Source organism: uncultured Campylobacter sp. (assembly GCF_937973075.1).
In the GTDB taxonomy this organism is placed as follows: domain Bacteria; phylum Campylobacterota; class Campylobacteria; order Campylobacterales; family Campylobacteraceae; genus Campylobacter_B.
On the sequence record NZ_CALBWL010000034.1, the window covers coordinates 56127 to 96510 of the forward strand.

Below are 40384 nucleotides of genomic sequence, written 5' to 3' on the forward strand. Positions count from 1 at the left end.
GCTGTAACTCGCAGCAACCGCTTAATTTTAAAATTTTAAACTCGCTTGCCGAAAACTTAAAATTTAGATTTGCCGTGCTGCTTTACATATCCGTCGCGCCTTAAAATTTTAAATCCGCTTCGCCGCATGATTTTATTGCGTCGTTATAAATTTGCTACGTAGCCGAAGCTTTAAAATTTAAAGCTCGTTTTACCGCACCGCTTGTTTTAAAAATTTAGCTTCGTTATACCGCAAAATTTTACATCAAATTCTGCGTCCGCCGCTCTTTATGCTATAAAATTCCGCGCAGTCCTTTCTTTCTGCATTATGAAATTTTACTTTACGTCTAGCCGCCGTAAATTCTAACGTCGCGAAATTTTACCCTCTGCCTAGCTTCCGCAAATTCCGCGTCATTTTTTTGCGTTGCGCCCTCGAGAGCTACGTCTTTAGCGCGCTGGTTTGATACAGTTGCATAAGCTGCTCGTAAAACTCGCTTTCGCCGTGGCTCTGCAAGATCCCGCTGTTTGGAAAAAGCTCGTCGTAGAGCTTTTGCAGATCTGAAAATCGCGCGGGAAAGAGCTCGCTTAAAATCATCGCCGAGATCTCTTTACGCATAAAAATCGCGGGCGGCAAAATCCCCGCGCGCAGCAGTGCTTTTAGATTTTGCGTGCGGTAATGCACGTGATGATGAGCGCCGTGAGGGCAGTTTTTGGTGCTTACTAGCACCTTACACTTCTCGCAATAGACGTATTCGGGCATCAGCAAAATCTCGATGTCGCCGCGCTTTTGATACTCGTCCAGCACCGAATGTACGCCACCTCCTTCGAAAAACAGCTCCATATTCGCGTGATTTTGCCCAAAAATTATTTTGTTTATACCTAAATTTTTTGCGATTGCGCACTGCAGTGCGGGCTTGTCGTCAAAAATCGCAAGCGAGCCCAGATCGATCATCATGGCGCGTTGCGCGACCAAAAAATTTTGCAGTAAATAGCTTAGCGTTTTTTTGCGTAGCTCGTAGGGCAGGGCATCCGTGCTATTCGTGCCGGTTAAAAAAATCACCACGAAATCCGCCTTATCGATCATATGCCTAATCAGCCGCTCATGCACGCGGTGGATCGGATCGGCGCAGGTAAAAAACGCTGAAATTTTAGGCGCGGCAAGCGAGCTTGCGACTTTTTTTATGCGCGCGATTTGCTCTGCAAGCTCATTTTTTAGCAGCGTGATGCGCCCCTGCACTGCAGTTTGCTCTGCGTATGCGTTTTGAAACACCGAGTCTGCGACCTCGCTTGCGCTTGGGGCATAAACGTCGCTAACGTCTATGCGCGCGACAAGCTCACAATAGGCGGGATTTTTGATGAAATTTTCGGTGGAATTTGAGATAAAATTTCCCGCCGAATTTGCTATGGATTTTGCATCTGTGCTGCAAACGCGATTGATCGCAGAATTTTCGGCAAAGTTCCGCGCGGAATTTGCCGCAGAATTTTCGCTGGAGCTTTTCGCCAAATCCAAAGCGGCATTGTTTGCAGATTTTACATCTGTGCTGCGAGTAAAAGTTTGATTATAGCACGCAGCAAGACTTTCTATATGGTCTAAGCCCTCGCTTGTGGCGTTTATAGCGCTTTGCGCACTTGCAGTGCGCGCGAAATCCGTACCGCTTTTCGCAAAGCTCTGCTCGTTTTGCGTCGCAGCAGAAACCTCATCCTGCAAGTTGCGTGATCCTTTAGCTAGCAAATACGCGCCGCTCTCGCCACTAAGCGAATTTTTGGTGCGTTCAGCTATGCCGTCCTTGCTAAGATAAAGCTCTAAAATATCGCCCTTTTTTGCGTCCGCGCAGGAAAAAACGAAATTTATGCCGCATACGCTTAGCTTGCTTGGGCGCAGTAGCTCGCAGTTCTTGCCGAAAGCGCCGTTTGCGAGCAGGCTCAAGACGTTTAGGTCGGAGCGCGAGATCACTATCTTGCGGATTTGCGTTGCGCTATTATTTGCGCCTTTGCTCTCGCTTCCGGCTTGCTCTGCTTTTAAATTCCATGCCGCACCCTTAGCTCGCGCTTCATCTTTTCTGGCATTACTCGCCCTTGACGCTTCTAAATTCCGCACCGTTTTTAAATCACGCTTTGCTTTTAAATTTTGCTTTGCCTTTAAATTCAGCACCGCATCGCTCGAAGCTCTTGTAGCATTTAGAGGTTTTGTGCCGCTTAAAATTCCTTCACTTTCAAGCGGTTTTATTTCTTGCAAATTGTCCGCATCGCGCGAAATTTCTATCTCGTCTGCGATCCGTACCGGATGCGCGCGGCTATTTTTTTCTTGCGATGCCATATTTTTTCCTTTTCTCCCAAAGCGATTTTCGCGAAATCCCAAGTGCCGCCGCCAGATCGGAGTCGAAATACTCGTCTTGGTGCGCTACGATCGTGAGCTTTACGTATTCTTCAATGCTTAAAATTTCACTGCGTTCTTTGCTGCTGCCAAGCGTAATTTCGTCGCTAAAGCCCTTTTGCGCGCCAATGGATCCGGCGATTACACGCATGGATTTGGTTTTGCTTATAAATTTTTCCTTCTGCGCGCCACTTAGGCTGTCGAAATCTGGTGCGTAAAAAATCTCCGCGCCGCGTTCTAGCGGCTCAGGGCTTTGCGCGGATAGAATTTTAAGGCGCGATTTTAGCGCAAGCGCGATCTTAAATACCGCCGCAGCCCGCGCTGCCGCATCGCCGCGCAAAAGAAGCGGGAATTTTATCTGCACTAAACGCGCGGGCGGTATTTCGCACGAAAGGGAGGCCTCTTTAAGCAGCGCCTCGTAGGCTTCGTTTTGCGATTTTAGCGAGCGAAACTGCGCGTAGTGCTCGATCTTTTTTATGAGCTCCTCTATCATAAATGGCTTTTGGATATAATCCGTTGCGCCCGCTTTTACGGGGTTTAGCACCGTTTCGCTATCGACGTAGGCGACCATCAAAATTATGATCGAGCGCCTAAATTTCTCGATCAGCGGATAAAAGCTCGCGCCGCTCCAGCTCGTAGAGAGTAGCACCGCCTCAAACTCCTCCGCAAGGCCCGCCGCGGCTGCTAAACTCGCCGCGTTAGTGCATTCATGCCCCAGCGCGCCAAGCTTGTTTGCGATACTTTGGGCGAGATAGCTTTCGCTCTCGATTATTAAAATTTTCATACGTCCTGCGCCTTTGCTGCGTGCTTTTGCCAGTCGTAAAATTTCAAATTTACCGCAGCCTGCGCGGCGATACCCTCGCTTCTGCCCGTAAATCCCAGCCCTTCGGTCGTGGTCGCTTTGACATTGACGCGCGCGCAGTTTAAAATTTCGCTTAAAACCTCCTGCATCTGTGCTTTGTAGGCTCCGATTTTCGGGCGCTGCGCGATGATCGTAATATCGGCATTTACGAGCTCATAGCCGTAGCCTATGACGCGCCGCATTACCTTTCGTAACAGCTCCTTGCTATCCGCGCCTTTAAGCTTAGCATCGCTATCGGGGAAAAGTTCGCCGATGTCGCCTAGCATCGCCGCGCCGCAAATAGCGTCGATTAGGGCGTGGATCGCTACGTCGCCGTCGCTGTGTGCGATCAGCGCGAACTCGCATGGGATCTGCACGCCGCCAAGCACGATGCCCGCGCCTTTTTCAAGCGCATGCACGTCGTAACCCGTGCCGCAAAAAATATCGCGCGAGCATGGTTTTAAATTTAGCGCCGCCAGATCGCTTGCGCGCGTGATCTTAAGCGCGCCCGCTTCGCCTTTTATAAACTCCAACCGTCCGCCCGCGCTGCCGATCGCCGCGCTGTCGTCGGTAAAAATTTCGCTTCCCTCAAGCGCCTTTTTAAGCAGCGCCGTGCGCGAAAGCTGCGGCGTTTGGATGAGGCGTAGCTCCTCCCTCTTCACTACGTTCTCGCCAAGATAGGTCGTGTCGTTTACGCCAAGATAGGGGCTGATACAGTCCGCGCCGCCTAAATTTCGTATCAGCGAGGAGATCAGCCCTGGCGAAATTTGCGCGCGGGCTACGTCGCTTACGAGCACGAGTTCGCTTTCTACGAGCTGCAGCGCGTTTTTTAGCGAGCTTTGGCGATTTGCGCCGCCGGAGGCGAAGTGAAATTTTAAATTTGCAGAGCCGCATTCATCTGCGTTGCATCCGACTTGAGCTTTAAAATTTTCCGAGCCCCGCGGCTTGCTTGCGTCGTTTAGATCGTCTGCGCCGCATCCGATCCCGCTCTGCTTGCTTTGAAATTTATACTCGCTCGTGCCGTACTCCGCGCTTTTGCCGCGCGCCGAGGCCAAGCTGCACGCATAGAGGCGCTCGCAATAGCTCACGTCCTCCTCGTTTACGGCGATTACGATTTTTTTAAATGGGTGCGCTCGTGCAATGCTCTGTGCGACGTATTGCCAAAGCGGCAGCTCGCCCACGCGCAGCCACTGCTTTTTGACTGGGAGCTCAAACCTGCTCGAATCGCCCGCGGCGAGCAAAATCAGCGATATATCTTTCAAATTTTATCCTTGAAATTTTGTTACGAAATTATACGTATTAAAAATGAAAGCAAAATTAATCGCGGCTTGCGCGCTGAAATATCTTAAGCTTAGGCGTAAATTTACACGGCGCGGCGGCGAAATTTCAACCTGCGTTACGAAAATAAACGGCAAAAGAAAAGTAAGGATTAATGAAATTTGTTATATTATACGCGCATTTTAAGAAACGAGGCGAAAATGACCGAAAGCTGCGTATCGCAGATCTATTTTGCAAAAAGAGGCGAAGTGACGCCGCAGATGAGAGAGGTCGCGCAAAGCGAGCGCATGGACGTGCGGGACTTGTGCGATCTGATCGCGCAAGGAAGAGCGATCATTCCCGCAAATGTTAATCACAAAAGCTTAAAACCCATCGGTATCGGGCGCGCGCTGCGGTGCAAGATCAATGCCAACATCGGCTCCTCGGGCACGACGAGCGATATTAAGGGCGAGCTGAAAAAGCTTGAGGTCTGCTTAAAGTACGGCGCCGATACGGTGATGGATCTAAGCACGGGCGGCGATTTGGACGAGATCCGCGCCGCGATAATCGAGCGCTCGCCCGTACCCATAGGCACGGTGCCGATCTATCAGATGATCCATGAGTTGGGCGATATTAAAAATTTAAAAACGAGCGCTATTCTTAGCACGATCGAGAAGCAGGCGCGGCAGGGAGTGGATTATTTCACGATCCACGCGGGCTTTAAGCTCGAGTTTATGCCGCTGCTGTCCCGTCGCAAAATGGGTATCGTAAGCAGGGGCGGCTCGCTGATAGCGTCGTGGATGATGAAATTTCACAAGCAAAACCCCTTCTACGAAGCATTTGATGAAATTTGCGATATCTGCGCCGCTTACGACGTATCGCTATCTCTGGGCGACGGCTTGCGCCCGGGTTGCTTATACGACGCGACCGATAGGGCGCAGCTTAGCGAGCTTGAAATTTTAGGCGAGCTCGCCCTGCGCGCGAATGAAAAAAACGTGCAGGTGATGATCGAGGGGCCGGGACATATCCCGTTTAACGAGATCGAGCTTAATATGCAGCTAGAGCGCAAACTCTGCCGCGACGCGCCATTTTACGTGCTGGGGCCGCTTCCGACCGACATCGGCGCGGGCTACGATCATATCAGCAGCGCTATCGGCGGGACGATGGCTGCGTATTGCGGCGCTAGCATGCTCTGCTACGTAACGCCGAAGGAGCATCTGGGGCTTCCTAATGCAAAAGACGTCAGAGAGGGCATCATCGCGCACAAAATCGCCGCTCACGCCGCGGACGTCGCGCTAGGCAAAGCAGGCGCGATAGAGCGCGATCACGAGATGAGCGATGCGAGGTATAATTTTGATTGGAACAGGCAGTTTGAGCTTAGCTTCGATCCTGCGCATGCGCGCGAGCTGCACGACGAGAGCCTGGGCGATGAAATTTACAAAGGCGCGGAGTTTTGCTCGATGTGCGGGCCGAAATTTTGCGCATATAAAATCAGTAGAAATTTAACCGAAAATAAGGAGAAAGAATGAGTAAAGACGAAGTCTTAAATTTGCTTAAAAGCGTGATCTATCCGGGCTTTTCTAAAAGCATCGTGGATTTTGGATTTGTAAAAGATATCGAGATCGGCGATAGAATTTTCGTAGGGATCGAAATCCCCAGCGCCAAGCCTGAGATCGCCGCAGAGCTCAGATCGGCGGTGCAAAAGGCGCTCGGCGCGGACGTGGAAATTTTAATCAAACAACCCAAGATCGCCGAGGAAAAGAGCAACTCTCGCAGCGGCAAAAATATCGCGCCGCAGATCAAGCATTTCGTGATGATCAGCAGCGGCAAGGGCGGCGTAGGCAAGAGCACGACGACGCTAAATTTAGCCATCAGCACGGCAAAGCTCGGCAAGAGAGTGGGGATTTTGGATGCCGATATTTACGGGCCGAATTTGCCGCGAATGCTGGGCGAAGATAAAACGCAAGCAAGCGTCGTGGGGCAGAAGCTAAAGCCGATTTTAAGCCACGGCGTGGAGATGATGAGCATGGGCGTGCTAATGGAGGAGGGCGCGAGCCTCATCTGGCGGGGCTCGATGATAATGAAAGCGATCGAGCAGCTGCTAAAAGACGTGGCATGGAGCGATCTGGACGTACTGTTTTTGGATATGCCTCCGGGTACGGGCGATGCGCAGCTTACGCTCGCTCAGAGCGTGCCCGTGACGGCGGGCGTGTGCGTCACGACGCCGCAGACGGTCGCGCTGGACGACAGCGCGCGCGGGCTTGATATGTTCGAAAAGCTCCACATCCCGATCGCAGGCCTTATCGAGAATATGAGCGGCTTCATCTGCCCCGATAACGGCAAGGAGTATGATATCTTCGGTCGCGGCGGCGCGCAAAAGCTGGCGCAGCGATACAACACCGAAGTAATCGGCGAGATCCCGATCGAGATCGCTATCCGCGAGGGCGGCGACAGCGGCAAGCCGGTGAGCTTCTACGCGCCCGATTCTTTGAGTGCGAAGCGCTACGAAGAGGCCGCGCGCAAGCTGTGGGAGAAGATCGAGAAGATCGATCGCGAGGAGCTGGCGGACAACTCCGCGATCCAGCCGGTGATGGACGGCAAGAGCGCCTGCTCAAATTAGGGCTTTGACGGGCGTGTCGTCAAATTTCGCGTGGAATTTCTCGTGAATTTTGCAGATTGAAATTCAACGCGGAATTTAATAATTTGGAATTTTACGTCGAATTTCGCTGCAAATTTTATAATGCTCGCAAAATTTCGGTATGCAATCCGTCATAGAATTTTGCCCGTAAATTTAGCGGGTAAAATTTCACGCGGGTTCCGCGGCTTGGGATTTCGAGCCGAATTTTGTAGCTCGAAATTCCTGGCAAAAATTCCGCCTCGAAATTTCGTAGTTTGAAATTTCGAGCTAGAATTTTACCCAAGCTTCGTTGCGTGAGATTTTATATAAAATTCTAAGCGTGAAATTTTGCGGCGGAAGTTAAATTCCAAACGCGCAATTCAACGAGGTAAAATTTGCCGTAGAATTCCGCCTTGGAGTTTTAAATGTAAAATTTTAAGCATAAAGCTTTGCCGCGGAATTTCAAAATGCAAAATTTATCGCTAAAACTTTGTTTTAAAATTTTAAGATGGGGCTTTAAAATATGAATTTTAGGCTTGAAATTTTATCGCGCCTAGCTTTTTAGTGGTAGTCGCAGCATTGCGCTAGTTTAAATTTTTACTTCGCCGGGCTTTATAGCGGTGGAGTTTATCTGCGAAAGCCTCTGTAGAGTTTATTTGGGACGGAATTTTATCTGTAGTGATTGCGAAAGTAAATTTCTCGCGCAGCTGAAATTTAAGCAGTTGGAATTTTATTCGTATAAGCTGTGGAGCCAAGGCGGCAAAATCCCTAAGCCTAGGGCTTTTAGGTTTAGGGATTTTACTTTTATACGAAATAAGAAAGGTCGGTAATGAGGTTTTTGATTATTTTGGTGCTTGCATTTGCGGCGTTCGCGCAAGAGAGCAATATGCAAAAATGGGCGAAAGAGATTACTGCGGATGCGCAGATCCCGCAGGATAAGTTTTTGGCGTTTTATCTGAATAAAGATGAGCCTAAGAAAGTGGTTTTCTCTGAAAACGTCGATCGCATCAGTGTCAATTACGAAGGAAATTCCTTTCATGAAATTCCGTCTCCAAATCTTATGGCGTATTGGGTCGGTGAGTTTAATTTCGACGCAGATATCGAAAAGATGGTGCTAGGAGATTACGGCTGGTCTACGCTGGTAATCGCCGTGGACGGCACGGATGTGCTAGGTGGGACATCTAGCAATCAAAAGCGCCCGCTTACGTATAAATTTAGTAAGGGCAAGCACAAGATCGAAGCGTGGTTTTTAAATGACGCGCATTCTAGCGAGCTTTTCGTTGATTTTAAAGATGTAGAGCCCTTTTATCGTCAAAAAGACGCCGTAGCCAAGATCCCTGCAGATAAGGACTACGATCTGTGGCTGGGCGCGATCTACGAAAGCGCGCAGATGAATAATCGCGTCAAGCTAAATTTAGCCAAATCCGCTAAGCCTATCGTGCTGCTGCTTAGCTCATATCGCGCCGTGGAGTGGGAGATCTCAAATCCGCAAAATAACGAAATTCTAGCCGTGTTAATTTACAATCCCATTAGTAGCGTCCGTGGCGTAAGCGGTGCGCTTTACGTCGAGGACTACAGATACACAGAGGCTGCGGATGGGCTTAAATGCGAGTGCATCTCGGGCAATGTCTTTCACTGCGACGGAAGCGAGATTTATGATATGAACGGGCGCGTAAACGGGATATTTGGCAGAGGCCTGGGGGCATTTGCCGGCAAGCACGCCGTAAATTCTTTAGATTTGCCGGGGCTTGTTATTACTCCAAAGATTTTAGACGAAAGTAAAGCTCGCCTGCTTTCGGTAGAAGCCGACCGCAAGAAATGCGAAAGCACACCGATGGATGATGTGTTTAGGTAGGATGAAATTTAAAATTTAAGTAAAAGGAGTAGAAGTAGATAATGAGTAATGAGGAAAAAAGCGAACTTGAACTAAAAGATACCTCTGATAACGATGAAACAACGAGTATAACTAATACGAAAAGTATTGTAAATAAAGAGGCATCAGTAGAAAAAAGGATAGCAAGAATAAGAAAGCTGTTCTTTTCAGTTATATTTGTATTTGGTATAATTAGTATCTTTACATTTTCAGCTACTTATATGATGCATAATGATTTTTTTAGCTACGAAATATTTAGCATAAAATATATATGGCTGTTCGCGTTATCTGGACTGTTTGCTTTTTTATTTTTAGTCACCCTATATGGTTCTACGATAGCATATATTTATTATGACATATTTGATAAAAATAATGCATATAGAAAACTTTATATTTTTTTTACTTGGCTTATAATATTCTTCTTTATAGTAATAATATGGGTAAATCATGCTAGTATATACTATAGATTCATAATATATAATACTATAATGACATTTCTCATTTTTATTTTTAAAAGATTGGATAATAAACTATTATTATTATATAAAAAAGTTAATTTTTTGATTGAAAAGTATACAAAAATATATGATCTAGTTATCTCAATTTTATTTGTTCTCTCAATTATTTCATGTTGTTATTTTATATCGTACCGATGTTGTACTACAGTTATTGTACTTATATGTTTTTTATTCATTGTTATCATCATTATTATTTTATATTATATTAAATCTTTTCTTAAAAAGTATATAAAAGAATTAATTAAGACAGAGGAAGATAAAAAAATTGGGTTTATAAGTGTTATATGTAGTTTAATATTTTTCATTTATATAGTTATCCTTGCGTTTTCTCCAGATATTTATACAAAAGCTTACGATAAATTATTCAAGTTCATGGGTTTAGCTTCCGATCATGCTGAAATTTATCTAAAAGATAAAAATGAATCCGTTATTAGCGGTAAGTTAATTTTCGATGACGGCAAATATGCTTATGTAGAATTTGATCGCACGTATAGTAATTGCATCGATATCGGCGACTCTTGCATTAAAACTATAAGGAGGAAAGTCCCTAGCGAGGATGTGAGCATTGTTACCAAAGTTAAAAAAGATACTAAAGCAAGTGTTCCGAAATAAAACTACAAGAAGCCAAACAATCTAAAGCAAAATAATCAAGAATTTAAAAGCGCGTGTTTTTGCTTTTAAATTCCATTCATGCACCTTTTCAAATCCCCTTTTAAATTAAATTTAGCTATACTCCCGCACAATTTTGCGATTAAGGATTAAATATGAAAGAGATTAAAAGCCTAAGCGAGCTGCGAGCTTTTGCGGATAAAGTTCGCGCCAAAAAGGGCTATCGCGATCCGATGATGTGGGCGATCGGGCGCGTATTTAAGGGGCGCGCGGAAGAGCATAAAATCCTAAGCGTAAATTACGCGCACGTAAATTTTAAAGATGGGCTAGTAAGCGCAGCAGTGCTAATCCATGCTCTAACCGAATGCGGCGAGGTCGTGGATTTTAGCGGTAGTGAGTGCGTCCTTCCGCTGACGCACAAAGCCCTAAAAAAGGCGATCGAGGTTTTAAAATTTCTACAGCCAGACGCCAAAGAGGGCGCGCACAAAAATCTGCAGGTGCTGCTTGCGGTTAAAGAGGCGATGAAATCGGACGAGCACGCGAGCTTTTGCGCTAGCTTCATCTTTGAGGATACCGCGCCGAAAAGCGTCGAGAGCGTCTATCTCAAGCTTTACGCGCTTTCGCTAAATCTCTGCGAGCCGCGCACGCTCAATCTAGATGGCGCATTTAGCGTGCTTCCGAATGTTGCGTGGGACGAAAACGCCCGCCCGATCGAGCTTTGGTGGCTGCGTGAAAACGAAATCTCTTTAAAAATGCAAGGCCGCTATCCGCGTATCATCAGCGTCGATAAATTTCCGCGCTACCTAAGCCACGTCGCACCGCCGCAAAATGTGCGGATTTTAGACGATGCGAAAGTGCGTTTGGGTGCGCATATCGCCGCGGGTACGACCGTGATGCCGGGTGCTGCGTATGTAAATTTCAACGCAGGCACGACCGGCAGCGTTATGATCGAGGGGCGCGTCAGCAGCTCGGTCGTCGTGGGAGAGGGCAGCGATATAGGCGGCGGCGCGTCGATTTTGGGCGTGCTAAGCGGCACCAACGGCAATGCCGTGAGCATCGGCAAGCACTGCTTACTGGGCGCAAACTCCGTCACGGGCATTCCGCTAGGCGATCGCTGCATCGTGGATGCGGGTATTGCGGTACTTGAGGGCACGAAGGTTTTCATCGCGCAAAAGGATCGCGAGGCGCTAGCGGCGCTAAATGCGGGCTTTGCGTTTGATCGTGAAATTTATAAAGGGCTTGAGCTTGCCGGGCTTAGCGGTCTGCACTTCCGACAAAACAGCCAAAGCGGGCAGGTTACGGCAAGCATTAGCAAGCGTGCGATCAAACTCAACGCGGAACTGCATTAAATTTATAAATTTAAACGGCGGGCGCAGATTGGCTAGAGCTTTTTTTAAGCTGCGTTAAATTTATAACTTAAACGGCAAGTTAAAAAAGATTTGGATGACCTTGCCATACACCGCTTCGAGCGAGCGCATGTGATCCATCACAAAAATTTCCGCTCATAGAATTTCACGCGGAATTTAAAGAATTTTTGCCGCGATTTAAAAATCTCTATCGGTAATTTGCGGAATTTACACCGTTATTTTAATGCAAGTAATTTTGGCGGCTAGCGGATTTGCGTCGCGCAGAGGATTCTTAAATTTTAAAAATAGATTGAATTTAAAATTTTAATGTGATATATTTCAAATAAAATTATGGGAGCGAAAATGAAAAATTTAACACCCGTCCTGTTCGGCGTATTTATCTGCAGCGCAGCACTTGCGGGAGATGTAGATGCCGATGCCGAGCGCTGCAAGGCTTTGGCGGATGCCGTAAATGGGCACAGTCACCCCGCGACTAAAAATATAGAGTTGGGCGCGGCTACATGCGAGGGCGATAAATTTGTAATTCCTACGATTCTAAAAAATGAAATTTGGGATAAAGTAGATCCCAAAATCAAGCAAAATTTTGAAAGCATTTTGCGCGCCAACAGGCAAAAGGACGTCTGCTCGATGATGAAAGCGGGCGGTCTAAAGCGCATAGGTGTACGAGAATTTCTGCAAAGCGGCGAAAAAATCGCCGATCTGACCTACACGCACAGCGATTGCGGCTTGGAATAAAATTTCAAAGGAGAGATAATGGAAGTGCCTCAAGCGGCGTATAGCAGAGATAAAATCATCATTCGCACCGGTGCGATCGGTATCATTTCAAATGTAATTTTAGCGGCATTTAAGGGTGTCGTGGGACTGATCTCAGGCTCGATCGCGATCGTGCTAGATGCCGTAAACAACCTAAGCGACGCGCTTTCGTCCGTCATTACGATCGTGGGCGTGCATCTTGCTAGCAAGCAACCCGATCGCGCGCATCCCTTCGGGCACGGCAGGATCGAGTATCTAAGCGCGATCGTAATCGCCGTCATCATCCTCTACACCGGCGGCGTCTCGCTCGTCGAATCGATCAAAAAGATCATTCATCCGCAAGCGGCGAATTATAATGCGGTTTCGCTCGCCATCATCGCCGTAGCCGTCGCGGCGAAATTTAGCCTAGGGCTTTATACGCAAAAGACGGGTGAGCGCGTGAACTCGGACTCGCTCATCGCTAGCGGCGTGGATGCCAAATACGATGCGCTCGTATCGCTAGCCACCCTCGTAGCGGCTTTGATTTCGCTTATTTTCGGACTGAGCTTGGAGGCGTATCTGGGCGCGATAATTTCGGCTCTTCTGATCAAAACGGCGTATGAAATTCTGCGCGATACGATCAGCAAGCTTTTGGGCTCGCGCCCGAGCCTGGAGCTGACGAATGAAATTTACGACGTCGTGCGCGGCTTTGAGGGCGTCATCGGCGCATACGATCTGATGTTTCATGACTACGGACCAGATAAAATGGTAGGTTCGGTACATATCGAGGTGGCAAGCGATACGACCGCAGCGCAGATCGACGCTCTTACGCGCCGCATTCAAAACGCCGTTTTTGCGAAATTTAATATCATCCTGGATACCGTTGGAATTTACGCGTTTAATAGAAACGATCCGCGCGCCGCCGAGATCTACGAGCATATCAAGCAGATGGCGTTTTCGCATAAGTTCGTCTCGCAGATACATGGATTTTATCTCGACGAGGAAAAGCGCTCGATCAGCTTCGACGTTATCGTTGATTTCGCAGCGCCCGATATGGAGGCGACGTTTCGCGCGGTTTGCAAGCAGGCGCGCGCGGCGTATCCGAACTATACGCTCATCATCACTCGCGATAGCGATTACAGCGGTTAAAATTTAAATTGCTCTAGCGGTTTAAATTTAATCGCGCTCGCCTGCGCCTCTTCGGCGAAATTTCAGAATTTTAAGCTACAATAGGAGAAATTTCATCGCGGCATTAAGAAACGTGAAGCGGCGTAAAAGCTGCAATAAACCGTGATATGAAATTTGCGCGCAAAATTTGGCAAAAGTCCGCGCGCAAGGCAATGCAAAGAGAAATTTAAAAGGAAAAATATGGTTGAAATCAAAGATCTAACGATGCGCTTTGGCAAACAGCTACTTTTTGAAAACGTAAATTTAAGCCTCGATAAGGGCAGGCGCTACGGTCTCATCGGCGCAAACGGCGCGGGCAAATCGACGCTGCTTAAAATTTTAAGCGGGCAGATCGAAGCAAGCAGCGGCGAAATTTTAATACAAAGCGGGCTTAAAATCGGCGTTTTGGGGCAGGATCAATTCGCCTTTGAAAGTTTCAGCGTCAAAGACGCCGTGCTTTACGGCAACAAGCGCCTTTATGACGCCGTGCGCGAAAAGACGCAGCTTTACGAGGCGGGCGAGTTTAACGACGAGATAAACGAGCGCCTAGGCGAGCTTGAGATGATCTGCGCCGAGGAGGATCCCGCTTACGAGTACGAAACGCGGATCGAGAAAATTTTAAGTTCGCTGGGGCTGAATGATTTCGATAAAAAGATGAGCGAGATCGAGACGAGCGATAAATTTAAGGTCCTTCTCGCGCAGGTGCTCTTCCCGCGCCCCGACGTGCTGTTTTTGGACGAGCCGACGAATAACCTCGATATCGACGCCATTTCGTGGCTCGAGTTTGAGCTAAATCGCCACGCGGGCACGCTCGTAGTCATCAGCCACGACCGCCACTTTTTAAACCGCGTCTGCACGGACATCCTCGACGTGGATTTTAGGCGGGTGCGCGAATTTAGCGGCAATTATGACGACTGGTTCATAGCGTCCAATCTTACCCTCAAACAGGCGCAGTTTGAGCGCGAAAAAAAGCTCAAAGAGAAGGCTGAGCTTGAAAAATTTATCGCTCGCTTCAGCGCCAATGCAAGCAAAGCAAAGCAGGCAACGAGCCGTCAAAAACAGCTTGATAAACTCGATCTTAGCGAGCTTGCGACCTCTTCGCGCAGGGAGCCTAGCATTTTATTCAAGCCCGCGCGCGAGATCGGCAATGAAATTTTAGAGCTAAGCGGCGTAGATATGAGCTTCGGTGATATTCAGATTTTGAAAAATTTTAACCTCAAGCTCGCTCACGGCGATAAGATCGGCATCATCGGTCGAAACGGCGTAGGTAAAAGCACGCTTTGCAAGATCATAATGGGCGAGCTCGCGCCTCTTAGCGGCAAGGTTCACATGGGCGCCACGATCGAGCCTGGGTATTTCGCGCAGGATACGAATAATAAAATTTCAGGCGAGCTCAAGCTCTACGAATATTTACAAAGTCCTCAGAATAGGGATCTGGATGAAATTCGCAAATGCCTTGGGCGCATGCTTTTTAGCGGCGCGGAGCAAGAAAAAAGCGTAGGCAGCCTAAGCGGCGGCGAGAAACACCGCGTGATGCTAAGCAAGCTAATGCTGCAACGCCCGAACCTGCTGGTGCTCGATGAGCCCAACAACCACCTTGATCTTGAGGCGATCATCGCGCTCGGCGAAGCGCTGTATAACTTCGCGGGCTGCGCGATCTGCGTGAGCCACGACCGCGAGCTCATCGACGCATTCGCAAATAGAATTTTACACCTCAAAGGAGACGGCGAAATCGTCGATTTTAGGGGCACTTACGAGGAGTATCGCGAGAGCTTGGGAGCAAGCGATGATTGAGATCTGCGTAAACGGCGAGCCGCTGCAGCTAGCGCAGGATATGAGCGTGAGCGAGTTTTTGCGCCTGCGCGGACACGATCTGCGCTTCGTGGCGCTCGAGTGCGACGGCGAAATTTTAAAAAAAGAGGCGTGGGAGCACACGCAGATCTCAAGCGGCAAAAAATATGAAATCGTCGAGTTCGTAGGCGGCGGCTGAGATCGGAGCTTTGAATTATTTTAAAAATTACGCAGCCGAGGTTTAAATCCGCGCGGAGGTCGCTAACTTTTAATCGGCTTAGCGACATAGCGACCCGGGCTTAAAATTTGTATGCGCGTCGTTAAAATTTTAAGCGGTACGGTGGCACGGAGACATAGCGCGTTTGGGTTTTTAAATTTATGAGGAAGCCGCGGTAGCCTGGCGCCTGCGGTGAGCTTTTAAATTTTGTAAGCTAACTAATCCGCGGCGGCGAAACGCAGGAGTTTTAAAATTCGCTCCGCGGCGATATAGTTTAAATTTTTATTGCTGCGGCGAAACGTTAATTTGCGTCGCCAGCTGCCGCGGCAGATGTGGGCTTTAAAACTGCATCGGCGCCGTAGGTTTGAGCACGGGAATTAAAATTTACGCCGAAGTTGCGGGATTTGGGCGCGGGGTTTAAAATTTATCCCGAGATCTCTGCCGCCATGCACATTGCGATGCATGCTACTGCGTGCCGCTTTTTCGTCGGGCGGGCTTGAAATTTTAAATTTAGCCGCAGCGCGGTTTATTCAGGCGTTTAGCGGCTTTTAAGTTTGGCGGATCGCTCTAGATTTTGCGACTTTAAATTTAACCGACAAGCGGGAGTTAATGCGCTAAAATTTAACGGATTTAGCTTGCGCTGCGCGTTCTGTACGGAGCCACTAAGACGCGCCGCCGTATTGGCCGAATGCAATGCGCGAGGCTAAACATGACGCGTAAAAGCAGGATGAAATTTGCGGATTAAAATCGCGTGCGATGCGCTCGGTACGCCTAGTTTGCGTCGTAGCTCGTGCGAGCGTTTGCGCGGTGCGTCGTAGCTGCGTAGATCTCTACCGCGACTGTGCCGCAATACCGTTAAATGCGCGCTATGTTCGCGCAGATATGAGGCGCCGCGTGTAAGTTTGAATTTGCGCGATAAATTTAAACGGCAAAAAGATAAAATTTAGGATCAAAATGCAGATAAAATTAAACGGCAAAGCTTACGAAACGGGCGCGAGCGATCTTGAGGGGCTTAAGCGCGAAGTTGAATTTAGCAGTGATATCGTCGTGATAAACGGCTATGCGAGCACGCAAAACTGCGAGATAAAGGCGGGCGATGAGCTCTTTTTGCTCGCGCGCGGCGCGGAGCTATCACCGCAGGAGCTTCGCGAGCTGATGTTTGCTCGCAACGCTCCCGCCGTAAACGCCGCGCTGCAAGGCTCGCGCGTGGCGATCTGCGGGCTCGGCGGGCTCGGCTCCAACGTCGCGATCCTGCTTGCGCGTGCTGGCGTAGGCGAGCTCTTTTTGATCGACTTCGACGTCGTCGAGCCGACTAACCTGAACCGCCAGCAGTACGAGATAAGCGATCTTTACAAGCCCAAAACGGCCGCTATGCGCGAAAAAATCGCGCGCATAAACCCGTTCGTGCGCGTGCGAACCTTAAACGAGCGACTTACCGCGCAAAACGTAGCCGAAATTTTAAAAAACGAGCGTATAATTTGCGAGTGCTTCGACGACGCGGCGGCGAAAGCGATGATTTTTGGCGCATTCGGCGGCACGGATCGCTTTTTGATCTGTGCTAGCGGCATGGCAGGCAGCGGCGATGCCAACGATATTCGCACGACGCGGCTCGGCAAAAACGTCTTCGTCTGCGGCGACCGCAAAAGCGCCGCGGCTCAGGGCGTGGGGCTGCTCGCGCCGCGCGTGGCGATCTGCGCCGCTCATCAGGCAAACGTCGCGCTTAGGCTGATTTTGGGCGAAGAGGGCTAAGCCTGGTCGCTCATGGCGCGTCCGCATTTCTAAATTTACGCGCCTTTGTACATTGCCGCTAAATTTAAGCCTCGCGCGATTGTTTTGAGAAGCAGAGGGCGTTTCGGCGTGTATACAGCGCGCGTTTTTAAGACGGCGTGAAATTTGCTGCGCGCCGCGTAAAATTAGCCGCGATATGCAAATTTAAACGACGAAATTTAAACCATTTGCCGTGCGCAGCTCGCAGATAAGTAAAATTTTAAAATTTATTCGGCGCGAGTAAGCTACTTTTGAATGTAGGATTTAAAATTTCGTGCAGCAAAGCGAGCTGCAGCCTGCGCGTTAAATTTTAAAATTTTTGTGTCGTGGCTAAAATTTGACGAGAAATTTTAAAGCTTCGATGCAGCGTCGTGCGGCGCGTTAAAATAGCGACAGAAGCAGGGTGCACATATCTGTGCTGCAATTTCGCGCTGTGTATAATGCACCAGTGCGCGAGTGCTGATATTGCGCCATCTGCGCCGTATGTGAAAACGAAATTTAAACTAAAGAGGATAGAATGGACGATAAACTGATTTTAGGCGGCAGGGAGTTTAGCTCGCGCCTGATAATGGGCTCTGGCAAGTTCGATCACGCGATGATCGACGCCTGCGTGCGGCACGCGGGCTGCGAGATCGTCACGCTTGCGCTGCGCCGCGTGAACGAAAGCAAGAGCCGCAATATCTTGGATTTCATCCCCCGCGGCGTCACGCTGCTACCGAATACCAGCGGCGCGCGAAACGCCGAGGAAGCGCTGCGGATCGCACGGCTCGCGCGCGAGCTGGGCTGCGGCGACTTTGTAAAGATCGAGATCATAGGCGATAGCAAATACCTTCTGCCCGACAACGCCGAGACGATCAAGGCCTGCGAGGCCCTAGCGCGCGAGGGTTTCGTGCCGCTTGCCTACATGCACGCCGATCTGTGCGTCGCGCGCGATCTGGTAAGCGCAGGGGCCGCCGCCGTGATGCCTCTGGCCGCGCCGATCGGCTCCAACCGCGGGCTGATGATGCGGGGAATGATCGAAATTTTGCTGGGCGAAATCGACGTGCCTATCATCGTAGATGCGGGGCTCGGCGCACCTAGCGAGGCCTGCGAGGCGATGCAGATGGGCTGCGCTGCGGTGATGGTAAATACGGCGATCGCCACGAGCGGGGATCTAGCGCTGATGGCGCGGGCATTTGCGCTCGGCGTGCAGGCGGGGCGCGATGCCTATCTGGCGGGGCTCGGCGCCGTTTGCGAAACGGCCCGCGCAAGCTCGCCGCTAACGGGATTTTTAAGGTAGCGGTTAAAATTTTAAACGCACTTGGTTATGCGAGCTGTGTTTTTGCGCGGAATTTGCATTTCTTGAGCTATAGATACATATCGTGCAAGGGTTTTGCGCCATGTGAGTTAAATCCTGACGCGCTTTGTTAAGCCTCGCCAAACGACCTAAATTCCGCACTTCGCTAGGCATCTTAAAGCGTAGTGGCGAAAAGTATAATTTGGCAGCGGTACAATGCGCGGCAAGCTCGGCGATGAAATTTTAAAATTTCATCGCACCAAGTAGCCCGATCGAAAGAAGTCTTATTAATCAGTGGGCTATTTTAGTATGTCGTATTTGTCGCAGTATTTTCGTAAATAGTCTTTTTCATAGTCTAATAGCACCGGGTCCTTTTTGCCCATTTCGCAGGCTTTTTGATAGTATTGCGCCGCTCTTGCTCTGTCGCCACCTGCTTCAAGAACCGAAGCGAAATTCCCGCAAGCTATCCAAACTCCTGCATCGCAAGCTCTTCTGTAATATCCCATAGCCCGCGTTATATCCATTTTTACCCCTTTGCCGTTTGCATACATAATGCCTAAATTGCTGCAGCTGCCCGCATCCCCGTCGTCGCAAGCCTTATTAAATAGCTCGACAGCCTTTTTATAATCTTTTTTTACCCCTTTGCCGTCGAAGTACATTACTCCCAAATCCGAGCAAGCCTCATAAACATTTCCATCGCAAGCTTTTTTGTAAAAATAGAGCGTCTTTTTATAGTCCCTATCGGATGCGTTTCTGCCAAATTCAGTCGGATCTTTATAAAGAGCACCAGCGTAACTGCAAGCCTCAAAATCACCTGCTTCGCAATTTTGCTCAAATTGTTTAACTTGCTCTTTGCTAAAATTTATGCCAAAAGCCAAAGATCCCAACAGAGCTAAACCCAAGATGATTTTTTTCATTACTTCTCCTTAAAATTTTGCAAAAGTATATTCTTTCATCTTTTAATAATCACTAAAATTTAAAATGCGAACGGGGGGCACTCCTCGTTTTGCAATTTTTTACCTAAATCCTGCTAAAATGCGCTTCTAAACCAAACGAAAGGAAACTTTGCGCCACATAAATTTGCACGCAAATGTGTCGCGTAGAATTTAAATGAAAATTTAAAAGGAAAATTTTAAAGATGATGGGAACCGGCTATCTAGCGGGCATGGAGGATATTGGAAGCGAGATGATGGAGCGTACGCTTGCTCTGCGCGAGGGCTTTTGTGAGGAGGCGAGCGAGGCTGACGTGCAAAGGGCGATCGGCGCGAAAAACAGAGGTCTGCGCGATTTTGCCGCTCTACTAAGCGTGCGCGCGGGCGAGCATTTGGAGCAGATCGCGCAAGCCGCAGCGCGCGAAAAAGCGGCGCATTTCGGCAGCAACATCGCCGTTTTCACGCCGATTTACATCTCAAACTACTGCGACAATCTCTGCGTTTACTGCGGCTTTAACTGCAAAAACAAAATCGCGCGCGCAAGGCTCGATGAGACGCAGCTAAAGGCGGAGTTTGAGGCGATCGCGGCGAGCGGACTAGAAGAAATTTTGATCCTCACGGGCGAGAGCGAGAAAAACAGCCCCGTGCGCTACATCGGGCGCGCCTGCGAGCTCGCGCGGCAGTATTTTAAGGTAATCGGCGTCGAAATTTATCCGCTAAACTCCGCCGATTACGCCTATTTGCATGCTTGCGGCGTCGATTTCGTCACCGTTTTTCAAGAAACCTACGACCCCGCGCGCTACGCGCAGCTGCATCTTGCGGGCAACAAGCGCGTTTTTGCGTATCGCTTCGCAGCTCAAGAGCGCGCGATTAGAGGCGGTATGCGCGGCGTGGGCTTTGCGGCGCTTTTGGGGCTCGGAGACTTCCGCCGCGATGCCTTTGCTACGGGCGTGCACGCGTGGCTGCTTCAGCGCAAGTACCCGTGCGCCGAGATTGCCTTTTCGGTGCCGCGCCTGCGCCCGATCATCAATAACGATAAAATAAACCCGAAGGGCGTCGGCGAGCGCGAGCTGCTGCAGGTCATGTGCGCGTATCGGCTGCTGCTACCAAGTGCGCAGATCACGATCTCCACGCGCGAGAGGGCGGGCTTCCGCGACAATGCGATTAGGATCGCGGCGAGCAAAATTTCAGCGGGCGTAAGCGTGGGTATAGGCGGACACAGCGAGCAGAGGGGCGACGAGCAGTTCGAGATCAGCGACGCGCGCAGCGTAAGCGAGGTCTGCGAGGCGATCAGCGGCTGCGGGCTGCAGCCACTGATGAGCGAGTATATCTATGTGTGAGGCGCGAAATTCTGCCGCGTGCGTGGATGAAATTTACGGCGTTAGACGCGAGATTTGCAGCGCCGGGCTCGAGGGCGGATTTAGTGCTGCCCAGCGCAGAAGTAAAATTTTTAGCGTAAAATACGACGCCGAATTTTACGTTGCCGTACACGGCGATAAAATTTATGGCGTTATGACGGATTATAAAATTTTCGACATCGTGTCATCAGCGGGCGCGGGAAATTTTGAGTTACAAAATTCGTGCGTAAATTTAAGGCCTAGGAACACATACGCGGATTTAAAATTTAAGGGCAGTGCAGATTCCGAGCCCGCGGGCGGCATAAATTTTAAATTTAAAAACGGCACGAGCTTCAGGTTCCTATGCGGTGGCAACGCAAGGTCGCTAAAATCGAGGAGCTGGGCGAACGCTTTGAGTTTTAGCGCTGCGGCGGAAATTTCAGACCTTATTAAGGCGGGCGAAATTTTGAAATATGGCGTGACGGCGGGGATTTCGGCGCTCGCCCTAGCAAGTAAAATTTTAATCCCTAGTATCGCAGGCAAAATTTTAAATTTGAGTGCTGCCTCGCGTACGGATGTTGAGCTTAAAGGAGCGGGCAGATGCAGGATTTAGGGCTTGCTTTACGCATTACGATCATCACAAATCGCGCGCTCTGCGGCGGTGAGGCGGCGCTACTCGCGCGTATAGCGGATTTTGCCGCGGCGGGCGTAGGCGAGATCGTCGTGCGCGAAAAGGATTTAGACGAAACGGCCTATGCGGCGCTGTTTGGTAAAATTTTAAATGCCTGCAAGAGCGGGTTTTGCGCGGATACAGCCCGTGCGGACGGAATTATTGTAAATGAAGCTAGTGCCGCTAAATTTGGCGAAACCCAGGCTTTCGCGGGCGGATTGGACGCGAGCGCGGCCTGCGCGGATAAAATTTTGCTCTACGAGCGCGACGAGGACGAAGTTGCGCCAAAAAAGCTCCATTTGGGCAGCGGCAAGAGCGAGCTTTGCGCGGATACAGCTCGCAAGCACGCCGCTACGGATGAGATTTGGCCTAAAAATTCCGCTTGTGTTTTAGATGAAATTCTGTCTGAAAATTTTACTAGCGCTGCAAACTGCGAGAATGATAGCACGCCAGGCGAGATTTCGCTTCGCGGCGTCGTATGCGAAACAAAACTCGCGACAGAAGGCGTACGGGGCGCAGAAAATGCGGGAAGTATGCAGGGTGTGCAAAGTACAAAAAACGCGAATGATGTGCATAGTGCAAAAAACGCGGGGAGCTCACGGAGCGCGCAGTACGCAGAAAACTCGGAAAGTAAAGAGGGCGTAGAAAATTCACAGAGCGTGAAAGGGGCGGAAAACTCGGAGAATGCGAAGGGCGCGCAGAGCGCAGAGAGGGCAAGGCGCTCGCCCGCGATCTTTGTGCATAATTTTGCAGATTTTGCACTGCGGGCGGGTGAGAGAAATTTATGGCTGCCGCTCGGGGTTTTGCGGAGCTTTAGCGCGGCGCGAGGGGCGGAGTTTTTGCGCGCAAATTTTAAAAAATTGGTCGCTTCCTGCCACAGCGAGGCGGAGGCGCGCGAGGCACTGGAGCTGGGTGCGAGCGCGATCTGCTTGAGCCACATATTCGCGACCGATTGCAAGGCGGGGCTCACGCCGAGGGGGCTAAATTTGATCCGCGCCGTACGTGGGTTTTACGACGGCGAAATTTACGCGCTGGGTGGTATAACGCCGCGCAATTTTGTCTCCGTCCTACGCGCGGGAGCCGACAGGATCGCCGTTATGAGCTCAGCGATGACGGCGCGGGACGCGAGCGATTTCATAAGAAAATTTAAGAAATGAATCGATCCGAAAATGTGGTCCGTTTCTTTTGCCGCGCGCCTTGCTGCCGTAATTGCACTGTATGCGGCGCGACGCAAAAGCACATATTTTAATAAAATCAAAAACGCGCGAAACGAACGCGATTTATTGCGATTTAAGCCCAAAGTTATAAAATACGAGCGATTTAAATTTAAGGATATTTTTTGGATAAAGTGCGGATTGAGGAATCAAAAAAGCTTATAAACGAACAGCGCCGAAATTTAAAACAAAAGCTGCGAAAAGGCGCTAGTACCGACATCTTTGACGATGCGGATTTAAGCGATGCAACGGATCGCAGCTCATTAAATTTAAACGATACAAATTTGAGTAGCAAAAGCTTTAAAAATGCGAATTTTAATCAAACAAACTCCGAATCGCAAGCCGATTATCTTTGCGGCGCAAATTTTCGAGATACAAATTTAAAAGGTACGAATTTAAACTCACAAACCGAGGTAAAATTTCAAAATTTAAACTCGGGCGGTGTTTCATCGCGGGGCGCTAAAACTCGAGATTACGACAAAGAGCCGCTAGTCATCAAAGATTATATAACGATCGTATATATTATAACTATAGCGGTATTGCTTTGTTTTGCCATGTTTATAAATTTAGTATTTAATATCCCCTACGATAGAAAAGTTGCAAATATCTTGCTCACTGGACCTTTGGTTGCTAGGGCTCTTAAGGGTTTTTCGCAGCATTACGGAAGAAAATTTATATTTTTAAACTCAAGCATAAAATGTATAAAATCAGGCGAGCAGCTCGTAATGAAATTTGATGAGATTTTATATTTCAAAAAGACTTTCGCATTTTTTTATGAAAGCGAAACACATAAATATACGGAAACGGAAAGAATCGCAGGAAAAACCTGTCTTGCCATATACGTACTCGCTTATATTTATGGTGCGATATTTGATGACTCTATGATAGTCTTTATAATGTTATTTTGCTGTATGGGAGCGGTTGTATTCATTTTTACACCGCAAATGATTTTTCATTTGTTTAAGGGCGGATTATTTTCATGTAGGTTTGTCGATGCTTTAATTATAGATGCACTTTACAATAAATTTTTTATATTTATACCCACTAATAAAGAATATAACGAGCTTAAAAAATATATGAAATTAAAATTTAATAAAGACCTAGACGCGCCAAATTATCTTTTAAGAGTTAAAAATTTTTAATTCAGGCATTTTTCAAATTTACGAAGTCTCATTCCACGAGCCGTGCGCGGATGTCGCCGAAGAGCAGCACGTCCTTCAAAACGGCGCGATCGGCGTAACCGCGTTCGTTTAGGCTCAGGTGCAGCTCGCCTCGGCTGCTCGAAAATATCGGCTGGTTGATGAAAACCACGTAGATCGCCGCAGCCTGCTTATCTGCGCCCGCGCCGCGCCCTTTAAAATTTACGTCCGTTGTGCCGGTTTTCGTGTCTGCTCCGCTAGAGCTTGCGCTTGCCGCTGCGCCGGAGTTGGTATCCGCATCGTTAGGCGGCGCGACGCCAAGCTCGCTCGCGATATTTGCGGCGGCGCTTCCGCGCGGCCTTTCGATGTCGATCCTTCCGTCGGCGCTCTTTGCGCCCGCGGCTCGGACGAAAAATTTATCGCCCGAGTGCGGGATTTTAGAGAAATTGAAAAACAAACTCAGCAGGTCGTTCGTCGCAAAATAGGGCAAAATTTCATCGCTTACGAGCTGTAGCTCGCCGCCCGCGCCCTTGAACTTTTGAAATTTTATCGTTTTGCGCGCGTAGTCGAAGGCGTAGGTTTTGCGCTCGTTTTTCGTCGTTTTGCCCTTTTTGCGCGAGACCTCGTGGACGTAGAGATCGGGCATCAAAAGCCCCGCCACGACGCGCCCCTTTGAGCGGAAGCTCTCGCGCCTTTGCCCGCTTAGGCTGCCCGCGACGCCCTGCGCAACGGCATCCATGACGATCTCGTAGCGATCGCCCTGCCGCACGAGCCGCGTGTTTGCGCTGCCGACCGCGCCGAAAACGCCGAACGAAATCTCATATTTCGCGCTGATCGTCTCGCTCAAAAGCGCGCTCGCACACAAAATCAAAGTAGCAAAAAATTTCATCTCTACCGTCCTTCCGCTTTGCAGCGCCCCGTCATAAGGCGCCCGTTAAATTTACGCCCTTCGCGCGCCGCTTTATCGCATTGTATTCGCAAAGCTCGCGCATAAAATTTGCGCCGTTCGTTGCGCTTGCTAGCTTGTACTTCCGTGAGGCGCCGTTTCGTACTGCAAATATAGCCGTGTCGGTCGTTAGTAAATCCGTTTAAATTTATAAACGGCGCGGGTCAAATTCGTAAATTTAGTCCTTCCAAAGCCACCATTTCAGCTTGGCTTTGTCTGGGCGGGGTGTGCTGGCGTAGTAGCTGGCCTCGGTAACGTAGAGGATGCACCTGTCGCTGCCGCGTCCGAGCGCCTTTGTGCATTCATACATCTGCTCGGATCCGCGCCCTTTAGAAGCGATGCCCTCGTAGCCGAGTGCGAGAAGATCGGCCTCTGTCGCCTCGCCGACATAGGGGATTTTCTTAAAATCGCTCGCGCCTTTACTCAAATTTTACTCCAATCTTTATTTAGATTTCGCCAGACTCGCCATTTGGACAAAATTTTAAAGCCCCTTGAGAGTGCGGAATTTCAAAATTTCACTCGTGCGAGGCAAATTTTAAAATTTTATCCATGCGGTGCGAAAAATTTTTAAAATTTTATCTCGCCGCCGGGCCGCCGCCGCGCTTATGCGCGCCGCTTTTTAGTGCTAAGACGTCCGCCCGCGCTCGTTATCGGAAATTTTATTCGTAAGCTAGCAGTGGGCTTGGGCGCGGCAAAGATTAAACGTTTTAAATCCCCGACGGAGCAAATTTACGCTTCCGCCTTGCACCAAATGCAAAAATCTGATACGTTTGTTTCAAACTCCAACGGGATGGAATTCTACTCACAGGGAACAACGTCTATGACAGCTACGTAACTAAGTTTCAATTCCCAACGGGATGAAATTCTACCCAGAAAAATGCTGGGAGGGAGGAAATATCTATCAGTTTCAATTCCCAACGAATTTTGTAAAAAGATGACGACGGCGCTTTGGCGTCATCCGAGCCACCTTTGTGCGATGATTTAATTAAAATTTCTTTCGCGCGGAAACGGCGCTTAAAACGAGCTTGCGTCAAATTTTACGCAAGCTTTGGCGCTAAATTTGACCCAAAATCCGTTCGCAAATTTCGCGCGGATCGGCGCTTTGATAGATCGGCCGACCGACTACTATAAAATCAGCCCTCGCTTCGCGTGCGACGCCTAGATCCGCTACTCGCTTTTGATCTGCCGCGCTCTCGCCAAACGGCCGTACGCCAGGGCAAAGCGTGATAAAATTTGCGCTCGTTGCGTCCTTTATCAGGCGGCTCTCGAACGCCGAGCAGACCATGCCGTCAAGCCCAGCTTCGTAGCTCATCACGCTAAATTTGCGCACGGCGTCGCTTAAATTTTGCTCGTAAACCGAGCTAAACTCGGCCTGATCAAAGCTCGTTAGCGCCGAAACCGCGAGCACTAGCGGACGCGAACCGAGCCTGTCCAGTCGTTCCATCACCGTAGCCATCGCGCGTTTGCCGCTACTTGCGTGCACGTTTATCATATCTACGCCAAGCTTAGCGATCTCCTCGGCGGCATCGTCCATCGTGTTTGGGATATCATAAAGCTTTAGATCGAGGAAAATTTTAAAATTTCCGAGCTTTTTTAGCTCCTCCACAAATCCCGCTCCATCGCGCAAATAAGTTCGCAGCCCAACTTTGAGCCAAATTTTATCCGAAAAGTCCGCAAGCTGCTCCGCCAGCTGTAAACACTCCTGTTTCGAGCCCAGATCAAGCGCGACGCAGAGTTTCACTGCTTATCCTTGCCGTGAGCCGCGCTTTTGCTGCCTGCGGGTCTTTTTGAGACGGCGCCTCTGCCGCCAGCAGATTTTTTCGGCGCGGTAGAGATTTTACGCCCCGCGCTACTTTTGGGCACAGTATTTTTACCAGCAGCGCTCTTTTTCGATGCCGCGTTTTTGCTCGCCCTGAAATTTCTATCTGCGCTCTCTCTTTTCGGTGCGGCGTCTTTGCCTCGTTCGCCTGTCTTAAAATTTTTACTTCGCTCGCCAGTTTTGAAATTTTTGCCCGTTTTTTCCGTCTTAAATTTGTCTCCGGTCTTAAAATTTCCCTCCGTTTTAAATTTTTTGCTCGCGGCGGATTTTTTGGCGGGCGCACTGCGAGTTTTCAAATTAGCGGGCTTTTTGGATGCCCCGCTTCTACTTGCCGCAGAATTTTTCGGTGTGCCGCTTCTCTTTGCCTTAGTAAAATTTTTCGTCTCGCCGTCCGTGTCTGCGGGGATGAAATTTTTTGCTACAACGTTCGTATCTGAAATAGCGGAGCTTTTCGCCGCAGCGGGCTTGGAATTTTCGCTTGTCGCTGTGGATAGCTCGGAATTTACGCTTGCCGTATTCGGCTTGGAAATTTTATCCGCCGCGATGTTTACGGGGCTATCTTTTAGCGCGTCCAGCACGCCGTTTATAAATTTGGACGAAATGCCAAGCTCTTTGGCGGAGTTGATCGCTTCGTTGATGACGATGCCCGCGTCCGTGTCCGTAAAGCGCAGTTCATACGCCCCGAGCCGCAGTATCGCGCGCTCCAGAGCAGAAATTTCGGCGAGCTTGAATTCCTTTAAATTTTTATCTATCAGCGCATCGACCGCGGCGAGATTTTCGCTAGCGCCACGCAGAAGCGCCAGCGTCCAGTTGCGCTGCTCGTTGCGAATGCGCTTTTCCTCCAGATATTCGTCCGCAAAGTCCTCGCTGCCGCCGTTCATATCTTTAGAGTAAAGCAGCGAGATTGCAGCGAGCCTGGCTTGGTGCCTGGTAGCCATTTTACGCCTTTATGTTGCGAAATAGACTTAGAAGCTCAATCGCGCCGCTCATCGCTTCAAAGCCCTTATTGCCTGCCTTTGCACCTGCTCGTTCGATCGCTTGCTCGATGTTATCGGTAGTAAGCACGCCGAAGGTCACGGGTGCGCCGTATTTTAGCATGGTGTTTGCGATGCCCTTGCTTACTTCGGCGCTTACGTAGTCAAAATGCGGAGTAGAGCCGCGGATCACCGCCCCTAGGCAAACGACGGCGTCGTAAAGCTTGGAAGCTAGCGCCTTTTCAAGCGCGAGCGGGATCTCAAAAGCGCCTGGAACAAGCATCAGGCTTAAGTTCTCCTCCTTGCCGCCGTGGCGCAAAAACGCATCGTGCGCCCCCTCGACTAGGCGATCGGTGATGATGTGGTTGAAGCGGGCGTTGATAATTAGAATTTTTTCGCTGCCCTTAAGAGCAAGCGAGCCTTCGATGATTTTCATGGTTTTCCTTTGCGTTAAATTTAGCGCTAAGCTTAGCTAAATTCGCCAAAATTCTAAATTAATTTCAGCATCACGGCGCTTGAAATTATGAGAAATAAGAGGGTGCTTTGTGCGCAGAAATTTTCTCGCGGTGGATGAATACGCCTAGGATCACGGCGCCGATCGTGCGTACTAGAAGCGTGCTTAAGTCCGTAAGCCCGGTCGCACTCAAAAGCGCTCCGATGAGGATAAGAACAAAGCCTTTGGTTATTCAAAACCGCCTAAATTTTAAATTTGAAGCGCGAGTATAACAAGGAACGAGCTTAGATTGAAATTCATCTTAAAATTAATCCTAAATAATAAATTTTATTAATCATTTAGAAATTTTAGGATATAATCATTTCAAATCATTTCAAGGAGAGAAAGATGTTTAAACTTAGAGAGTTGCCGTTCGATGCGGCGCACAACGCAGTCGTAAGTAAAGAAACCTGTGATTATCACCACGGCAAGCATCACGCGACTTACGTGGCAAATTTGAATAAACTTACCGAATCGGGTGAGTTTGCGGGCAAGGGGCTTTACGAGATCGTAACGGCTGCTAGCGGCGGGCTTTTTAACAACGCAGCACAGGTTTACAACCACGATTTTTACTGGGATTGCATCGCAAAGCCTAGCGAGCCGTCTGCGGAGCTAAAATCGGCGCTGGCGGAAAATTTTGCGGATTTTAAAAGCGAGTTTTTGGCTACTGCTGCGGCGCATTTCGGCTCGGGCTGGGTGTGGCTCGCTTACGATCCAAAATCAGGCAAGCTTTGCATCAAAGCTACCCAAAACGCCGCCACGCCGGTGACCGAGGGGCTCGTGCCGCTTCTAGTCGTGGACGTTTGGGAGCACGCGTATTACATCGATGAGCACAACGCGCGCCCGAAATATTTGGAGAAATTCTACGCGGGCATCAACTGGGAGTTCGTCTCAAGCGCCTACGAATGGGCGAAAAAAGAGGGTCTCGGCTCTGTGAAATTTTACATCGATGAGCTTCACGGCAGAGATTAAATTTAAGCGCACGCGGTACGGCGATACTACACAAAGCCAAAACCGCCTAAACGCGCCGCCGGTTCGCTACGGACGATAATTGCCGCGGCGTTTAGCGTACGCGGTCGATCGCTTAAAATTTTAATTCAAAGCTAGCGGCTAAATTTCGGGATTTTTCTCGGAATTTAGCCGCAGCAATACCACTTTTCAATCTATCTTTAAATTTAAAAATTCTATCAAAGCTCGGGCGCTAAATTTAATCAAAATTTTAGCCCAAAATCATCCACAGCCCGATCGCGCACATCAGCACCGAGCAGAAAATTTCGAGGTATTTCAGGTGGGTTTTCAGAAGATTTTTTAGCACCGCTCCACCCAGCGCGTAGATGCTAAGGCAGATACTTTCGCTGGCGCATAGCGTGGCTACGAGGGCAAATGTGCGCGCGCCGAAAAGATTGCCCGCGTCCAAAAATGGAGGAAAGAGCGCGGTAAAAAATATCCACGCCTTGGGGTTTGAGACCGCGACTACGAAGCCTTGTAGGAAGATATTTTCGCTGCGCTTTTGTTTTTGCAGCTTAAAATTTCCGCGCGCTAAAAAGGTCGCGACACCCAGATAGAAAATATACGCGCCGCCTAAAATTTTAATCGCGCTAAGCGCCGCAGGGTGCGCAGGCAGAATGCCCGCGACGCCGAATATGCACGCAAGCGCCACGAGCGTGACGCCCAGCACCTGCGCCAGCAGCGCAGGCAGCGCCCTAAGATAGCCGCGCGCGATGCCGAGATTTAGCGCGTAGGTCATGTTGATGCCCGGCATCAGCGATATCGGGAAGATCGTAAGGAAAAACAGAAGCATTGCAAACCCCTAAATTGCAGCTAAATTTTAAATTTATCGCGAGCCTATCGCGGAAATTTTATGTCGCGGCGGCAGATGTAATTTTAAAATTTAGCCGCGCACTTTTGCGCTTGTCATCACGCTTGCACAGCGCGTGCAGATACAATTTAAAATTCCGCCGCCCGCTTCGCTAGACGCGTCAAAGCTTTCTATGGGGCGAGAAGGGGCCTCGGTTGCGAGGTCGCACTTCTCGCAGAGGCGGCGCTGCTTCTGCAGCACCGTATTGCTCTACTCGCCCCAAACCCCACCTAACCCCCGACGACGCTTTACAAGGGGCAGGCTACGCCTGCGCTGAATTTATATTATAACTGCGGTGCAGTGTCTCGCACCTAGTCGCAAGACCGCCGTGCCGCAAGTTTCAATACAATGTGTCGCACCGAGTAAAAACTTACGCCGCAGTGTGTGTAACAGAGCGAATGAAATTTTAAAATTTCGCCGCACCGCCGCGGACAAATTTAAAATTTAAAACTCTTGCGGCTTTAAATTTAGCCGAAAATTCCGTACCCGAAGATCACCGCGATGATGAGCGGCAGGATAAATTTGACATATAAAAACCAAACTCCCGCGAGCCTCGCGCTCAAATCGCCTTCGTTGGTGAGCTCGTAGATCGCGTCCTTTTTCAGCACCCAGCCCACGTAGATGCAGCACAGCAGCGCTGTTAGCACGAAAAAGACGTTCGCGCTTACGAAGTCGAAGGCGTCGAAAACCGAGCGCCCCAGAATTTTAACGTCCGCAAGCACGCTGCTTGAGAGTATGCAGGGCAGGTTGCCGAGCACGAAGACGCCGCCGAGCGTTAAATTTACCGCCTTTAACGTTGAAAATCCGAAGCGCTCCTCGACGAAATTTATGATGACCTGATAGATCGTGATGGACGTCGTAAGCGCGGCGATGAGCAAAATCGAGAGAAAGACCACCGCGACGGCGTTGCCGAACGGCATGTGCGAAAACGCGATCGGCAGGCTTTTAAAAACTAGCGACGAGCCGCTACTCGGCTCAAGCCCTGCGCTAAAGAGCGACGGGAAGATCATAAAGCCCGCAAGCACGGCGATGAGCGTGTTTACGACTGCGGTGATGGTGGCTGTTTGCATCAGCTTCTCGTCTTTGTTTAAAAAGCTAGACAGCGTGATCATCACGCCGAAACCGAGTGAGAGCGCGAAAAAGACCTGCCCCAAAACGTCGATCAAAAGCTTGGGCGTGATCTTTGCAAAATCGACGCCGAGGTAAAATTTCACGCCTTCCTTTGCGCCTTCCAGCGTTAAATTCGTAAGGATCACCGCTATGAAGCACAAAAATAGCGCGGGCATTAGAAATTTTACGAATTTTTCGATCCCTTCGATGATGCCGTTTTTCAAAATGTACCAGTTGATCGCTATGAAAACGATCGTGTAAGCTCCGACGCCGAGCGGGCTATTTTCGATATGATCTGCGTAGAATTTCTGCGTGAATGCGGGGTCGGTGATCCGCGCGGAGAGGTCGAAGTTGCCGCTTACGATGTTTACGATGTAGGTTAGCACCCAGCCGCCGAGGACCATATAGTAGGCTAAAATTCCAAACGCGCCGATTACGCCCATGATGCCTACGATCTTCCATGCGGGCTTTATGCACGAGCCGTCCTTTTTAGGCGCTGCAAAGGCATCGACGCAGTTTCTTAGCGCGCGACGTCCGATGACGTTTTCTACTAAGATCATCGGGATTCCAAGCACGATCATTGCGATGCAAAACACGAGAACGTAGGCGCCGCCACCATTTTCGCCGACTAGATACGGAAACCTCCACGTGCAGCCAAAGCCGATCGTGGCGCCTGCGACGGTTAAGATATATGTGAGCTTGCTGCTCCAGGTCTGTCTCGGCACGCTCCCTCCTTAAAATTGCTCTTTTTTGAGCTTGTCGAGGAAGTCCTCGATATTGTATTTGGCGCGGTAAGCCTCGCTGATGAGATGGACTATGATGTCGCCGAGATCGACGACGCTCCACTCATCGCCGCTTTCGATAGCCAAAAACTCCTCCCCAAGCGGCTTAAGCACGCTTTTTAGCTCCTCGATGAGCGAGGCTGCGTGGCGGGCGGTCAGCATAGTGGCGATAACTACGAATTTCGCGATATATTCGCGCCCCTCCATATCGATGATCTGGACGTCTTCGGCTTTCTTTTCGTTTAAAATTTCGGCGATCTTTTCCGCCCTTTGCTTTGGATCTTGCATATCTTTCCTTTTATAAAATTTTATGACCTCTGCTGCGATCTTGGGCGGGATTTCGCCTTTGAAATCTCGCCTAAAACCGCTTGAGCTCGCATCTACGGCAATCTCGATCCGCTTTAGGTCCGCCCACTGCCGCGGGATCTCGTAGCCGGGCCTCGTAAGCACGACAAACTCCGCTAATTTTTGCAGCTCGCTAAAATCGCGCCATTTATGAAGCTCGGCTAGGTTGTCGGCGCCCACGACGATGTAGAGCTTTGGTGCTGTGTCTGTATGGTTCGCGCTGTTTGCTTTGCTTGCTTCATCTGCACTACTCACATCGCTCGCGTCATCCGCATCATTTACGCTGCCTGTGTCACCTGCGCTATTTGAGCTGCTACCCGCGAAATTTGCGTTGCCTGCGTCGGCCATGCAATTCGCATTGCCGCTTGAAATTTCGCTTGCAACGGAGCTTGAAATTACGCTTGTATTTGTGATTTCGCTCGCGTCTGCGCTTAAAATTTTATTCGCGCTTAAAATTTCGTTCCGGACAGCGCTCGGAATTTTGCTAGTACTCGAAATTTCGCCCCCGACGGAGTTTGAAATTTCTCTCATGCCGATGTCGGACACTTTGCTTGCGACGACGCTTGAAATTTTATCTGCACTTAAAATTTTGCTTACGTCGTTTGCACCGCCCGCATTACTTTTACAGCCGCCCGAAATTCCACTCACCGTGCTTTGCGAAATCCCCTTTGTTTCACTTCCATCGCAGATCAAAATTTCATCTGCCACGCTGCCTTGCAGAATTTTGTTTTTTGCGTTGTCAGAGATACTTACTCTATCCGTATTAACGGCGGTGCAGGCATCGTCGCTTGAAATTTTAGCTATGCCGCACGACAAAGCCCCGTCCGTCTTCTTGGGTAAAATTTCGTCTGCATTGCCAGGAGTATAAGCACCGGCAGAAATTTTATTCGCGATATTTGCGCCGTTAGGTAGAGCCTTATCCGCTATGGCCGCTTGAGTTTTGCTCGCCGAGGCTGCCGTTTCCGCCGCGATTTTGCCGCTTGCGCCATATTTTTCGAGCAGAAATTTCACGCTTTGTATCGTGGGTACCGAGCGGTTTTGCGAAATTTCATAATCGCTTACCTCCACGCCCGGGGTGTCGCTCCACAGCGCGCGGCACCATCTAAGCCGCAGCTGCGGAGGCGCCGAAAAGCTCTTTTTAAACGGGTTTAGAAACGACGGCATTGTGATCAGCAAATCGGGCTTTAGGCTTGATAAGATCGCCTTTACCGCGGCGGCGTGTCCTGCGTGCGGCGGATCGAAACTACCGCCGAAAAGCGCGATCTTCACGCGCCCGCTCCGCGCCGTTTCATGCCGCAAAATTTCTCGCACTTCGCCGCAAATTCTGTGGCATAAAATTTTTTGCGGCGTAATCTTGTTTTATGAAATTTCACGCCGTAAAATTCTGCTTCGTCAAATTTTGTTGCAAAAAATCCTGCGTTTTGCAGCGCGATAAATTTAAAGGGCGCAGCGGCGCAAAGACTAGGACTGCGTCGTAGCCCTTTTGCGGCGGCAAATTTTAAAAGCGCACCATCGCGGAATTTTATCTCGTCGAATTTCGCTGCGTTAAATTTCATTTTAAGCTTTAAATTTAGCGTCTGGAACTTCATCTCGTGAAATTTCGCGCCGTGAAATTTAGCTGCATAAAATTTCGCAATGCAAGCTGAAAAGCCCGTCTCGCGCAATTCTGCTTTGTAAAATTTGACGCCGCGTGCCATAAATTTTGATTTGCATAATTCCGCGCTACGAAAGTTCGCTCTTAAAAATTCCGTTCTGCAGGCCGTAAAATTTGCACCATTAAATTTCTCGTCGTGAAATTTAAAATGCGAGTGCCGTGATTGCCGAATTTGTCGCGTATGACGAAGCGTTTCATTGCAAAATTTAAAATCGCGAAACTCGGCATCGCGCACCCTGGGCTCTGTGCCGTAAAATTTCGTGCTACCAAATTTTGTTGCAAAAAATCCCGCGTTTTGCGGCGCGAAAAATTTAACGCTGTGCTTTTTGAATTTTTCCGCGCAAAACCCTGCGGGGGCGAAGCGGGCGTTAGAATTTGGGCTTTTGTAAGGCTTTCGCACGGGCCGCCTACATATATTTTTCTAAAACGCGCGGGATTTCGATGTTGCCGTCTTTGCGCTGGTAGTTTTCCATCACCGCGATCAGCGTGCGGCCGACCGCGAGCGAGGAGCCGTTTAGCGTGTGAACCAGGCTATTTTTCTTGCCGTCTTTGAAGCGGATCTTGGCTCTGCGCGCCTGAAAATCGCGGCAGTTGCTGATCGAGCTGATCTCTCGGTATTGGTTCTGCCCCGGCAGCCAAACCTCCAAATCCACGGTTTTTGCGGCGCTAAAGCCCAGATCGCCGCTGCAAAGCAGCATGTGTCTGTGCGGAAGGCCAAGGCTGCTTAACAGATCGCTCGCGCACGAAATCATCTCCTCAAGCATCTTTGCGCTATCCTCTGGGCGCGTGATGGCGACGAGCTCGACTTTTTCGAACTGATGCTGGCGGATCATGCCGCGCGTATCGCGCCCCGCCGAGCCCGCTTCCTTGCGAAAGCAGTGGCTGTAACTGGTGAGCTTGATCGGCAGCTCCTCGCTGCGTAAAATTTCATCGTTGAAGAGATTTGTCGCCGTAACCTCGCTCGTAGGGATGAGGTAGAGGTTTTGCTCCTCGTCGTCAACGCGGTAGAGGTCGTCTTTAAATTTGGGCAGCTGACCCGTACCGTAGAGGATCTGATCGCGCACCAAAAACGGCATATTTACGAGCTCGAAGCCGCGCGAGTTGTTAAATTCGATCATATAATTGATGAGAGCCATATTCAGTTTTGCGCCCAGCCCGCGGATCGCGGTGAAGCGACTGCCGCTGAGTTTAACGCCGCGCTCGAAATCAAGCCATCTCAGCGCCTCGCCGAGATCGAAGTGCTGCTTGGGCGCGAAGTCGAACGTGCGCGGCTGCAGCACCTTTTTGATACAGACGTTTTCGTTCTCGTCCGCACCGATCGGCACGTCGTCGTCGATGATATTCGGCACGCACGCGGCGATCGCTTCTAGGCTCTGCTCGCGCTCGTTTACTAGCTCGCTTAGGTTTTGGATCTTTTGCTTGTTTTCCTCAAGCTGCGATTTTAGCGCGCCTACGTCCTTGCCCTCGCGTGCGGCGAGGCCGAGCTCCTTGCTCTTTGCGTTTTGCACAGCTTGAAGATTCTCTAACTCCGTCTTTTTAGATTTTAGCTCGTTGTAGGCATCTAGTAGCGTTTGCAGGGTTTGCGGCGGGACTTTTTTGGCGATGAGTTTTTTATTAAATTCGTCGAAATTCGTCTCGATAAGTTTTAAATTTATCATTTTCTGCCTCTTTTTGGTAATTTAAATTGCGACATTTTAACCAAAGTTTGCTTTAAATACTCAAAATAAACCCACATTTAAGCAATACGGATGAAAAAAAGTGATACAATTCCGTAATATTTTATTATGAAAGGTATTACATGAAGGCAAAATTTGCTTTTTTAGGAATTTTCGCGGCGAGCCTTGCGTTCGCACATTTCGGCGTTCTTACGACGGATAAAAATGTAGTAGAGAATCAAAAAGACGCTACTTTAAAGCTAAATTTGGAATTCTCCCATCCGTTTTTACAGGAGTCTATGAATCTACAAAAGCCCTCAGAATTCGGCGTTTTTATTGATGGCGAGAAAAAATCGCTCCTAAGCAGCCTAAAAGAGCAGAAAAAGGGTGAAAATTCCTATTTTGCGGCGGAATTTAAAGCTGACAAGCCATCACTTTTAGCGTTTTATTTCGATCCGAAACCCTATGCCGAGCCGGCCGAGCGCAAGATGATTCGCCATATCACCAAAACCTATGTCGATGCTTACGGCGCGGGCGAAGGCTGGGATAAGCCGCTCGGGCTAGAGGCGGAGATCGTGCCGCTAGTGCGGCCTTATGCGCTGTATGCGGGCGAGATATTTAGCGGAGTTTTTTTACTGCACGGAAAGCCCGTCCCGGGCGCGGACGTGGAGATCGAGCTATATAACGATAAAGGCTACAAAGCCCCTAGCGAGGCGCATGTCACGCAGGTCGTTAAAACTAACGGCGCAGGCGAGTTTAGCTTCGTGATGCCGGTTGCCGGCTGGTGGGGCTTTGCGGCTCTTAGCGAAGAGGAAGCTGCCAAAGGAAGCGAGCAGCCCGTAAATGAGCTGGGCGCCGTGCTTTGGATCAAAGCAGACGAGCTGAAAAAATAACGGAGCGGCTCGGTGAGATCTCTTTTTTCGGGCGAAATTTGCGTCGCTGCGGATAAATTTAAATTTACGCTTAGGCAGGGCTTTGAAATTTTATTTTCGCACGTTTTGCTTTTGAGCGTAGAATTTCCAGCGAATTCTGCGGCTAAAATTTTACGGGGCAGAATTTTGTTGTTTTGCACCCGCGCGCAGTCTGAGTCTCGGGGTTTGGTTAAAGATTTACGGAGCAGAATTTCGCCGAGTAAAATTTTAAGTAACGAAGCTCTGCTGTGTAAAATTTTGCTCGGTAGAAATCCGTTCTTAGGAGCTTCGAGCCGTAAAATTTCATATCCGTGGATTTATGAGCGTAAAATACCCGCGCGCAAAATTTCGCTTTTTGAAATTTTGCAAACCCTGCCTTTTAAAATTTCGCAGGTCCTATTTTACCGCACAAGCATCGTATCAAGATCGCTCGGAGCTTTAAATTTTGCATCGCGAAATCCACTTGCCGCTCCTGCAAATGTAGCAAGCGAAAATTCTTGCGCCATGCAAGCCGTAAAATTTATCAAATTTACCGGTTCCGCAAACGGTTTTGAGACCGCTCCGAGTCTTGCGCTGACAGCTGCCGCAAACAGGACGCAAGCCGCAAATTTTGCCGCGACTAAAGCCGTAAAAGCAAGGCCTGTAGCAATCAAGGCAATTATCGCAAAGGTCGCAAATGCCTTAAATTTAACTAGCTCCCGCGTTTTTGCGCGTCTAAAAAACGGGAGCGATTTAAAGGAGGCGAGTCATGCACATTAGCGAAGGAGTTTTGAGTGCGCCCGTGCTGCTAGCTGGCTGGGCGGTTACGGCGCCTGCCGTGGCGGCGATTTTATGGCGCGTAAGGCAGTCTGAAATCCCGAGGATCGCATGTTTTAGCGCGCTGTTTTTCGTCGCATCTTTCGTGCACCTGCCCGTGGGCGTCAGCTCCATGCATTTGATGCTAAGCGGGCTCGTGGGCGCGTTTTTGGGCTCGCGCGCGATCTTGGCGATTTTCGTCGCGCTGTTTTTGCAAGGGGTATTTTTCGGCTTCGGAGGGCTTAGCGTGCTCGGCGTAAATACCGCAGTCATCGGCTTTCCGGCGGTTTTGGGCGGGCTCTTTGCCGCCGCCGCAAAAGCGCAAGAGCTAAAAGCGCGCATGCAAAAAATTTATCTATTTTTGGCGGGTTTCGTGCCGATTGTTTGCTCGATGCTACTTCTTGATCTCGTGCTTTTCATCAGCGGACGGGAGTTTTTTGCTATCGCGACGCTTATCTCGCTCGAAGGTGCGATCCTGGCTGTTTTAGAAGGGATCATCACACTTTTTGCGCTTAGCTTTATTACGAAATTTTACGGCGGACAGAGGCGATGAGAGCACTATTGTTATTAACGGTTTTGACCTCCTTTGCATTTTCGCATGCGCTTCATCTTTTCGCGACGCAAGAGGGCGATAGAGTGGAGATTTATAGCTATTTTTATAAAAATTCTCCCTGCATGGAATGCGAAGTTTTAATCAGTGCGGATGGGCGCGAAATTTTACGCACTAGGACCGATAAAGAGGGACTTGCGAGCATAAAGATCCCGGCTAAAAATTTTACTATTCAAATTTACGGAGGTGCAGGGCACGGCGCGCAGATGGAATTTAGCGCCGAGAACTTTGTGCCGCAGAATTCCGGTGATCCTGAAAATTCCACGTCACAAAATTCTAACGTTTCTGAAAATCCTATGCCGCAAAATTTAGGCGACGCTAAAAATTCCGCAGCTAAAGACAGCGCGTCCGAAAATATTGCGCCGAAAGGCAGTGTGTCTAAAGATAAAATTTCAAGCGCTTCAAAGCCTTTGCAAAATTCCGCCTCGCAAAGCATCTTGCCAAAAGAAAGCCCTAAGGGCGATATTAGGAGCCTGGCGTTTCAAAACCAGTCCGCCGAGGCGCCTAAAATCGCGCTTTGTTTGGCCTTGATTTTCGGCTTTTTTGGCTTAATGTGGCTAGCGAAAAGAGCGCGCAAATGAGCCCCGCCGTATCACTGCTCGCGTTTTTTATCTTCAGCTTCGGCGTCGGACTTAGCGGGCAGCTTTATGCGACGTTTTTTGCCCCGCCGCTACTTCTTTTTGCGCTTAAAATTCCGATTGCGCGCGCGGTTTGCACAAGGCTTGCAGTATTAAATATCTTTGCTATTTTAAGCGCGTTAAGCCCCGCCATAGTCGGCAACTACGAGCTTGCGGGCGTGATATTTTTACGCGCGAATTTGATAATGGCGTTTGCAATTTTGCTATTTTACGGCAAAGACGAATATTTTTTCGCGCGCGGATTTTACGGGCTCGGGCTCGGCGAAAAGCTAAGCTCTTTGGTGTATTGCTGTGGGCGATTCGTAAATTTTTTACGCTCGGATCTGGCGAGACTGCAAGCACTTTTGCGGATGCGCGGATTTGTAGGGACGAGCGGAATTTTCACCTATAAAATTTATGCGAATTTGATCGGGATTTTAGCGATTTCGGCACTTGAGCAAGCAAGAAATTTAAGCCTGGTGATGAGCGCGCGAGGATTTTGCGGTAGGCTATTTTACGAACGTCGCGAGGGCTTGAGCATCTCGGAGGCCTCGTTTTTGGCGTTCGTGCTGGCGTGCGTATCTGTTAAAATCGGAGCTATCTTATGAGCTGTTCGCTTAAGGCGCTGGATTTAAGCGCTAAAAACGGCGAGCGAGAAATTTTTCGCGGCGTAAATTTGAGCGTAGGGCATAAGGAAAAAGTGGCGATCTTGGGCGCGAACGGGCAGGGCAAGACGAGCCTGCTTCAAATTTTAGGCGGCCTAAGGCAATGGGGCGAGGGCGAAATCGAACTTTTCGGCGAGAAGCTCGAGTGCGCGGAGGATTTTGCAAAATTTCGCCACGAGATCGGGTTTTTGTTTCAAAACAGCGACGATCAATTTTTGTGCGCGAGCGTGTTTGAGGACGTCGCATTTAGCCTGCGTGCGCAAAATGAGCGGTTAAAACGAGCGCGAAATGCGGAGCTAAGGCGTGGAATTTTTTCTAAATTTTTTAGCCGTAAGGCGCAAATTTTAAGGCAGGGCAGCGAAAACGACCATCTAAAAAAGCTTGAAATTTTAGGCGAAGAGCAGATCGAGCGTAAGGTGCTGGAGACGCTACGGCGTTTAGGCATCGAACATCTGCGCGAGCGGGTGCCCTTTCATCTAAGCGGCGGCGAGAAAAAGCTGGTGGCGCTTGCGGGCGCGTTGGTGTGCGAGCCTAGGATACTACTGCTGGACGAGCCTACGACGGCGCTTGATGAGGCGATGCAGGAGCGTGTGGCGGGGATTTTGGCGGAGCTTGACGTAAGCGAGATCATCGTTTCGCACGATAAAAACTTCATCGATAAAATCGCGGATAAAATCTATTATTTGAAATCAGACGGGCTGTATGAAAGCCTATGATAAAATCATAGATAAATTTATCGTTTAAAATCAGGGAGCTTGTACAAGTCCATAATGGCGACCCTTGCGGGATTTGAACCACGCGTTTTCGCACTGAGAATGCAACGTCCTGAGCCACTAGACGAAAAGGTCAAGAAGTCGCATTATAGCGACAAAAACAAAATTTTAGATAAAATACCTAAATTGGCTACAAGCTCTTAAAGGTTATTAATGACGCCATAATGCTAAAATATATAAAATATTCACGGTTTGTAAAACACTATTTCGTTAATTTCTCAACTTCGCATTTTTCATAAATTTCGCTATTTTCGCCTTTTGTTACGATCCTATGCAGGTCGGAGATTAGAAATTTTAAACTCTCTTTTGCGTGAATACAAAATCTCCTATCCAAAGAATCAATCGTATTGCCTGCTTTTTCGTTTGCCGCACTTATCGGACAGCCGCCGCCACAAATGCCAAGAGCTTCACATTCTTGACATTCATCCTTTTCGGGCGGCGAGAGATGGCGAAATCTTTGCCAAATTTCATTGGTCGTCGGATTAAAATTTTCATCCAAAACATTTGTTACAAAATATTTTCTATCATACAAGCAGCCTTGGCAAATTCCCACATCTCCGTTTGCCGCAATTACAATCTGCCCGCCGCTTGTGGCTGCACAATCCGAAAAATAAACGCTTGATTTTGCAAAGGATTTTACCTTTCTCATCATTCTATCTTCATAAATTCCAAGTTTTCTCAACTCTAGAAATTCATCAATA

38 protein-coding genes, 1 tRNA gene and 1 pseudogene are annotated in these 40384 nt (G+C 49.2%); 22 read left to right on the forward strand and 18 right to left on the reverse strand.

What is annotated here, in order from left to right; all coding sequences use genetic code 11:
- Positions 1-417 precede the first annotated feature (417 nt).
- Genes Q0274_RS04555 through ispF form a run of 3 tightly spaced genes read right to left on the reverse strand, consistent with a single transcriptional unit; the run spans position 418 to position 4455 of the window.
- Entirely contained in the window at positions 418-2295 is a 1878-nt protein-coding gene (locus Q0274_RS04555) for a hypothetical protein (RefSeq protein ID WP_298028011.1), read from the reverse strand.
- On the reverse strand, positions 2273-3136 hold the full coding sequence (locus tag Q0274_RS04560; RefSeq protein WP_298028013.1) for a response regulator: 864 nt from the start codon (positions 3134-3136) through the stop codon (positions 2273-2275). The genes Q0274_RS04555 and Q0274_RS04560 overlap by 23 nt, the downstream gene beginning before the upstream one ends.
- Complete coding sequence (gene ispF / locus Q0274_RS04565; protein ID WP_298028015.1) at positions 3133-4455, reverse strand: 2-C-methyl-D-erythritol 2,4-cyclodiphosphate synthase; 1323 nt, start codon at positions 4453-4455, stop codon at positions 3133-3135. The genes Q0274_RS04560 and ispF overlap by 4 nt, the downstream gene beginning before the upstream one ends.
- 216 nt (positions 4456-4671) lie before the next feature.
- On the opposite strand from ispF, the gene thiC reads away from it, so the two are divergent.
- The 11 genes from thiC (at position 4672) to Q0274_RS04620 (ending at position 18387) form a co-directional block, all read left to right on the forward strand.
- A complete protein-coding gene (gene thiC / locus Q0274_RS04570) occupies positions 4672-5979 on the forward strand; it encodes a phosphomethylpyrimidine synthase ThiC (RefSeq protein WP_298028016.1) in 1308 nt (435 codons plus the stop codon).
- Positions 5976-7070: an Mrp/NBP35 family ATP-binding protein gene (locus Q0274_RS04575; RefSeq protein ID WP_298028018.1), complete on the forward strand. Its 1095-nt coding sequence runs from the start codon at positions 5976-5978 to the stop codon at positions 7068-7070. Before thiC ends, Q0274_RS04575 begins: the two co-directional genes overlap by 4 nt.
- Before the next feature lie 826 nt (positions 7071-7896).
- On the forward strand, positions 7897-8922 hold the full coding sequence (locus Q0274_RS04580; protein ID WP_177387989.1) for a hypothetical protein: 1026 nt from the start codon (positions 7897-7899) through the stop codon (positions 8920-8922).
- Between the two features lie 41 nt (positions 8923-8963).
- Complete coding sequence (locus Q0274_RS04585) at positions 8964-10070, forward strand: hypothetical protein (RefSeq protein ID WP_298028020.1); 1107 nt, start codon at positions 8964-8966, stop codon at positions 10068-10070.
- 152 nt (positions 10071-10222) lie between these two features.
- Positions 10223-11416 carry a tetrahydrodipicolinate N-succinyltransferase N-terminal domain-containing protein gene (locus Q0274_RS04590; RefSeq protein ID WP_298028022.1) on the forward strand — a complete coding sequence of 398 codons (1194 nt, stop codon included), beginning with the start codon at positions 10223-10225 and terminating at the stop codon, positions 11414-11416.
- A gap of 360 nt (positions 11417-11776) precedes the next feature.
- Positions 11777-12169 (forward strand): hypothetical protein, encoded by a 393-nt coding sequence (locus Q0274_RS04595; protein ID WP_298028024.1) that lies wholly within the window; start codon positions 11777-11779, stop codon positions 12167-12169.
- A gap of 18 nt (positions 12170-12187) precedes the next feature.
- On the forward strand, positions 12188-13315 hold the full coding sequence (locus Q0274_RS04600; protein WP_298028026.1) for a cation diffusion facilitator family transporter: 1128 nt from the start codon (positions 12188-12190) through the stop codon (positions 13313-13315).
- Positions 13316-13534: 219 nt separating this feature from the next.
- Positions 13535-15127 carry an ABC-F family ATP-binding cassette domain-containing protein gene (locus Q0274_RS04605; protein WP_298028027.1) on the forward strand — a complete coding sequence of 531 codons (1593 nt, stop codon included), beginning with the start codon at positions 13535-13537 and terminating at the stop codon, positions 15125-15127.
- On the forward strand, positions 15120-15323 hold the full coding sequence (gene thiS / locus Q0274_RS04610) for a sulfur carrier protein ThiS (protein WP_298028029.1): 204 nt from the start codon (positions 15120-15122) through the stop codon (positions 15321-15323). The genes Q0274_RS04605 and thiS overlap by 8 nt, the downstream gene beginning before the upstream one ends.
- A 972-nt stretch (positions 15324-16295) precedes the next feature.
- Complete coding sequence (gene thiF / locus Q0274_RS04615) at positions 16296-17090, forward strand: sulfur carrier protein ThiS adenylyltransferase ThiF (protein ID WP_298028030.1); 795 nt, start codon at positions 16296-16298, stop codon at positions 17088-17090.
- 535 nt (positions 17091-17625) lie between these two features.
- Positions 17626-18387, forward strand: coding sequence for a thiazole synthase (locus Q0274_RS04620; RefSeq protein WP_298028031.1), 762 nt, complete (start codon positions 17626-17628; stop codon positions 18385-18387).
- 296 nt (positions 18388-18683) lie between these two features.
- Here Q0274_RS04620 and Q0274_RS04625 read toward each other — a convergent pair whose 3' ends face one another.
- Complete coding sequence (locus Q0274_RS04625) at positions 18684-19301, reverse strand: tetratricopeptide repeat protein (protein ID WP_298028032.1); 618 nt, start codon at positions 19299-19301, stop codon at positions 18684-18686.
- 221 nt (positions 19302-19522) lie between these two features.
- Here Q0274_RS04625 and thiH point away from each other — a divergent pair, with 221 nt between their 5' ends.
- From thiH to Q0274_RS04645, 4 genes are all read left to right on the forward strand, one after another.
- Positions 19523-20656 (forward strand): 2-iminoacetate synthase ThiH, encoded by a 1134-nt coding sequence (gene thiH, locus Q0274_RS04630; protein ID WP_298028033.1) that lies wholly within the window; start codon positions 19523-19525, stop codon positions 20654-20656.
- The gene (locus Q0274_RS04635; RefSeq protein WP_298028034.1) at positions 20649-21266 is read left to right on the forward strand and encodes a hypothetical protein; all 618 of its coding nucleotides are present in this window, start codon (positions 20649-20651) and stop codon (positions 21264-21266) included. The genes thiH and Q0274_RS04635 overlap by 8 nt, the downstream gene beginning before the upstream one ends.
- Complete coding sequence (locus Q0274_RS04640; RefSeq protein ID WP_298028035.1) at positions 21254-22480, forward strand: thiamine phosphate synthase; 1227 nt, start codon at positions 21254-21256, stop codon at positions 22478-22480. The genes Q0274_RS04635 and Q0274_RS04640 overlap by 13 nt, the downstream gene beginning before the upstream one ends.
- A gap of 182 nt (positions 22481-22662) precedes the next feature.
- Positions 22663-23679 (forward strand): hypothetical protein, encoded by a 1017-nt coding sequence (locus tag Q0274_RS04645; protein WP_298028036.1) that lies wholly within the window; start codon positions 22663-22665, stop codon positions 23677-23679.
- Between the two features lie 28 nt (positions 23680-23707).
- Here Q0274_RS04645 and Q0274_RS04650 read toward each other — a convergent pair whose 3' ends face one another.
- From Q0274_RS04650 to Q0274_RS04675, 6 genes and pseudogenes are all read right to left on the reverse strand, one after another.
- Entirely contained in the window at positions 23708-24565 is an 858-nt protein-coding gene (locus Q0274_RS04650) for a DUF3108 domain-containing protein (protein ID WP_298028037.1), read from the reverse strand.
- Positions 24566-24800: 235 nt separating this feature from the next.
- Positions 24801-25049, reverse strand: coding sequence for a helix-hairpin-helix domain-containing protein (locus tag Q0274_RS04655; RefSeq protein ID WP_298028038.1), 249 nt, complete (start codon positions 25047-25049; stop codon positions 24801-24803).
- Between the two features lie 627 nt (positions 25050-25676).
- Positions 25677-26363 carry an orotidine-5'-phosphate decarboxylase gene (gene pyrF / locus Q0274_RS04660; RefSeq protein WP_367271910.1) on the reverse strand — a complete coding sequence of 229 codons (687 nt, stop codon included), beginning with the start codon at positions 26361-26363 and terminating at the stop codon, positions 25677-25679.
- 641 nt (positions 26364-27004) lie between these two features.
- Positions 27005-27379: pseudogene (nusB, locus tag Q0274_RS04665) on the reverse strand (transcription antitermination factor NusB); the annotation flags it as partial.
- 1 nt (position 27380) lies between these two features.
- Positions 27381-27851 (reverse strand): 6,7-dimethyl-8-ribityllumazine synthase, encoded by a 471-nt coding sequence (gene ribH / locus Q0274_RS04670; protein WP_291939803.1) that lies wholly within the window; start codon positions 27849-27851, stop codon positions 27381-27383.
- An 85-nt stretch (positions 27852-27936) separates the two neighbouring features.
- On the reverse strand, positions 27937-28062 hold the full coding sequence (locus Q0274_RS04675) for a hypothetical protein (protein WP_298028040.1): 126 nt from the start codon (positions 28060-28062) through the stop codon (positions 27937-27939).
- 194 nt (positions 28063-28256) lie between these two features.
- Here Q0274_RS04675 and Q0274_RS04680 point away from each other — a divergent pair, with 194 nt between their 5' ends.
- Entirely contained in the window at positions 28257-28880 is a 624-nt protein-coding gene (locus Q0274_RS04680) for a superoxide dismutase (RefSeq protein ID WP_298028041.1), read from the forward strand.
- 247 nt (positions 28881-29127) lie between these two features.
- On the opposite strand, the gene Q0274_RS04685 is transcribed toward Q0274_RS04680, so the two are convergent.
- The 6 genes from Q0274_RS04685 to serS all read right to left on the reverse strand — a co-directional run bounded on the left by Q0274_RS04685 (position 29128) and on the right by serS (position 35315).
- Complete coding sequence (locus Q0274_RS04685; protein WP_298028043.1) at positions 29128-29709, reverse strand: LysE family translocator; 582 nt, start codon at positions 29707-29709, stop codon at positions 29128-29130.
- A gap of 90 nt (positions 29710-29799) precedes the next feature.
- Positions 29800-29967: a hypothetical protein gene (locus Q0274_RS04690; protein ID WP_298028045.1), complete on the reverse strand. Its 168-nt coding sequence runs from the start codon at positions 29965-29967 to the stop codon at positions 29800-29802.
- A gap of 266 nt (positions 29968-30233) precedes the next feature.
- Entirely contained in the window at positions 30234-31601 is a 1368-nt protein-coding gene (locus tag Q0274_RS04695; RefSeq protein WP_298028046.1) for a sodium-dependent transporter, read from the reverse strand.
- A gap of 9 nt (positions 31602-31610) precedes the next feature.
- A complete protein-coding gene (rsfS, locus tag Q0274_RS04700) occupies positions 31611-33272 on the reverse strand; it encodes a ribosome silencing factor (RefSeq protein WP_298028048.1) in 1662 nt (553 codons plus the stop codon).
- Complete coding sequence (locus Q0274_RS04705) at positions 33269-34057, reverse strand: hypothetical protein (protein WP_298028050.1); 789 nt, start codon at positions 34055-34057, stop codon at positions 33269-33271. The genes rsfS and Q0274_RS04705 overlap by 4 nt, the downstream gene beginning before the upstream one ends.
- A 7-nt stretch (positions 34058-34064) precedes the next feature.
- Positions 34065-35315: a serine--tRNA ligase gene (serS, locus tag Q0274_RS04710; RefSeq protein WP_298028051.1), complete on the reverse strand. Its 1251-nt coding sequence runs from the start codon at positions 35313-35315 to the stop codon at positions 34065-34067.
- A 140-nt stretch (positions 35316-35455) separates the two neighbouring features.
- Here serS and Q0274_RS04715 point away from each other — a divergent pair, with 140 nt between their 5' ends.
- The 6 genes from Q0274_RS04715 to Q0274_RS04740 are packed head-to-tail and all read left to right on the forward strand — an operon-like array spanning position 35456 to position 39626.
- Positions 35456-36205 carry a DUF4198 domain-containing protein gene (locus tag Q0274_RS04715; RefSeq protein ID WP_298028053.1) on the forward strand — a complete coding sequence of 250 codons (750 nt, stop codon included), beginning with the start codon at positions 35456-35458 and terminating at the stop codon, positions 36203-36205.
- 12 nt (positions 36206-36217) lie between these two features.
- Positions 36218-36982, forward strand: a complete 765-nt coding sequence (locus tag Q0274_RS04720; protein WP_298028054.1) for a hypothetical protein — start codon at positions 36218-36220, stop codon at positions 36980-36982.
- A complete protein-coding gene (cbiM, locus tag Q0274_RS04725) occupies positions 36972-37571 on the forward strand; it encodes a cobalt transporter CbiM (RefSeq protein ID WP_298028055.1) in 600 nt (199 codons plus the stop codon). The genes Q0274_RS04720 and cbiM overlap by 11 nt, the downstream gene beginning before the upstream one ends.
- The gene (locus tag Q0274_RS04730; protein ID WP_298028057.1) at positions 37568-38209 is read left to right on the forward strand and encodes a hypothetical protein; all 642 of its coding nucleotides are present in this window, start codon (positions 37568-37570) and stop codon (positions 38207-38209) included. Before cbiM ends, Q0274_RS04730 begins: the two co-directional genes overlap by 4 nt.
- Positions 38206-38853 (forward strand): energy-coupling factor transporter transmembrane component T, encoded by a 648-nt coding sequence (locus Q0274_RS04735; protein ID WP_298028060.1) that lies wholly within the window; start codon positions 38206-38208, stop codon positions 38851-38853. The genes Q0274_RS04730 and Q0274_RS04735 overlap by 4 nt, the downstream gene beginning before the upstream one ends.
- Positions 38850-39626: an energy-coupling factor ABC transporter ATP-binding protein gene (locus tag Q0274_RS04740; RefSeq protein WP_298028061.1), complete on the forward strand. Its 777-nt coding sequence runs from the start codon at positions 38850-38852 to the stop codon at positions 39624-39626. Before Q0274_RS04735 ends, Q0274_RS04740 begins: the two co-directional genes overlap by 4 nt.
- Positions 39627-39681: 55 nt before the next feature.
- On the opposite strand, the gene Q0274_RS04745 is transcribed toward Q0274_RS04740, so the two are convergent.
- Both Q0274_RS04745 and Q0274_RS04750 read right to left on the reverse strand, forming a co-directional pair.
- A tRNA-Glu gene (locus tag Q0274_RS04745) sits at positions 39682-39758 on the reverse strand.
- 127 nt (positions 39759-39885) lie between these two features.
- Positions 39886-40384 (reverse strand): SPASM domain-containing protein (locus tag Q0274_RS04750; RefSeq protein ID WP_298028064.1); only part of this gene is annotated, 499 nt, incomplete at its 5' end.

Excerpts from the sequence above, each read along its gene's own strand:
- Q0274_RS04555 (WP_298028011.1), bottom strand. The coding sequence starts at position 2,295 with ATGGCATCGCAAGAAAAAAATAGCCGCGCGCATCCGGTACGGATCGCA.
- Q0274_RS04560 (WP_298028013.1), bottom strand. The coding sequence starts at position 3,136 with ATGAAAATTTTAATAATCGAGAGCGAAAGCTATCTCGCCCAAAGTATC.
- thiC (WP_298028016.1), top strand. The coding sequence starts at position 4,672 with ATGACCGAAAGCTGCGTATCGCAGATCTATTTTGCAAAAAGAGGCGAA.
- Q0274_RS04575 (WP_298028018.1), top strand. The coding sequence starts at position 5,976 with ATGAGTAAAGACGAAGTCTTAAATTTGCTTAAAAGCGTGATCTATCCG.
- Q0274_RS04580 (WP_177387989.1), top strand. The coding sequence starts at position 7,897 with ATGAGGTTTTTGATTATTTTGGTGCTTGCATTTGCGGCGTTCGCGCAA.
- Q0274_RS04585 (WP_298028020.1), top strand. The coding sequence starts at position 8,964 with ATGAGTAATGAGGAAAAAAGCGAACTTGAACTAAAAGATACCTCTGAT.
- Q0274_RS04590 (WP_298028022.1), top strand. The coding sequence starts at position 10,223 with ATGAAAGAGATTAAAAGCCTAAGCGAGCTGCGAGCTTTTGCGGATAAA.
- Q0274_RS04595 (WP_298028024.1), top strand. The coding sequence starts at position 11,777 with ATGAAAAATTTAACACCCGTCCTGTTCGGCGTATTTATCTGCAGCGCA.
- Q0274_RS04600 (WP_298028026.1), top strand. The coding sequence starts at position 12,188 with ATGGAAGTGCCTCAAGCGGCGTATAGCAGAGATAAAATCATCATTCGC.
- Q0274_RS04605 (WP_298028027.1), top strand. The coding sequence starts at position 13,535 with ATGGTTGAAATCAAAGATCTAACGATGCGCTTTGGCAAACAGCTACTT.
- thiS (WP_298028029.1), top strand. The coding sequence starts at position 15,120 with ATGATTGAGATCTGCGTAAACGGCGAGCCGCTGCAGCTAGCGCAGGAT.
- thiF (WP_298028030.1), top strand. The coding sequence starts at position 16,296 with ATGCAGATAAAATTAAACGGCAAAGCTTACGAAACGGGCGCGAGCGAT.
- Q0274_RS04620 (WP_298028031.1), top strand. The coding sequence starts at position 17,626 with ATGGACGATAAACTGATTTTAGGCGGCAGGGAGTTTAGCTCGCGCCTG.
- Q0274_RS04625 (WP_298028032.1), bottom strand. The coding sequence starts at position 19,301 with ATGAAAAAAATCATCTTGGGTTTAGCTCTGTTGGGATCTTTGGCTTTT.
- thiH (WP_298028033.1), top strand. The coding sequence starts at position 19,523 with ATGATGGGAACCGGCTATCTAGCGGGCATGGAGGATATTGGAAGCGAG.
- Q0274_RS04635 (WP_298028034.1), top strand. The coding sequence starts at position 20,649 with ATGTGTGAGGCGCGAAATTCTGCCGCGTGCGTGGATGAAATTTACGGC.
- Q0274_RS04640 (WP_298028035.1), top strand. The coding sequence starts at position 21,254 with ATGCAGGATTTAGGGCTTGCTTTACGCATTACGATCATCACAAATCGC.
- Q0274_RS04650 (WP_298028037.1), bottom strand. The coding sequence starts at position 24,565 with ATGAAATTTTTTGCTACTTTGATTTTGTGTGCGAGCGCGCTTTTGAGC.
- ribH (WP_291939803.1), bottom strand. The coding sequence starts at position 27,851 with ATGAAAATCATCGAAGGCTCGCTTGCTCTTAAGGGCAGCGAAAAAATT.
- Q0274_RS04680 (WP_298028041.1), top strand. The coding sequence starts at position 28,257 with ATGTTTAAACTTAGAGAGTTGCCGTTCGATGCGGCGCACAACGCAGTC.
- Q0274_RS04685 (WP_298028043.1), bottom strand. The coding sequence starts at position 29,709 with ATGCTTCTGTTTTTCCTTACGATCTTCCCGATATCGCTGATGCCGGGC.
- serS (WP_298028051.1), bottom strand. The coding sequence starts at position 35,315 with ATGATAAATTTAAAACTTATCGAGACGAATTTCGACGAATTTAATAAA.
- Q0274_RS04715 (WP_298028053.1), top strand. The coding sequence starts at position 35,456 with ATGAAGGCAAAATTTGCTTTTTTAGGAATTTTCGCGGCGAGCCTTGCG.
- cbiM (WP_298028055.1), top strand. The coding sequence starts at position 36,972 with ATGCACATTAGCGAAGGAGTTTTGAGTGCGCCCGTGCTGCTAGCTGGC.
- Q0274_RS04730 (WP_298028057.1), top strand. The coding sequence starts at position 37,568 with ATGAGAGCACTATTGTTATTAACGGTTTTGACCTCCTTTGCATTTTCG.
- Q0274_RS04735 (WP_298028060.1), top strand. The coding sequence starts at position 38,206 with ATGAGCCCCGCCGTATCACTGCTCGCGTTTTTTATCTTCAGCTTCGGC.
- Q0274_RS04740 (WP_298028061.1), top strand. The coding sequence starts at position 38,850 with ATGAGCTGTTCGCTTAAGGCGCTGGATTTAAGCGCTAAAAACGGCGAG.